Here is a 57,671-nt window from a genome sequence, read left to right as displayed (position 1 = left end):
GAGATATGGTGTCTCCTGTTCCGGACTCCGGTATAACTTCTGCAATCGGTTATGCGAAGGAATCAAAGATCAATTACGAAGAAGGCCTTATGAAGAACCGTTATATTGGCCGTACTTTTATCCTTCCGGGTCAGGCGATGCGCGAGACTGCCGTGCGCCTTAAGATGAATACCATTGGTCAGAATATCAAGGGTAAAAAAGTTGTTCTTATTGATGACAGCATAGTGCGAGGCACAACTTCACGCCGAATCATTGATATGGTACGCAACGCAGGTGCCACAGAAGTACATGCACGTATTGGAAGTCCGCCTATCATTGCACCATGTTATCTAGGAATTGATATGGCTTCCAGAGACGAACTCATAGCAGCTCATAAGAGCATTCAGGGTGTTGAAGCTATGATCAATGCGGATTCTCTTGGCTATCTTAGCATAGATGGTCTGGTGGAATCAATAGGAATTGACAGGGACAATCTATGTGTGGGTTGTCTTACAGGAGCATATCCGGTGGATATTCCTGGTGAAAGCCTGTGTCAGAGAAAACAGTTAAAACTGAATGAGTTTTAACTCTCATTTTTGTTTTTACATTTTTTATTTTTAAAAAATAAAGACATCTGTATCTTTTTTACACATTATATATTTAAAATGCCATACATATGTATGAAATCTATACTGATATATACTAGCAGCATCTAACATATATATTAGTCCGATTTTCGGATAATTTGCAAGGATGTACCACCCCTTGCAGCGGGATGGGGTTAACTTTCATACAATTATGGGATCTGGTGGTAATGCAACGTGTTGTTGTATTTCAAAAACGTAATTTTTTAAAATCAATTTTAACCGTAAATAACAATACAAAAATAGACTCTAAAATTAGATTGTTATGTGTAAAATGGGGCCGGGATCGAGAATCGAACTCGAATCGTAGCCTCCACAGGGCTACAGGATAACCGCTACCCTACCCCGGCACGAAGTAGGTGCTTTACTTGAAAGCACCCTATAGATGTCCGTTTCTTACATAAACTTTTCCTTTGGAAACCTGTTAAACAGTGTCCTCAGACGGTTTTATTTATAAAGAAAATCCATTTTTATTTGTTTTTCAGTTTCTCAATTGCAATTTCTGCAGCTTTCTTTCCGGAAAGCATCATCCCACCAAACACAGGTCCCATTCTGGGCGCCCCCGCTACTGCATTTGCTGCCATTCCTGCAACTATCAGTCCGGGATATACTTCTTTTGTGGTATCCATCAGAGCACGTTCTCCAATGTCAGCCCACATTGGTTTCTCTCCCGGAATTCCTGTGCCGATTTCTGCACCAGGTATTTTCCTGAGAACGGTATTGCAGATTCCGGCATCATGTCCGGTTCCATCAATAACAACTTTTGCCTTAATTGCAAGAGGATCTACATGAAGGCGTGTCATGGAAACGGTTCCCCAGTTAATAACAAGTCCGCACACTTCGTCATTTTCACGGATCATTACATCTTCCACATCAATAAGGTTGAATATCTCTGCACCTGCTTCAGTAGCTCCGCAGATAAGTTTGGCAACAGATTCCACTGAGCTTGCAACATAATATCCTTCTTCATACTCATGGTAATTGATCTTAAAGTCATCAAGGATGTGTTTAGCATCTTCCTGGACAACTATGCGTGGGAACATCATTCCGCCTCCCCACATTCCTCCGCCTATTGAGAGTTTCTTCTCAAACAGCACGGTTTTAAGACCTGCTTCTGCAAGATATTTGGCAGCTACAAGGTTAGCAGGTCCTCCACCTACAAGTGCTACATCTACATCTGTGTAGTCAAGAAAAACCTTTGAAAATTCATCAACTATAGCCCTTGTTATGATAAGTTCATCAAGTTCCATCTTATTTCCTCATGATATTAGATATCAAGGGCTTCTGATGGTTATTATATTCCTTAAACCTAATGCATCATAGAGTGGATCTCAGTTTTTGCATTATGGATAGCCTCATTTCCAATGGGAGCTTTAATGTCAATGATTGGTGATGTGTCATTATCCAGCATTCCGTGATATTTCTTGAGTTTAACCCAGAACATACTACCATTTCCTTCCGGATTGTCCTCAACACCCACTGAACCATCAAGAAGTTCAGCAATTTTTTTGACAATCGCAAGGCCGAGTCCGGATCCTTTTACTCCGCTCTTGTTCACTCTTTTGAAACGATCAAAGACAAGTGGTTTTGCATCATCAGGGATACCTTCTCCTGAATCTGCCACAGTTACCATCCATGTGTAGTTCAGATCAATAATATCAATGTTGATCTCTGTGTTTTCAGGGCTGTATTTAATAGCATTTGATATGTAATTGGCAAAAATCTCTTCTACAATAGGATTGAGCATTGCAGGGTAATTTCCTTCTGCCAGGACCTGGAGACTCATGTTCTTATCATGGAGCTGCTGTTCGAACTGTTCAATAACATTTCGAAGACTTTCCATGATGTCAACTCCTTTTAATTCCAGTTCTTCTGTTGTTTCAAGCTTTGCAAATTTTGCGGCCGTATCAATCATATCAATGAGCTTATTTGTATTGCGCTGTACGTTACCAATTATTCTTGATTTTTTAGGATCATCTTCCATTTCGTAGAGCAATTCTGAAAATCCTCTGATATTTCCTGCAGGATTGAGCAGATCATGACGCATTATATCAGTGAAAAGGTCTTTGAGTTCATTGGAATGTCTTAGTTCTTCCTCTACTTTCTTTCTCTCATCAAGGTCCATTGTAGTACCGGTGAAGCGGAATGGCTGTTTATTATCAAATTCAGTGATCTTTCCTCTGGCAAGTATCCACTGCCATCTGCCTTTGCTATTCTTCATACGGAACTCTGCTTCAAAGAACGGTGTTTCACGATTAATATGCTCATTTATGCTATTGTCCACAATTTCCATATCATCAGGATGAATGAGTTTTTTCCAGCTCAGTATGCTCTTTTCAATATTATTAACATCGTACCCGATCATTTCTGCCCAGCGTTCATTATACATAACCTCATCAGTCCTGAGGTTCCAGTCCCACATTCCAAGATCAGCACCTTCCATAGCAAGTTCCATTACCTGCTTTGTTTTTGCAAGTCTGCTTTCCATATCCAGACGTGATGCAATGTCACGTACAACAGCAAGGGCATAATTGTGGTGGTCATGGGTTACAAATGTAATATTCATTTCTGCTGGTATTTTTGTTCCATTCTTTTTAGTGAGTGTCTGGCCAGGTTGTAGGTATCTTTCTCCTACAATGTCACGAAGGTCATTTTTCCAGAATGTATCTTCAAAAAGTAAACAGAGATCATTTTCTTCCATGACTGTCAGCTCTTCTATGGTGTATCCAAGCTCTTTGCATGCAGTCTCATTTGCATCAATAATCCTGTTCTTTTCCAGATCTATAATAAAAATGAAATCATTGGATCTGTCAATAAGGTCTTTAAAAAGCCCAAGGTCTTTGAGAAAAGATCTGTAATTGAGTGCTGTACTCATAATCTCTGACAAAATCTTTAATGTCTGGATATTGTCAAGGTTACAATCACTTTTGCTTGATGTACTTTCAATACTAATAAATCCGATGCATGATGATTCCAACTCAACCGGAACTACCATCAGTGATTGGATACCATTTGATAAGATTATAGCTCGTTCTCTGTCTGCAGCGGCCAGGAGATGTTCTTCTTTAGAGATGTGTATAATCTGCTTTTGAACGATCTTTTTTCCTATCCATGGAAATTTGGAGTAAGAGTTTAATTCGAAAACACTTTTCTTCTCAGTTTTTTCTTCATTTTTCCAGCTATGTGATATGTAAGGTTCTCCATTTGCCTTGAATAGAAAAAGGTAGCAATGTTCTGCATAACAGAATGAAGCAGTCTTCTTTAAAATTTCATCCAGGGTTCCTTCTATGTTCCCTGGTTTAATGAACATGGAGATCAATGAAGATATCATGTTCTCAATATTTGTGTTATGGGAAACAAGGTATTCCAATCCTTTATGCTTCTCATTCAGTTCTTTGTGCATTTCGTCCAGTTCACTTATTTTCATTTCCAGTTCCGTGTTTTTCTTCTCTATCTGTTTATTTGCATAGAGAACTATTATAAATGTGGACATTACCAAAGCTAAGCTGATAAGGAGGGAATTCGTATCCTTTGAAATTACAAAAGGTGCAATTAATACTAATCCGAATATGCTAATTACCAGAATCAGAACAGTGTTTACCACACTGGTGATCTTTATGTTTTTCAGTGTGTGTTCATTTTTCATTAATTTATTATTATAGTTTCTATTAGTATATTTATTATTCGTTTACATATTCTGTTAAAACTTTATAGAGTTCGCGTAACCGTGCCTTTTAAATTCATGATCGTAATATGTGATGGAATTCCAGTACGTATTGGTCAAAATCACATTTTGATCTTAAAACAGGTTCAAGGGTTAGCTTTAATAGCTTTCTTTATTCAATTAGTATTAGAAAATAAAAGAGATGATACATATAGTAAGGACTGCCCAGAAAACGACTGCCAAAACCAGCAGGGAATCAAGTTCAGAACCCGGGGAAAGTACGGCTGATTTTCTTATCCTGGAGCCGGCCGGTTATCCAATGACCAGCGTGCTTGATGAATATCCTGAAATCACAGATCCGGGAGTTTTTGAACATTATGCACGCGAACAGTGGAAAGGTTACACTGCGCAAAAAGGTGATTATCTCTTTGACAACAGGATGTTTCCTGATTTTGCATACAAAGTAACTGATGTAGAACCACCTGGTTCTGTCATTGGCCAGAATACGCATATAATTGTGAATGAAACCATTGTTAGCAGCACTCCTACTGTTGAGTTTAGAAGTGATGTTACATTTGATGACGTTATCGGACAGCAGAGTGCACGCAAGAAATGTAAGTTAATTGAGCGTTTTCTGGAAGCACCTGAGAAGTTTGGTAAATGGGCACCACGTAATGTACTTTTCTTTGGCCCATCTGGTACTGGAAAAACAATGCTTGCAAAAGCACTTGCAAATAAAGCTCATGTTCCTATACTTCCTGTAAAGGCAACGGAACTAATCGGTGAATTTGTGGGTGAAGGTGCCAGGCAGATCCACCAGTTATACGATCGTGCTCAGGAAATGGCTCCATGTATCATTTTCATAGACGAACTCGATGCCATCGCGCTTGACCGCAGACATCAGGAACTTCGTGGTGATGTTGCAGAGATAGTCAATGCTCTTTTGACTGAGATGGACGGTATCGTTGAACGTGTAGGTGTCTGCACCATAGGTGCTACCAATCGTACAGATACGATTGACGCTGCCGTAAGAAGCAGGTTTGAAGAAGAGATCGAGTTCACGTTGCCAGATGAGAAGGAACGTCTTGCAATCCTTAAGTCCAATGTCAAGACATTTCCAGTACCTGTAAAGGATCTTGATCTTTCTGCCATTGCAAAGATGACCGAAGGCCTTTCTGGAAGGGATCTTGTAAGTAAGGTGTTAAAGACTGCTCTTCATAATGTTATTATTGATGACAGGGAATATGTTATTCAGGATGACCTTTATGCTTCGGTGAAAAAACTAAAGAATATTCCTGCATCACCAAACGCTGATAGGATGTACATCTAATGTACATTTGATCCATTATTTTTTTTCTAGGATTATCTTTTTAAAACCTGAAAATATATCGGAGAGCTATGTCTGAGGTAAATGAATCTGACCGTTTCGAATGTGTCATAGTAAATGTAATTGATACTCTCATGTGGAAAGGGGTCACTGTTGAAGAAGTAGAGTCTGGTGGTCGCGTGTATTTCGGGAAAATCAAACCCGAGGGTTTTGATTACGTTCCAGGCGACACTCTTTATATTGGTATGAAGCGCCTGCCATCTGATCTTGAAGATATGGAAATGTCAATGGAAGTCTCACTTTACGATGCCAGCGATAAAAGGCTCGACTGGACCTTCCTTTAAACAGATCCAGTTCTCTTTTTTATCTTTGTTTTTACTGCTTGTCGTGCTTAAATCTTGTTCTGGAATGGTATGTCAAGTTCCATCAGGTCATCAGCAACGACTACATTATTGAATATCTTTTTAGCTTCTTCAAGCAACTGTGTTGGGTTATCGGAATATCTGGAACTTATATGCGTAAGTACAAGTTTCAGAACATTAGCTTCTTTTGCAAGGGCTGCTGCTTCTTCAGATGTGGAATGCATTGACTCAATAGCCCATTCCTGCTGATCGCTGGCAAGTGTTGAGTCATGGATCAAAAGGTCTGCATCCTTGCTGGCTTCAAGTATTGCTTTGCAGGGACGAGTGTCTCCTGTGTAGACTATTTTCCTTCCGGGTCGCATTTCTCCAACTACATCTTCAGAACGTATGACCTTTCCATTTACTTCCACTGCTTCTCCTCTGTGGAGTTTTGAGAAAAGAGGTCCGGGTGGAACGCCAAGTTCAATGGCTTTCTGGCGGTCAAATCTGCCAAGACGCATGTTCTCTATCAGTGCATATCCAAGACTTGGTATGCTGTGTTCGGTTTTGAGTGCAACGATTGAATACTCATCTCTTTTGATCACATCCCCTGGTGAAAGGTCAATGGCATCGATCTCAAATTTTAGTTTGTAGTATCCAAGTGAGCTGAGTATCCTCGCAAATTCATGAACCCAATGGGGGCCATATATTTTCAGTGGTTCCGTTCTTCCGTGGAAGGACATCGTCTGTATGAGGCCGGGAATTCCAAGTATGTGGTCGGCATGAAAATGTGTTATAAATATGGATGATAATGCTTTCATCCCCGTTTTGGCCCGCATCATCTGTTGCTGTGTCCCTTCTCCGCAATCAAATAGCATAAGCTCGCCTTCACGATTGATCATGATGGCCGATGGATTGCGTTCCGGGGTTGGAAGGGATCCTCCTGTTCCAAGAAATGTTACGCGAAGCATAGGTTGATATAAGCGCTGGACTTATTTATGAATTGTCTATGAAATGCAGTGAAGAAGATGATTCTTCTTTTCATTTTTGCTGTTCTGTGCCGTGATGTCCATGTACTTTATCACTCGTAAAGTTCATATAGCATCTTATTATTAAAGGAACGTCCATAAATCATACCAGATTTAATCCGAATTACAACGTTAATTCAATTCATACTTATAATAACAATCATAAGAGGATATATCATGAAATGGCAAGGTAGATCTAGAAGAACATATACTGGTGCTAAGATCAAGAAAGCTCGCGGAAAGAGGAAATTTGAGCTTGGTAGCGAACCAGCTGACACTCATATCAATGAAACAAAGAGAAAGAATGTTTCCACAAGAGGCGGAAACAGAAAGGTAAGACTTCTTCAGTGCAATGTTGCAAATGTAACAGATGCTCAGGGTAAAACCCAGAAGACTACCATCGAAACCGTTACCGGAAATTCTGCAAATGAGCACTACATCAGACGTAATATTCTTACAAAGGGCTCAGTTATCAAGACCCCTCTTGGTAATGCAAAAATCACAAGCCGTCCTGGTCAGGATGGTGTTGTGAACGCGGTATTGCTCGAGTAATCGGGCACTTTTTTTCTTTTTAATTTGATTGTCTGGTGTTATGGGGTTGCTAAATAAATGATGGATAATAAAACACGTCATGTTCTGGAATGTCTTGAAGAGGATGCAAGAATAAGTCATGAAGAAATTGCGACCCTCACAGGACTCACTATAGATGAAGTTGATAAGATAGTAAAAGAGCTTGAAGAAAGCGGAGTTATCCGCAAGTATAAGACTGTCATTGACTGGGATCTTGCAGGCGATGAGAATGTCTATGCAATCATCGAGCTTAAGGTTAGTCTTGAAAGATCAATAGGTTATCAACCTCTTGTTGAACGTCTGTATAGGTTCCCTGAAGTCCGTTCTGTGAGACTTCTTTCCGGACAATATGATCTTTCACTTACAGTATCTGGCAAGACGATGAAGCAAGTTGCTTTCTTCGTTGCTGAGAAGATATCCACTCTCGAGCAGGTACAGCATACAACAACTCACTTTGTCCTGAAAACTTACAAAGAGGATGGTGTTATCCTCTTCGAGCAGGATCATGTTTCACGTTTACCGGTGACTCCATAATTACTAACTGAGTCACATTTACAGGATGTATAATATATGAGAAAAGCATGCACCCCTTCTAAATTTGTAGCTGATGTTATGAACAAGGTGCCTCCTTCAGGCATTCGTCGCTACTTCGATCTTGCATCAGGTCTGGAAGATGTTATTTCCCTTGGTGTAGGTGAGCCGGATTATGTGACTCCCTGGCACATAAGAGAGGCGTGCATCCACTCACTTGAATGTGGTGAAACCTCATATACTTCTAATTATGGTCTAATTGAGCTTCGTGAGGAGCTGGCAGATTACTATGCTGCAAAGTATGGTGTGAATTATAATCCCGATAATGAAATTCTTGTTACTTCCGGTGTAAGTGAAGCTCTTGATGTGGCTATACGTGCTATCACCAATCCGGGTGATGAGATTATTGTGGTCCAGCCATCATATGTTGCATATGTTCCTTCAGTGATGTTTGCAGGCGGTGTTCCTGTAATAGTTTCAACAAAGCTTGAGAACAATTTCAAGATCACTGCTGAGGAACTTGAAGCAGCTATCACTCCAAAGACCAAAGCAGTTATTATCAATTATCCAAACAACCCAACTGGTGCAACCATGGGTAAAGCTGACCTTGAGGCTATTGCTGATGTTGTGTGTGAGCACGATATCATGGTAATTTCCGATGAGGTCTATGACTGTCTTACCTACAACGGTGGACATACATGCTTTTCATCTCTTGAAGGAATGCGTGACAGGACAATCCTGCTGAATGGTTTTTCCAAGGCATACGCAATGACCGGTTTCAGGATGGCATATGCAATGGCATCTCCTAAGATCATCAGTGCTATGATGCTGATACACCAGTATTCAATGCTTTGTGCTCCAATTACAGCACAAATAGGTGCCGTAGAAGCCCTGAAGAACGGCAAGCATGAAATGGAAAAGATGGTTCGTGATTACGACCGTCGTCGCCATCTTATAGTCAGCGGCCTTAATAGGATCGGACTCAAATGCTTCGAGCCAAAGGGTGCATTCTATGTTTTCCCAAGTGTCCAGAGTACTGGCCTAAGTTCCGAGGAGTTTGCAGAACGCCTCATGAACGAGCAGAAGGTCGTCACAATCCCGGGCAGCGTGTTCGGTGAAGCCGGCACAGGTTTCTTAAGATGTTCCTATGCAACTTCCAGAGAGGAAATTGAAGAGGCTCTGGTAAGGATTGAAGCGTTTGTGAATGAGCTTTAATTTTAATTTCATAAGTCTTGTAGATTGGAAATTCGAAATTTCCATTTCTCACTTTTTTCTCAATTTCTTTTTTGTCTGATTTTTACTTTGATTGTATTTTTTTCCCGCTCATTTTAATTTTATTCTGCAATTAGGTTGTTTTCTCTCCAAACTCCAAATCTCATAATGATGAGTCTCATAATATATTACAATATAGAAATATTTATATATCATTTTAAGATACTATGGTGTGCGGTCACAAAACCTCTTTGACCAGGTTTTGCTGACTATGGTGGTACGATGTGTTCATCGGAAAAACGCTGAAGAGAAAAACGCAAAACAGTCTCAAAATAACAGAACGCAGGCAGATTCCCTCTGCATTCCTAATATCATCTCTCCCAAAAAAACGCTTTCATTTTTGTCTGCGTTCTGGTTCTTCAGCTATTAAAAGTTAATTTTCTATAATTTCTGATTACTCAAGAAAAAGTATAATGAATTATAATTATATTCTGGACAATCAGCAATAAACTCAGTAACAAACATTCTCATAACACTTATTTTTACTAACGGCCATTGTTTCTTTTTTTTCAGGCCGCATAATTAAATTTATTTTTCTGATTGCATCGGATGCATCCTTTCCGTATATATCAGCACCTATCTTTGTAGCCCAATCGGGTGTAACAGGTGTTCCTCCGATCATTGTCTTCAATTTATCCCTGATACCTGCGTCCCTGAGACTATCTTCAAGTGTCAATTGGTTTGTCATTGTAATTGTCATCAGGGCGGATGTCGCTATCACATCCGGGTTATATTTTATTGCCATCTCGACAAAGGTTTCCACAGGTACATCCACTCCAAGATCAATGACCTCATAGCCATCTATCCGAAGGTTTGTTCCAACTATGTCCTTACCAATAGAATGTATATCGCCTTCTATGGTGCCAAGAAGCACAACACCTTTAGAATTTTGCGTGTTTTCTATGGATGTCGGCATCAAAACCTTGGTAGCAGCTTCAACTGCTTCTGCAGCAGCTAGCATATGCGGGAGATAGATCCTTCCCTCGTCGAACATATCTTTCATTAAAGCGAGTGCAGCATGAAAACCATGCTCTAGAAGATATTGCGTATCAATTCCAAGTTTCAGTGCTTCATATGCAATTTCGCATGCCTCTTTGTCATTAAGGTCTACGGTTGCTTCAATCGCTCTGTCAAGGAATTCTTTCGCAGGTTTCACCATGATCACTTCTAAATTCAATATTGTACTGAACTTCCTACGGAATGTTATTCGGAAATCAGCAATTGTATTCCGTAAAAATCATATATATACATTACGGGCACATCTATTGTATAAGTGATATTAATTTTTATAAAGGTGTTAAACCTGTATCTTTCTCAGTTTAAGACAGGTATTCGTCATTGAACATCTTTGCCATCAGGACCACATATGAGATTAACAAAGGTCCGATAAAGATTCCCAGAAGACCAAAAAGATTGAGGCCAATGATTACTCCTATAAGTGATTCCAGTGGGTGAATCCTGCCAATTTTATCCTGTATTACCGGCCTCAGGAAATTATCAACCGAACTAAGAATAATTCCTCCGATGAGTATTCCTGCAGCTGTAAAATAATCCTGTTGAATTATCTGGATAATGACAGCTGGTATCCATATTATCGTAGCTCCGACAACAGGCAGGAATGATAATATCATGGCTATAAATCCCCAAAGGACTGCTCCTGAAACTCCAAGCAGCAGGAATGTGATTGTAAGTAAACCGCCCTGGACAACAGCAATAATTCCTGAACTTATAAGCGTTGCATTTATTATATTTGTAAATTCTTTTTGCAATATTTCTGTGTTCTCTCCACTGAAAGGGATTGCATTTTTAAGTCTTACAGAACAAGTTGAATTTGTACCAACCAGCAGGTAATAGAGCAGGAAATACATTATAATAAATTCTATAACTCTCTGGCCAATACTCTGGACGGCATTTACAAGTAAAACACTGAAATAGTTTGCTGCTGCTGTAACAATCTCTGCGAATTTCTCCTGCAAATTAATCTCAATTGGCAGGCTGCCTAAAGTAAGTTGTTCGATATAGGTATTGATATTTGTCAGGTGGGACAGTAAAGTATCCGTGTCAAAAAGCACACTCTGTATTTGAATTATGATTATAGTCATAAGAAAATACAGGGGTATCAGGATAAGGACAATAGTAAGAAGTATTATTGCAAAAGCAGCTATACTTTTGTTGATCTTCTGTTTTGTAATCAGATAATTGTACAAAGGCTTGAATACAACGTAGAGGATAAATGCACCGAAAAATGCGTTTATGTAAGGATACAGTGCATATGCAAGAACTGCTGCAAGTATGACAAGGACCAGTAATGCCTGAAGCATCTTACTCGTATTATTCATTACTTCTTACATTCTTTTTCCTGCTATTTAATGCTATTATCCATGTTTAATTGTTCTCTCCAGACAACTAATATATTCTATAGAACAAATATTCTAACAGATGCAATCTCAGTTTGAAGATATAATGAAAACAACGCTGGACCGGTGGGCAAAAGAAGATGGGGTCACAAATAGTGCCTCCCTTTCTTTCTATGCACTCATGGGTTTTCCATCGCTACTTCTTTTCACTTTATTCATTGGAAGTATCTTCCTGAAACAACAATTGCTGGAAGCAGCTATCTTAACGGATGTTTCAGTAGTTGCAGATGATGTTGCAATAGAAGCCTTGAATTCCCTTTTCACCCAACTTTCTATTAGCAGTCCCAGTAATTTTGGGATTGTATTTAGTTTTCTGATATATCTCTGGAGTGCAGGTAACATCTTTTTCCAGATAAAAAAAATGATAAACAAAATGTGGGGTCTTGCACCCTCAAATAAAAACTGGCTTCATCATTTTTTCCACACAAGGTTATCCGCTCTGATAGCAGCCATTGCATTTGGAATGCTTGTGTCAGTGAGCACTCTGTTCGAGATGATATTCTTTGTGATATCTGATGCCGTGCAGGCTGCATTTTCAATCTCGGTTGATACTATTCAGTATGCAAGCTTCGGTATCAATTTTATGACTCTTATCGTTCTTTTCATGTATCTTTTCAGAGTACTTCCTGATGCAAATATGGATCTCAAGTATGTGTTTATGAGCTCATTGCTCACAGTACTGTTATTGACACTGGGCAAATATGTAATAGGCATCTATCTGTCTTATAGCAGCATAACAACAGTTTATGGAACCATTGGTTCAATACTTGTAATTCTCCTGTGGATATACATGTCTTCCATCATTGTAACTTTCATGATCGTATTTACAGGGGTGTATGCAGATTATGATTCTCATATGCAGGATAAGGCTTTGTAAGTTGGCGTATGCTGTACGATCTGTATGAAAACATCATACTCCATCAAATTTGATGTATGTGTTTTATGATGGTTGATGCTTAATTATTACTGTTTTTCAGTATGATGTGTATGCGGGAGTGGTAAATTCAACTCCCGGTTTGTTAATTTGATTCTATTATTCTATAATATGTCTCTCAGTGCATTAGCTGCGGTGTAAACACTTCCAATGCCACCTATGTAGTTTGCAATTCTGACTGCTTCCATTATCTCTTCTTTTGTTGCGCCTGCTTCCATTGCCTGAAGTGCAAGCACTTTTACTCCGTCCACAGCACCATGTTCCGCATCAAGTGCCATGGCAATAAGGAATTTATATTTGAGTGGTATGCTACCTTCTGAGAGTGCATTCTCAAGGCTGGCTTCAATTATATTGAAAAAATCATTGTCTTTGTCCTGTATTATTTTCAATGGGTGTTCATCCATTTTATTCACTCCAGCTTCATAGTCTAAGACAGGTCTTTTATCTACTTTCTGGTATTCACAATGCTTAAATATGACCGCGGTCATTTATGACCCTGGTCATTTTGTGGTAATAAATGAGGTTACATGTCTCTGCGAGAACAAAAGAAAAAAGAAACCCGAAACCGGATATTTGAAATATCCAGCCGTCTGTTCAAGGAAAAAGGATTTGAGAACACAACGGTTGATGAAATAACAAAAGAAGCCGGCATCGCTAAAGGTACTTTTTTCAATTACTTTCCCACAAAAGAGTCACTTCTTTCTTATTTCAGAGAACAGAAAGAAGAGTTTATAGTTAGCATCATGAAAGAACAGATGCACCGTGATATTTCCTCAAGAGAGAAAATAAGGGAATTCCTTGTTCTTGTGGCTGAATATTATGAAAAGGATAAAGAACTTCTGAGGTTGTTAGCCTTTGAACATAGAAGGTTGATAATGTCCTCTAATCATAAGTCAGTAGATCCTTCTTCCAGAAAAAAGAGGCATGAACATTTTATCAATATGCTTACGGATTTCATAAAGGAAGGTATGGACAAGGGTGAAATAAAACCCAATATAAATCCAAAGCTGGCATCAGAAACCATCTATGCAGTTTACTTCCACACTCTTATGACCTGGTTACATTCAGAGACCGACTATTCATTTTCTATGGATTTATCTTCAAAGATCGATATCATATTCGAAGGCATTGGTGTATGAAAAATGTATGCAATTGAAGTTGAGAACCTTGTACGGAAATTCGGTGATTTCACCGCCGTAGATAATCTTTCTTTTAACATAAAAAAAGGTGAAGTATTTGGTCTGCTTGGTCCCAACGGAGCCGGAAAGACCACAACGATGTCCATGCTTTCAACCATGCTTCCTCCAAGTTCGGGGAAAGCTTCAGTGAATGGTTTTGACATATTAAAGGATCAGGACAATGTCAGAAAATCCATAGGAATAGTTTTCCAGGACCAGAGCCTTGATGAAGAGCTGACAGCCTATGAGAACATGGATTTCCATGGAAGACTTTACCGAATTCCTAAAAACACAAGACAAAAGAAGATCACCGAGCTTCTTAAACTTGTGGAGCTTTACGATAAAAAGGATAACCTTGTAAAAACATACTCTGGTGGAATGCGTCGCCGTCTTGAGATCGCCCGTGGCCTTATGCATGAACCTCAGGTGCTTTTCCTGGACGAGCCTACCCTTGGCCTTGACCCACAGACACGGAATCATCTATGGGATTACATTGACAAACTGAACAAGGAAAAAGGTATTACAATAATCCTGACGACCCATTATATGGAAGAAGCTGACAAGCTCTGCCATCGCATAGCCATAATCGATAGGGGAAAGATTATAGCAATGAATACATCTGAGAATCTCAAGAATGATATTGGCGGCGATGTGATCACTATTATTTCTCCCGAAAGGGATGCCCTCTATTCAGCAATAAAATCCATTCCTGAGGTCAAAAGCATTGAGCTCCATGATTCTTCAATAACCATCGGAATACAGAATGCTGAAAAACATGTTGCGCACATAGTTAATGTTGCATCTGCAAATAATATTGAAATCAATTCTTTTTCCATCCATAAACCCACCCTTGAAGATGTTTTCCTGCATTTTACAGGCAGGACTATCAGGGAAGAAGAAGCCAGTTCCAAGGACAAGATGAGAATGATGCGAAAGGCAGGGAGGAGGTAAAAATGGATATTGTTTATACTATATGGCTAAGAAGCGTGAAGCGCTACATTCGTTCAAAAAGCAGGCTTATAGGTAGCCTTGGAATGCCATTGTTCCTATTCCTTGTGCTTGGTTTCGGACTTAATTCCGTAGTTGTAATGCCCGGGATTGAGCAGGGTTATATTGGTTTTATCATGCCTGGTATCATCTCAATGAGCGTTCTTTTCACATCTGTCTTTGCAGGAATACAGATAATATGGGACAAGCAGTTTGGTTTCCTGAAAGAAACTCTGGTTGCGCCGGTATCCAGATTAGAGATCATGCTTGGACAGACTGTGGGCGGAGCCACAACAGCCGTGACTCAGGGACTTATAATTCTGGGACTCTCACTTTTCATGGGACTGGAGATAAGCAATATTCCGGGATTTGCCGTTGCTATAGTTTTCATGACATTGATAGGACTTTCATTCACAGCATTTGGTATTGCCATTGCTTCAAGAATGGATGATATGCATGGGTTCCAGCTTATAATGAACTTTGTGATTTTCCCTATATTTGGCCTATCTGGTGCTCTGTTTCCAATAGACAGTCTGCCTGAGTGGATAAGATCATTAACGTTGCTGGACCCTCTCACATACGGTGTAGAAGGTATAAGGTACGGACTTCTTGGTACATCTCAGATCGAACCTGCTGTAATTTTTGGAGTTCTATCAGGGTTCACTATACTTATGGTGGTAGTGGGTTCCTATCTGTTCAGGAAGATAAGTATCTGATTTCAATTATTGATATCACAATTGAACAAATAACGTAAACCAGAGGTTGCCATACAATTAATATAATATTAAAAAAGATAATAATGTACAATTCCTGCTTTCTTTTTTATTATGTTATGGGTGTCTAATATTCTGCTCTGTAGAAACTCTACTTTAAATTTCATTAAGGATATTCTTAATGTTTCCGTAGAATGTGAATTAGGCAAGGGTAGTGTCTTTTTTTCAAATTGCCGTTGGATGCAGTAAAACATTAGTTCTGCTTATTACTTCATTTTGTGCAGGAATCGCCAGATGGAAGGTGCTGCCTTTTCCTGATTCACTCTCAAGCCAGATGCTTCCTTTATGGATTTCCACAAGTTTCTTTACAAGGGCAAGACCCAGTCCGCTTCCTCCATATCTGCGGGTTGGAGAACCATCGACCTGGACAAAAGTATCAAAAAGTTTAGCCTTGTCCTCTTCTGAAATCCCAATACCGTTATCTTTTACGTCAATGTATAATGCGTTTCCATGGTCATGTTTTATGTTGACCCATATTTTTCCCTGTTCCGGGGTGAATTTAATAGCATTTGTAATCAAATGATGGAAGATGATCTTTAGTTTGGATTTGTCAGCATAGATTGTCCTTATATCAGGATCAAGTGTAAAATCAAGTTTTATGCTCTTCTTTATTGCAATGGATCTTGCAACCTTCTGTATTTCATAGACCATTTCAGGCAAGGAGAAATCATTGATCTCAAGCTCCATTTTACCGTCTTCTATCTCTGAAATATATATCAGGGAATTGATCATGTCAAGAAGTCTTGAGCCACCTGATTTAATAATCTCGACAAACTTTGCCTGTTGTTCATCCATTAATTTATTTTCTTCAAGTAATAGGTCTGAGTATCCTAAAATAAGACTCAGTGGAGTTCTGAGCTCATGGTTCACATTGGACAGGAACTCACTTTTTGTGCGTGAGGCGTTCTCTGCAAGCATCCTGGCAGCTATCAGCGCATCCTCTGCTTGTTTTTCAATGGTCTTATCCTGTAAGGTCTCAATAGCTCCTATTATGATTCCATCGATGTCTTTTAGAGGGGCGGCAGTGAAATAGAGCCACTTATTCAAAAGTGGGAAAAAATCTTCAGCTTCATATCCTCCTTCAATGAAGGATTTTTTCAGGCTTTTTTCTTCGTAGAAGTCAGCAATGCTTTCGATATTATTATCAACTATCAGGTCAGCCATAACTTTTCTTTTATTCGGATAGAACGCCAGCCCTGGATATTTTGCGCCAATCATTCTTTCGGCTGATATGGCAGTCGCTTTTTCACATGCTTGATTCCAGTAGGTAACTTTATGATTTTTATCAAGAATGAACATTGGTACAGGAAAACTGTTCATTATCTGGGTAAGCTCATTAGTTTTATTCTTTAATTCCTGTTCCATTTTTTTGTGTTCTGTGATATCCACAGCATTTCCAAAAATCTGTGTGTCACCGTTATTATTCAATATGGAGCAGGTGCAATAGAAGCATAATTTTGTTCCATCTGCCCTTTTAACCCTAAATTCGACATTTATTTTTGAGACGTTATTTATGATGGCGTTTAATATCTTTTTATATATGGTATCAGCATCATCCGGATGGACATACGAAAGAAAAGTTTCCCACTTATTATCAATTGTTCCGTCTTCAAGTCCGAGTATAGTGTCAGCAGCCGGGGAAATGTATACGTTTGTAAATTCACCTTTATCAATATCTGCTTTCCAGATTATACTTGACATCGATGAAAGTACCTGTCTGTAATTCTCTTCACTTCCAATGAGGTCAGTTTTTCTACTTTCATTAATGTTGCTGCATGAAGGCTCATAGTTACTAGGAGTGCCTTCATACTTATTTCTGAGTTCTTGCAGTTCCTGTATTAACTGCTCTTTGCTTTTGTCTGCATCCCTCATGATTCTGCACCGCAAGAGTACATTTTATGTTATTTTGTGTTCTGTGCTATAACAGTACGCAATGTGCAACAGTTACATACGTTTCACTATTATATATCTGTTTACAATAAAAATAAAGTTAGGACTCTGGCATGTTTGCAAACTACAATTTTAAAAACCTGATTGAATCAGAAAAGCAGTTCCTTATCAAAATTCTCAATAAGGTCATTCATTTTTTTGTACCACTGGTCTATGTTCTTGCGAATCATCTCTTTTACAACAACAGGTTCGATTCCCACGTATTCATAGTAGTATCCGCCAATGGATATGGATTTTGTTTCCCTGTAAACAAGACCGGCTGATATCAGGTTTTGTAATGAGCGATAAGCTGTACTGCGCTCACGACCGAGAAGTTCTCCGAGTTTCTCTGCGGTCATAGGGCCGTTTTCCAGAAGTGCTTTGTAGGTGCTAATGTCAAGTTCTTTCAGACCGAGAACACATTTTGCCATGTCTTCGCATTTACATTCCGCTCTCAGCATTTCAGGTATAGAACTTGCCATGTTTTTCCTCACATATTTATAATTTTTATTTAGGCACTGTGCCGGTCCTGTTGTACAGTTTGCACAAAACCGAATAGAGATTGCGTCAATTATATATATAGTTTGCCAGATTTTCTCTCTGCTTGACAATAATACCTGAAGATGAACGTTCCAGTCTCCCGCTGGACACTGATGAAATTATATATCATCCTGATATGATACGCGCAAATGAGTGGATACTGTCTGAGTATGAACCACCTGTTAGGGATTTTTGTATATTTGTCCCATGCGCTAAAAAGAAACCCTATCATGAAAGTCCTTCTCACAAGATTTTCGATAAGGTGATATTCGGGATGCTGGAGCCCGAAGATGTACATGTTGTGGTATTCGGGACATGCGGCATAACTCCGCGTGAACTTGATACTGAGTATCCTTTCATGGATTACCAGTTCATGCTTGGTAAATGCAATGTTGCCAAGATCAAAAGGGATTTTATTAAAATGGAAAGCCAGAGACTGGCAGAGTATCTTGAGAAAACCCGGGATAATTACAAGCACCGCATTGCTTATTGTATAGGTGATTTCAGAAAGGCGATGGGGCTTGCAGTTGAGATGTCCGGTGTTGAAGTGACTATTGTTCCTAAAGAAGAAACTATTAACTCACATGTTCAGCCAGGTAAGAAATTCATTTACGGTAGTCTTAACCAAGCCAGTTATCTTCAGGATTTCTCCGATGCAATTGCGTCATATATGGGGAAAAAGTTATCTCAGGATTTTTGCGAATCAAAAAGTTCAGAAGAAGAAAATGCCAGAGTCAATGATAACGACTGGTATATCATTTAATTGATTTTATTGCAGCGTTTTTGCTTTAGTTTTGCAATTAAAATACCATTCTGATACTACAGATTTTATCAGAATTTTTGAAAAATGAAATGGCTGAGTTGAAAACAATAAAAAACAGATAAAAAAGTGGCAGAAATACAAATGCCACTTATTCAAGGTATGGAGACTGGGCAAGGACTGACATGCCGCTGTCTGAGATACTGAGTACACGAACCTCATTAATGGTGCCGGACCCTCTCATCTTCATGACATAGATGGAACGCTGGAGGTTGTTTCCTGCCATAATTCGTCCAAGTTTAATGACTGAATCTGCACCGTATTCTACCATTTCATCAAGTCCGAACATTGCCCCTACTGTTATTACAGAAGTAACGTTGTGTTTACGGAAAACACTGAACACGTCATCAATGAGTGTTCTGAGTTTATAGTTTGACTCAATTGCCAGGAACAATGCTTCTACGGAATCTATAAAGATACGTGTTGGCTGTATATCTTCTATTTTACTTTCAATGAGTTTCTTAAAGCTCTTGATAAGCTCAGATGGAGCAATTTCAACACTCTTCTGGAGGCGCAGACTTGGGTCTGTGATATCTACAAAGGTCAAAAGTCCCTGTTCAACATATTCTTCAAGGTTCCATCCAAAAGACGTCTTCATTTCTTTTACAATAGATTTTGATTCTTCAGAGGTGATGATACACATCACCTTTTCACCATTCTTTGCTCCCTCAGCAATGAACTGTGTTCCAAATATCGTTTTACCTGTACCAGAATCACCTGATACGACATTTGCAGTTCCTTTAAAGAATCCTCCGCGTAACATTTCATCCAGTCCGGAAATTCCGGAACTTACTCTTTCTGATGGATCGGCATCTGTCATATTACCACTCTTTATATCTCTCTGATCAATTTCTAATAGTCATATCCCAAACATATTCTGTCAATGAGTAAGCCCTTTAATGATAGGGTTAATTAATATCATCCTTACTTTTTAGAATATTGTTTATTATGTTATCCTAATATAAAAAATCACGTATTTAATTTTATTTCCTGAATACCTGGGACTTATATCTCCATCAGAAGCCGAAAACTACAGGGCGTGAACTATTTGTATTATTGTATCCAAGTTCACATTCATTAAAAAACGTAATGGGATGCTGTTTGTTTAATTCACTGGAGTTTATATATGACATCAAGAATGGATTTGAACAGGGAAAAAAAAGAGTTGCTTGAAAAAGTAATTTCAGGTGAGATTTCTTATCACAAACTTGACAGCCTTACAGACAAGGAAACGGCTGTCATGCTAAGAAGATATTCTCTTGAGGAAGTATCAGGATTTGATTTTGATCATATACAGAATTTCTCAATCGATGTTGAGAATGCAACTAAGAAAAACATTGAGAACATGATAGGCGTTATTCAGGTGCCTCTGGGTGTAGCAGGTCCGCTTAAAGTGAACGGGGAATTTGCCAATGATGAGTTCCGCCTTCCGCTTGCAACAACAGAAGGTGCACTTGTTGCCAGTGTCAACAGGGGATGTTCTGCAATTACCATGTCAGGCGGTGCGAATGTCAGGGTATTCCAGGATGTAATGACCCGTGCTCCTGTGTTCAGGCTGGAAAATGTTATCAGGGCAAAGGAGTTTGCAGACTGGCTGCAGGATCCCGAGGTTATAGCTCGAATGAAAGCAAAGGCATCTGAAACAACTCGTTTTGGTGAATTAGTTGATGTAAAGTCCTTTGTGACAGGTAATTCAGTGTATGTCCGTTTTTCCTATGATACAAAAGATGCAATGGGTATGAATATGGTAACCATTGCCACAGACGCAGTTCTCAACCTGATCAAGGATGAGTTCGGTGCAATTCCTATCTCTCTATCAGGCAATATGTGTATTGACAAGAAGCCTGCGGCAATTAACAATATTCTTGGAAGGGGAAAGACCGTTGTTGCAGATGTGACTATTTCTGCGGAACTTGTTGAGAAACGTCTTAAATGCAAACCTGAGACTATGGTAGAAGTTAATTACCGCAAGAATCTTCTTGGTTCTGCACGCGCAGGCTCTTTGGGTTATAATGCTCATGCTGCAAATATCATAGCTGCAATGTATATTGCATGCGGCCAGGATCCGGCTCATGTGGTAGAAGGCAGCAGTGCCATAACAACCATGGAACTGACAAAATATGGTGACATTTACTGTTCAGTAACGCTCCCTGCAATGGCCATAGGTACTGTAGGAGGCGGCACCAATCTCGGCCCTCAGCACGAATGCCTGAGGATTCTCGGTGTCAATGGTTCAGGCACTCCTCCGGGTTCTAACGCCAAAAAGCTTGCAGAGATTATTGCTTCTGCTGTGCTGGCAGGTGAGATCTCACTGATAGGTGCGCAGGCTGCAGGTCATCTTGCAAAAGCCCATGCTGAACTTGGAAGATAAACATAGAATCCTTCCCTATCAAAATCAAATTAAAAAAGCCAAAAGGGAATCTTTCCCTTTATTTACCTGTTTTTATTATTTCCTTTTTCTGTCAAGAACAATTGCCAGAGCCAGAAATACTATTGCAGCAACTGCAAGTATACTAATGTTTGATGTATTGCCTTCAGATTCAGGTGCAGATATAATTTCCTGTGATTCAGTGCTTTCTGCGGTATCCTGAACACTTTGGAATATTGTTTCTTCATTGACTGATGAATCTGTATTATCATCCTGTTTTTCAATAATATTTAACTCAGTATCATCGTCGTTGTCATTATCTCTGTCAGAAGTCGCAATTTCATCACTGATGCTCACCATTGCGTCATAGGTGATAACATCCAGTTCATCACCTTGTTTATCTCCAACAACGATGTTCGTAATTCTAATCTGGCAGTTTCCTGTTTCTTCGGAAGCTTTCAGTTTTATGGTACAGAATGTGCCTTCGTCCGATGTGCCATCTCCTCCCATAATTGCACCATAAACCTGAAACACGGTTTTGTTTTCACTGTCAATGATTCCTGGGCGGAAAAAAACAGCTGAGCCTGTATTTGAGAATAGGTTCCCCTCTTCTACAGCCTTAACCATTACAAGTGAGCAATCAGAATTCAAATCAAACTGGAGCGCTGCTATTTGAGTATCTGGTTTGACATATACGTCAAGTGTGAATTCTTCTCCCGGAGCTACAGTTTCAACTGATGGTAATATGCTGACACTGGTAGCTGCATTTGCAGCCCCGCAGAGGCAGAAAATACAAGCCACCAGTACAATACCTGTAAAGAAATTGCGAATATTGCGTGTCATTAACACGTCCTGCTCATTCAAGTTTCTGTCTGGCAGTTTCAAGCAAAACAGAACATTCATCCATTTTCTTAGCAGCACTCCTGACATCTTCGGCTATATCTGCATATCCTGCAGCTTCGATTTTCTCAGCCCATTCGTTGAAACTTTTGCTATGGCTGTCATTGTGTTCTATCCAGTGTCCCATAAGGTGCTCAAGTTTTGACTTATCAAGTTCCATCTTGCTATCTCCATTCTTATATATACTTTAATAAGATATCAGATTTCGCGTGGATCGGTTATCTCGCCTGTAAGGGCAGATGCAGCTGCAGTTGCAGGGGATGCCAGATAAATGAACCCACCTACGCCCATTCTTCCCTTGAAGTTCCTATTAGCTGTAGAAATACAGGTCTCGCCTTTTCCAATAACTCCCATATGTCCTCCAAGACATGGTCCACATCCAGGTGAGCCAATAACCGCCCCAGCCTCTAGTAAAGTTTCAACGATTCCTTTTCTCACAGCTTCTATCAGTACATTGCGGGAAGCAGGTACAATAAGTGTGCGTATGGCAACTTTTTCTCCTTTTAAGATTGATGCAGCGACTTCAAGGTCTTCCAGCCTGCCATTGGTACAGGTTCCAATAAAAGCCTGGTCAAGTTTAGCAGGTTTGATGTCAGATATGTCACTGACATTGTCGACCTGGTGAGGGGATGCAATCTGTGGTTCAAGTTCATTCACATCAAAGGTGTATTCACTTGAATATATGGCATCCTCATCAGCATAAACCGGCTCGTATTCTTCTGCTGCAATGCCTTTAAGGAAATCGAATGTTGTTTTGTCAGGCGGAACTATTCCTGCTTTTCCACCCATTTCAATAGCCATATTACTAAGTGTCATACGGCCTGACATGGACATGGAATCAATAGCAGTTCCATAGAATTCAGTAGCTTTGTAGGTTGCACCTGCAACACCAACTGTGCCTATTATCTTAAGTATGAGGTCTTTTGCATAAACCCCGTCATTAAAATTGCCGTCTGCTGTTATCTTTATGCTTTCAGGGACTTTGAACCAGAGTTTTCCTGAAGCAAATATCTCTGACATATCTGTGGCACCTACGCCTGTTCCAAAAGCTCCGAATGCGCCATAGGTGCAGGAGTGTGAATCAGCACCCACTACAAGTTTACCGGGAAGGGCAAATCCATTTTCAGGGAGCAGCTGATGGCAGATTCCTTCTCCTACATCATAGAAATTGCTTATTTTCTGTTCTTTTATCCATTCGCGGATCTCATGGTGAAGTGCAGCGGTGGTATCTGTGTTTGCAGGTGTCAGGTGGTCAAAAGGAATAACTATCTTATCAGGGTTCCAGACCTTTTCCTCTCCCATTTCCTTGAATGATTTAACTGCAAGGACACTTGTGCCATCGTGTGCCATGGCAAAATCCACATCTGCGATAACAAAGTCGTTTGCTTTCGCATTCTTGCCGGATGCACGGCTAAAAATTTTCTCACTTATAGTGCTCAAAAGATTAACTCCATTCTATAATTGCAAATTAGTGTAATAACGATGATACACTACCTTATTAACTTAAAATCTTCGATAGAAGCAAATTACTAGTTGATGATATGCTCTATCTGTAAAAAATAGTTTTTGCTGCATAAAGCAGCAAAATATAATTAAATGAAAAGATTATGCAAGTCTTTTCAGCTTTTCAATATTATTGAGTACGTATCTGCTTTCAAGGAGCACTCTCTGCTCAATGCTCTGCACGATATCTTCCAGTGGTGTGATAAGTCTGTATAGCTTTACAGGTCTGCCTTTCCCTTCTGTTTTCTTTTCTTCCCGAATGTCTACCCAATTATTATCTTTCAGGTATCTCATTGCTATGCTGACTTCAGGCTGCCTGAGGCTGGAATTCATCTCTATTTCACGGGAGGTAATTTCTTCTCCACTGGAGAGGCAGGCAAGAGTCAGGGCCACAGGTCTGTTTATATCTAATTTCCGGAGTAATTCTACGATCTCATACTCTTTTTCACTCATGCCACTTGGTTTTTTCTCTCTCATTGTAAATCACCGATTATATGAATTGTTTCGTTTTGTTCGGATTCGTACTTTCAGGGTTTTTAGTACAGATATGTCTGTTTTTTGGAATTTTTGGTATAGTGTGTTTTAGTCCTGTCTGTGCCCTGAAATATTGTTTGCACTATCTAAATATTATATGTATTTATTATATATTAATATTTTTTATAATAGAATAGTAAGTCTTCAACATCTATTTTTTATAATATATTTTAAGCAATAAGAGATCAGACATTATAATATTTTCATATTATTTCATAAATAACTAGCAGAAGAATGTATCTGGTGTGGTTATGGATTTTTAATTTCTGATAACTTAAACTACATTACATTAAAAATCAAATAAACACCATTCTGAATAAACAATTTCACGTAAAAAAAATTACAGGTTTGATTGGTGGGCCCGCTGAGATTCGAACTCAGGGCCTCACGGTTATCAGCCGTGCGCTCCACCTAGCTAAGCTACGGGCCCAATTTGCCTGTCTTTCGTGTGTCGCCTTCATCACGCGACACTCCAAATACGCATACAGATACTTTAACGTTTCGCTCGGAATCGAAAATCAAAAGAATTTTTTTTGAATGAACTTGTTCGTTGTAATTTTATGGCGTTAGCTTTATGAGATATAATGCTTTCTAACACTTGATATTTCGGGCTGGTAGATCAGGGGAAGATCGCTACCTTGGCATGGTAGAGGCCTCGGGTTCAATTCCCGACCAGTCCACCACACTATTTTTAATACCCCTACTTCTTTACTATGATTTTGACAACATATTATTCGAAGAAACGCTTTCTATTGGTATTTCATATATTGTGTGATAATACTACATTGACTTGTGGTGTTGAATAAAGAACTAGGTAGTGAGTAAGTAACTTTCTTCTGTTCACGTGTAACATAAAAATTGGTGGACGATATTATTCTTTTCTAATAAACAATTTTACACATACCATTCGGATTATGGATTGCCTCACTTGCTGCCATATACCCGGGACTCTGGAGGATAAGCAAATTCAGAAGAACTTTTTTGGTGGGTATGATTCACTTGTAAATTATTTACTAACTATTATAATCCAAAATACTTATATGTATTATGTAGTCAATACTCTTCATGGCTGGTATGAGTAATATATTGGTTGGGACAAAAGAGTGTCATTTTAAAAAATATTCTCTTTTTGCAACTTCATTTATTCAACGAAATTAAGAAAAAAGCCTTGAATGACAGGTTTTGAGAACTAATATTTTGAAAGATACCAGTTACGCTTTCTCCTGTGCAGCCTCCAAGCAAGTTCAGGAGTGGTAGTACATTACCGGGTGGTTATATGCAGCATAAGTATGTAATTTCATTACTCTTTAGTATATTGTTGTTAGCAGCACTAACGACAGTGGTATCGGCAGAAGAATTTAACATGGAACTAGTAGCGAACACGACCAGTGACATCAATGGAGATTACTCATTTAACGATGTTCCAAATGGGGATTACCAGCTTGTTGCCATTATGTACACACCTGCAATGGGTGGAAAATGGCTTATGGATGAAGCAGATGTTACCATTGAGGATGGTCAGGACATTGCCAATGCTAATTTGACCCTTGGATTTGCTGAAGCTGGAGCACAGGAACCAATACTATCATTGATGGACAGAGCTGCCATTTCGGGAACGACACTTTCAACACCAGGGGGAGTAGGGCCTTTAGTGGGTATATCTGATGTAAATGTTGTGCTCAAAACAGAATCTGAACTTGTGGCAAACACGACCAGTGACATCAATGGAGTTTATTCATTTAGCGATGTTCCAAATGGAGATTACCAGCTTGTTGCCATTATGTACACACCTGCAATGGGTGGAAAATGGCTTATGGATGAAGCAGACGTTACCATTGAGGATGGTCAGGACATTGCCAATGCTAATTTGACCCTTGGATTTGCTGAAGCTGGAGCACAGGAGCCAATACTATCATTGATGGACAGAGCTGCCATTTCGGGAACGACACTTTCAACACCAGGAGGAGTAGGGCCTTTAGTGGGTATATCTGATGTAAATGTTGTGCTCAAAACAGAATCTGAACTTGTGGCAAACACGACCAGTGACATCAATGGAGATTATTCATTTAGCGATGTTCCAAATGGAGATTACCAGCTTGTTGCCATTATGTACACACCTGCAATGGGTGGAAAATGGCTTATGGATGAAGCAGATGTTACCATTGAGGATGGTCAGGACATTGCCAATGCCAATTTGACCCTTGGATTTGCTGAAGCTGGAGCACAGGAACCAATACTATCATTGATGGACAGAGCTGCCATTTCAGGAAAGACGCTTTCAACACCAGGAGGAGTAGGGCCTTTAGTAGGTATATCTGATGTAACTGTTACTCTGCTTAAACGGGTATCTGAAATATCAGACCAATCAACATCACACCCAGTTGCTAAATTCTCTGCAAATACAACTTCCGGTGATGCACCACTTGCAGTTCAGTTCACAGATGAATCAGAGAATGCTACCTCATGGTTCTGGGATTTTGGAGATGGAACAAACTCAACCACACAGAATCCTTTCCATGTTTATGATAGTGTGGGAAGTTATACTGTAACACTTACGATAACAACTCCGGATGATGCCGGTACAGAGATTAAGAAGGACTTTATCACAACAAAACTTCCTGAAACATACAAAGATAAGAATATCTTATTCCTGGCCATCGGTGCACAAGAGACGTGCAGGCTCAAAGATGCAACCACAGAAATGGGTATGCAAAACATCGATGTCTATGGAAGCTATCGTATGAATGTTGTCGATAACCTTTATAGTCCATTCGACGATAGCATCGATATGGGTATGTATGACATCATATTCATATCCAGAAAGGGAGGGATGAGCTTCCTGGGAGAGAATCTGAAGCCACAGATACTCGAAATGATGGAAAACACAAAATCTGACGTACAGGTGGTTGACTGGAATTATGGTGTAGGGACAGTAAATCATACAGCTCATCCATATATTGCTGATTATTGGGATGAAGAATATGATGGAAATGTCATTCGTCTGATCACCTATCTTTCAGTAGTGGACCTTTCAAGACCTTTCAGTGAATATGATGGCACAATACAGATCGAGGAACCTTCCATGATGCCGGAGGTGGGTATATATCATCCGGATGCCAACACCGTTTTTGATGATCTGGAATCATATCTGGAATGGTATGAAGGAGACACCGGAACTCACCATGTGTATAACCCCGATAATTACACAATCGGCATAACTTTCTTCACTGCCTATGATGAAGGAGTATGTGATAGTGTCACAGAAAGCGTAATAAGGGAGCTGGAATCCAGAGGTATTAACACCATCCCAGCCTACAGGCCGGATGTTCTGTATTCAGATAAAGCATACGATTTCTTCACAGTTGACAATGAATGGAAAACAGACGCATTCATTGATCTTGGAAAAGGTGTATGGATCATGTCCTCTGCAGTGAGGAACACAGAATATCTGCAGGAAGCAAATGTTCCTGTTATCAACGGTATCATCTATCAGGGTACTATTGAAGAATGGGGAAATTCCAGTACCGGTCAGGATTGCTGGTTCCAGTACCAGATTCCGATTATGGAGATCGGTGGTGAGATCGAGTCCATAGTAGTTGGAGGTCAGGAATACGATGAAAACTTAGGTGCTAGAGTACTCAAGCCTATTGACTACCAGGTAGATTGGCTGGTGGACAGGACAGTTAGCTGGATAGACTTGCGGCACATTGAGGAGGAAAACAAGAAAGTTGCTGTTATCTACTATGCTCATGGAAAGCAGTCGGCACTGGTAGCAAGCAACCTGGATGTCGCCCCCAGTATACCGAACCTGCTCAATGCTATGAACCAGAGCGTTTATGACCTTGGCGGAACACAACTTAACGAATCCGAATTCCTGGAAACTGTGCTTGAGCAGGGAAGGAATATCGGAGTGTGGGCACCCGGCGAACTTGAATACATGGTGGAGAACTATGATGTCGAGCTGTTGCCTGTGGAGACTTACCTGGAATGGTTCAACAGTGAAATCGAGCCAGAAGCAAGGCAAAGTGTACTTGACACATGGGGAGAAGCACCCGGCCCGGAAATGGTATATGAGAACGAGAGTGGAAAATACTTTGTCTTCCCGAAGATAGAAGTTGGAAACGTCCTTGTTCTTCCTCAGCCTACAAGAGGTTTCTCACAAGATGATACCCTTCTTTATCATGACCAGACAATGCCTCCTTCCCACCACTATATTGCATTCTACCTCTGGCTCAATAACGGATTCGACGCTGATTCCATTGTCCACTTCGGACGCCATGGCACGCAGGAATGGCTGCAGGGCAAAGGCACAAGCCTTTCTGTAAAGACCTGCTGGCCAGCTATTCTGATACAGGATACGCCTGTAGTGTATCTCTACGATGTAGGAGGCATCGGAGAGGGAATTACGGCAAAGAGAAGAGGTAATGCTGTAATGGTAGACCATGCAACACCTGCCATCGTCAGTGCAGGCCTGTACGGTAATCTCACTCTTCTGCATGACAAGATGCATTATTACGAGACAGAAGAAGACCCGGTCATGGCTGAGATATACAAGAGATCGATTATAGAAACATACGATGAACTTAATTTCGAACAGGAGTTCAATGTTTCTGCAGACGATCTTGAAGATATGGATAAAACAGAGTTTGATAGTTTTGTTCTGACAGGTCCGGTGCATGACTACCTGCATGAACTTGCAAGTGAATACATACCCTATGGCCTACATATCCTCGGTGAGCAGATGGATGATAAAGAGGTAATAGCTATGGTTAAATCAATGCTTGGACAGGATTTTGAAGAGCATGTCGAAGCAATATGTGACGATCCAGATGAAGTGGACGTTGCACATTCACCAAATATCCTTGATTATCTCTTAGAAGATGTTCTTCTCAATGAGATATCTCCGACCGATGCAATTACAAGTCGGTTCGATACTTCAGGCTATGTAACAAATGTTGTTGCATCAACAACGTGTGATGAATATGGAGCATACGAGTTCAGTAACGTCAAGGACGGAGATTATACGGTCTATGCAGCTAAGTATATAGATGCAATGAATTTCTGGATGGTAAACAAAGAAAGTCTTCACATAGAGAATGACCAGGACGTGTTTGACAAGGATATCTGTATTGTTTCAGATCACGAAGAGCTCGATCACGTACTGAGCCTTCTGAATGATGCAAGGCTGATAGGTGATGCATCTATCTCAGGAAAGACGTTTGCAAATAGCCCCATGGGTTTGAAATATCTATCAGGATCCTACGTTGCACTCAAACATGGTACAGAGGTTCTGGAAGTAACTGTAAGCGATTCAGAAGGAGCTTACCAGTTCACGGAGCTTGCCGACGGGGAATACACTGTAGTTGCTATTTACTATAGCGATGACATGAATTTCTGGATGATTGGGGAAACGACGGTCAGCATTTCATCAGGGCAGGATATTGCAGATCAGAACATCGAGTTAAAGACAGATAGTCTTGACGAGGTAGATGCTATCCTTTCAGAACTGCCGATCGCATCAATCTCAGGAAAGACTTTTGCAAATGGCTATAATGGTTTGACAAACCGATCAGGTTCCATTGTTGTGCTCAAACAAGGTACAGAGGTTCTGAATGTCACTGAAAGTGACTTTGAGGGAACTTACCGGTTCACGGGTCTTACAGATGGGGAATACACTGTAATTGCAATTAACTACATTAGTGAAATGCAATTCTGGATGATCGGGGAAACGACGGTTACAATTCAATCCGCTGAGTCTGTTGAAGGACTGGATCTTGAACTTCAGGTTGACAACAATAACGATGCTGATGTGGTACTCTCCCTTATAGGCAGTGCATCTGTCTCAGGTAAAGTATATTCCAGTGGACAAATGGGATATATGGATCAGCCCGGAAGCATTGTGATCATCGTCCAGACTCAGGCGGATATTACTAAAGAGCAAGATCAGGTTGTAGATGACCTGGACCTTGCCATCCTGTATGCTGAGAACATCAAGGCATGCAAGGATGAGGAGATACAGAGCATGCTCAATGCTCTGGACGGCCAATATATCACTCCGGCTCTAGGAGATGACCCGGTTAGAAGTCCAGATGTACTGCCTACCGGAAAGAACTTCTTTGCATTCAATCCAAGCCTTGTACCAACAGAAGAGGCTTGGGATGCCGGAATGACTCTTGTGGATGCATTCCTGGATGAATGGGTTAGTCAGAATGGAGAATATCCAGGAAAGGTCGGTTTTGTACTCTGGTCCGGTGAATCAATGAGGCACAAAGGTGTCATGGAGTCTGAGATTCTTTACATGATGGGCGTTCGGCCTGTGTGGGATTCTTCCGGCAATGTGATCGATGTGGAGATAATTCCGGAGGATGAACTTAAAAGGCCCAGAATAGATGCTGTTGTCACCATGACTGGTATCTATCGTGATAACTGGAAATGGCAGGTTGAGCTTATGGACAGGGGTGCACGTCTGGCAGCTATAGAAGATAGCTCTTTATATGCAAATTACGTCAGTGAGAACTCCGATCTGATCTATGAGGCATTGATGGCTACAGGCAACTATTCAGAAGAAGATGCAAGGCAGCTTTCAATGTGCAGAGTATTCGGACCCGATGAAGGAAGCTGGGGAGCCGGTGGATTCAGAGAAGCCGTAAGTGCCAGCGGTACCTGGGAGGATGAAAGTGAACTTGCCAATCTTTACATAGACTCCATGAGCTATGCCTATGGTGACGAAATATGGGGCAATTGTGATGGAAACGTTTTCAGGTCAGTACTTTCCAATACAGATGCTGTGATGTTCAGTCGCAGTGGCAACGATAATCGTGGAAGCGGCAGTGTTGTCTTTGATCATGTGTACGAGTTCTTCGGTGGATTTGGAATGGCTGTGAGAAATATTTCAGGCTATACACCTGAAATGTATATCGCAAATCTCAAAAATCCAAATGAAGCTTGTGTAGAGACACTTAGTGAATTCCTTACAAGGGATCTTCGTTCCAGGTACTTCAATCCTAAATGGATCGAAGGTATGATGGGGCACGATTATACTGGAGCGAGTGAGATAGATAGTGTACTTGAAGATTTCTTTGGATTGGGAGTCACACTACCAGGTGAGATATCGGATGATATGTGGGACGAATTCTATGATGTCTATGTTCTGGATAAGTATAATCTTGGCCTGGATGAATGGTTCCAGGGGGCAAACCCATGGGCTAAACAGTCAATGAATGCCAGGATGCTTGAAGCAATAAGGAAAACAGATGGAGAAGGCAATCCTTACTGGGATGCCTCTGATGAACAGCTGCGGACCCTTGTGGAAGAATATGTGGAATCTGTAGTAGAAAATGGAGTTACCTGCTGTCATCACACGTGTGGTAATGCACAGCTGGCTGATTTCATAGATGGCCAGATGCAGGCAGCAGGAGTCACCCCGGAAATGCAGGCGGCATACAATAAATTGATGTATGAGGCTACCCTGAGAGATGAATTTACGACACAGCAACAGACTGACACCAGTTCATTGCAAACACATGATGACTCTCTTAACTCTATCCAAAGAGCAATGGCTGCAGGTTCATCAAACCAGACTATGATGGCAGATTCAGCAGGAGCTGGAACGGATTATGACACTCTTGTAGACGATTCTGCAAAATCAACTCCGGATAACTATATTGAAGGCTATGAAATGACAAAGGAAAGTGTAATCCCTGTGCAAAGCAGCAGTTTTTCTTTCTCAAGCTCGGACATCATTGCATCAATATTTGTAATGGGGGTTGTGGGAGTCATATATCTTGGATTCTGGAGAAGAAAGAAAATCTGAATAACTTTTTTTGGCACTTTGAAAAAAGTGCCTTTTCCTTTTATATATGGTGTTGCAGCTAGACTCTGCAAGTCCATCACACTATTTTTTTAAACATCAGTTCCTGAGATGCGGATTTCTTTACGGATAAAGTTGCACCGCTTCGTAGCTTCCAAATGTTGTAGGGAGAATGAAGTTTGCATTTATTGACGCACCTGCTTCGGGTGTCATTGCCAGGTTAACAGTAGCACGGGGTTCAAGTATGAGCCCTGAAGACTGTAGTGAGGATGTAACATTCATTCCATGTAGTGACGAGTATCCTGTACTGGCAGAGTTCGGTGATGTTGTAGACACATAGATTACTACAAAATCTCCTGTTGTGATAACTGGTGTGTTCTGAGTAAATGAGCTATCTTCATCTCTGATGGTATCGACTGTAAAATAATATTCTGCGTTTGTGTAGGTTACATTAATCTCGGAATTACCTATTGTGGTGTTTTCAGTCACAAGTTTGCGAAGATTTACATCCTTGTCTGTACTGAATCCTGACATATTTCCGTCAAAGTCTGCACGCGGTGCGAGGCTATTCTTATTACCTGCATAGATTACATTATTGGTTTTGTATCCGTCTGTAATGCTTATAACAACTGCTGAAAGGTCAACAGGCTCGCTTGCAGCACTCAGTCCCAAGGTTATTTTCAGAAGATCAACTGTATTTGCCATGTCTGTACTGCTGTTCCTTGCCCTGAATCCTTCAATCTTTTGTATCATAAGGTTTGATGAAACTTCTTTAGTAGCTTCATTTCCGGTTTGCTGTGCATCCTGTTGAAGGACTCCTGATGTGGTTATCAATACTGAGGCAGCCACGGCTGCGACAAGAACCATTGCAATAAATATGATAAGAGTTCCGATTCCAATTTGAGCATTTGTGTGTGAACTAAGTTTTTTAATTTTTGATTTTTGTCGCATCAGGTTCACCGGTGAATTGATTTATTGGTTGTCATACTGGCAACAATTGCACACTAATTATAGTGTTGTTTTATATATTAATCTTTTCTTAACAAATTATATCCGTAAATATATCTACTAACAGCAAAATAGTTTAAAATGATCTTTTTTTCAGTAACCTTATATAGAAAAACTCTACTTCTTTTATCCATAAAAATAATTCTTGATGTGGGTTGTGAGGTCTGCTTCTTGTATTATGAAATTTATTAATTGATTAGATGGTGATTATGTGAAGAAAATAATCCTTTTTTTACTTTTGATATGTATGCTACTGGCAAGTGGTTGTACGGATTCTGGCAATTCAGAAAATTCCCGGGTAGTTCAGATCGGTGATAATGTTTCTGTGAATTACACAGGTATGCTTGAAGATGGAACTGTTTTTGATACCTCAAAAGCAGATGTTGCTGAAGAAAATGGAATTTATAATTCTCGCAGGGACTACAGTCCTATTTACTTTATAGTAGGTGCCGGTCAGATGATCGATGGTTTTGATAATGCTGTCATTGACATGAAAGTTGGTGAAAATAAGACTGTCACTATCCCGCCAGAAGAAGCTTACGGTGAAGTGCAGGATGCACGCATTATCTCATATAAGATTGAAGACTTTGAAGCTGCAAATATTACACCTGTTATTGGGGAATCAATACCAGGTTATTCTTGTGTTATTACAGATGTCAATGAAACCAATGTAACAGTTGACTTTAACCATCGACTTGCTGGCAAGAGTCTTACATTTGAGGTTGAAATTGTTTCTATAAATAATCCTGAAAATGCCTGATAGGTCATATATATGGAAAAAGAAGAAAAGATCGTAGTGATCATACTATGCATGGCTCTTTTTTCTTTAGCCATCGCATACACTTTCTTTTATTCTGATAATTCAGAAAGTAGTACTATGTCTTATAGTTCCTCTTCAGTTCCGGGTGATGAAGTAGAACTCGAAGGTGATATTCTTACAAAAGGCTTCACTTATTCAGGCGATCACCTTTTGATGGACGTGGATTATGGTTCCGGTGTAGTTAAAGTGTTTGTGCCATCAGGCAGCGGGTCAAAAGATGTTGATTCGATGGTAAAAGTAAACGACCGGGTGCTTATATTTGGAATGGTATCTGAATATGAGGGTGAGCTTGAGATTGTGGTGGATAATAGCGGTGACGTAACAGTTCTTTGATTGGTGCTACTTTCTCTTTAGTTTCATAATCCGCTAGACATATAAGTAAAAAATGCCCTCCTACTTAAATATGAAAGCCTGTATTATGTGTGGTGGAGAGGGGACCAGGCTTCGTCCCTTAACATTTGCTCGTCCAAAACCAAGCATTCCTATTCTTAACAAACCATCAGTCGTGCATTTGATAGAGCACCTTTCCAAGGAAGGTTTCAATGATATTGTAATCACTCTTGGATATATGGCTGAAAAGATTGAGGAGCAGTTAGGTGATGGGAGGATATTCGGGGTTCATATAGACTATGTTTATGAGGATAAAAAACTGGGAACTGCCGGAGGCGTTAAGAATGCAGAGGAATATCTTCGTGATAGTCCTTTCATAATTCTTGGTGGAGATCACGTACTCAACCTGAATCTAAGGGAAATGTACAGATTCCATGAAATGACGGATGCACTTGTCACAATCGGGCTTTTATCCATCGACGATCCTCGTGAGTTCGGTATTGCGGATATGGATGTGAACAACCGTATAAGGCGCTTCCTCGAAAAACCAGGTCCGGGTGAAATATTCAGTAACCTTGCAAGTACGGGTATTTACGTATGCGATCCCGAGATATTTGACTGGATTCCGGAAGGCAAGCAATATGATTTTGCAAAGGACCTATTCCCGGATATTCTTGCTAAAAAAAGGAAGATAAACGGTATTCTTGCCAGAGGCAGATGGACTGATGTTGGAAGTCCGCAAGCTTACAGGCAGGCACAGAGGTGGATGCTGGAATCACTTCCTGGTACTACAATAGAAGGTCATTTCAAGACACTGGACGCTCGTATAAAAGGTCCTGTTTCACTCGGGCACAATGTGACTGTAGGTTCCAATTCTGCAATTGTGGGGCCTATTGTTATCGGTGGAAATACGACCATTGGTGATAATGTCCTTATCGGACCATATACTGCGATAGGTTCGAATTGCATTATTGGCAACGATACTCGGATATTATCATCTTATATGTTCAATAACGTATCAATAGGCCGGAATTCTAATGTGTCCGGTTCTATATTAGATAACGGTACTATTGTGGGTGATAATTGCAGTCTTGAAAATGGTACTGTGATAGGTCCGGAAGTCAAAATCGAAAACGATGTTACGGTTCATTCTAATGTAAGGATATGGCCGAAAATATCTATTTCTGCAGGATCAAAAGTCAAAGAAGACATGCTTGGTGAGTAAGTCTCACGAGGTTTTAGGCAATGTATTTTAGTGTATGTAATAAGTTTCATACATAATACTTTTATTTGCAGGTTGGGGTTATGAATAAGATTGAAAAATGGATTCTCATATCATTGTTAATAAGCCTTGTATCAGGTTTGGTAGTTGTTGCCTTTACTTTTGATTCTGATACTTTATCAGCACTCCTGCAAATAAAACCCGATTACATACTTGCAGCTGCCTGTATTCATGCTTTAAGTTATATTGTATGGGGTATGCGCACACGTTCACTTTGCAGGGCATTGGGTTTTGATGTTAGTTACACAAAAGCTTGTGAAATAGTAACATCCAGCACCCTTGCCGCATCAATAACACCTTCCTCTTTAGGCGGTGAACCCTTGAGAATTCATCTCCTTCATGAAGAAAATATTCCTCTTGGACGAGCAACAGCCGTTGTTCTGGGGGAGCGGATTCTTGATGGGATATTAATTCTGGCTTTGGCACCAGTTTCCATTTACATAATACGAGGTGTCCTAAAAGATTCTGTTTTCGATGTTATGTTCATCTTTGCAGAGCTGGGGCTGGTGTTCATACTTATTCTTACATTGTATGCAGTCTGGAAACCAGGTCCTGCTAAAAGTGTAGTTTATTTTGTTGTAAAAAGACTCGCTCCATTTCTTGGAAAGAAAACAGATGCTGCATTGGAAAAGATTATGGTAAGGGTGGACTCAGAGCTTGAGCATTTCCATGACAGCATTTCAATATTGCTTAATGAAGGTCGTCGCGGGCTTGCTTTTGGAATACTTCATACAGTGGTTTTCTGGTTTGTTGACTTTTCGATGTTATATGTAATTGTGCTTGGCCTGAACCAACATCCAGACCCACTTATTGTTTTTGCATCACAGGTGATAGTTATGGTTCTGCTTGTTATACCTGCAACTCCCGGCGCAAGTGGTGTCGCTGAATTTGCAGGAACCACTGCATTTTCTCTCTTCATTCCTTCATCATTACTTGGAATTGTAATTATTGCCTGGAGGGCCTTCACTTTCTACATGAATATCTTTGTGGGCGGCTTTGTCAGTTTCAAGATTGTGAAGGATGCGGATTTTATCAAGAACTTCCTGAAATGAGCTTTAAAAGCTGATGTATGGGAGTATTTCTTTTTTTCCTGTCCTTTGGGCAAAATCATCTGCATCTTTAAAAGGCAACTCTTTATTGATGATCGTGGCCTGCTTTTTTCCGATTCCGAGGATTTCCTGTATAAGCGATATAGGGGCGGTGTTGATATTCAGTGGATATGGAATTCCAGTAATGGATCGATGACCATGCCTTGTTACTGTGACATCAATGTATTCTCCAGATTTCTGGTTTGCAGGAATTCCTACAAGAAGTGGGTATGATCCCATCTGCCTGCCGAAGCAAATCCTTTCACTGTTTATCTCGCACATCACATCTTTTAGCACAGTGCCTGCAGGGATTATCTTTTTGAGCATTGGCAAATCGATTTCTTTCCTGATCATTTCCTTATATTTCAGGAATATCTGCTTGTGTTTTCTTACAAGCTCATCGTTGCCGTACATGCGTGTACCTGGAAATGCCATCACCTGACGTATATTTATCCTTCGAAGTAACAGGTCTTCGTCGAGCACTTTTTTGAGGAACTCAAAGTTTAGTTCAAATGTCTTTTTGGATTCTCCTATTAGTCCGTGGACAATATTGATGCCCGGAAGGATCTCAGGCATTCCGTTAGTTCCCCGGATTCTTCCAACTTCATTTATGATCTTAATAGCTTCAAATATCTCATCAGGCATTGCTTTAAGGCCGTTTGCTCTGACTACTTCAGGATCAGCGCTTTCCATTCCAAGAGCAGCTACGTCTCCTGATGTGTGGTATTTGACAATAGTTTTGAAAATTTCTCTGCTAAGTTCAGGATAGGTTGCAATTGTTCCTGGATTTGCATTGTCCATGTGAAGAACTTTAAGATCCGGTGCAACATTTCTGATTCCCTTATACAGGGAAAGTATGGCCTGCGGGTCAGGTTCGGGTATTTCTCCTCCCTTGTCCTTTGCATGATAGCTTAATATGTCGGGCTGTCTCCCAATCCTGAAAAACCTCGCACCATGTTTGTAGAGTTCGGATATTTCAGATATAACATCTTTAACAGGCCTGTAATCTGAGCTTCCATATGATGGTTCCGTGCAGAATGAACAGTGCTGTTTACGTCCACAACCTCTGTAGGTTTCGATCTCGCACATCACGTTTGGATAATCAGGGTGTTTTTTGATAATGAAACTACCTTTTGTACTCCATCTTCCTATCTCTTTAACAGACCTGAATCTATGATTGTAACCGTCAGGTGATTGTGCGTTATCTCCGGTAATATCAAAAACTAAAGCCTCAATGTCTTTTCTGGAAATGCAGACTTCGGTGTTAGTTATAATGTCACATTCAGCTTGTTTCCCGCCTTCCAGGGAGAAGCCAAGTCTGATGGGTCCTCCCAGTACCTTTATTCCACTGGTGGCACTGAATATACTCTCTATCTCGCCTATATTGATGGGTGTTGAACGCAGGTATTTGCCTGGAACGGTCATACCTGCAAGAACTACTACTATGTCTGCTCTCTTTATGAGTATAGGTGCTTCTGTGATGTCTTTACGCAGATGGTCGATTGTAAAATAGGATATATTCTCTTCCTGAAATCCTTTCTCTCTTAAAGCACCTGCTATGTACCTAATGTAGGGTGATATATAGGGTGGCACTCCAAAACATGCCGGCTCATCCACATATCCGTCAATTATTACTGCTCTCATGCTCTTCTTCTTGTTTTTTGCTATTAGTTTTATATTTAATTTTCAATTATAATATATGTTTTTAAAAACATACAATATTGTATGTATATCCAATCTCATTCATCTTGTTATACTTATTTTGTACTACATATTTTGTTTATGCGCCTTTTGATATCGTTTTTGGATTAATGTGCATGTGTGGTTTATCAATGTTCAATATGGTTGTATATAAGGTATTTATGGATATTTAATCAGACGGTCAGTATATAAATAACGATACGATTAACTTATAAAATCCCTCGTTTGTTGTTGAATTGGTTTGATTGTGTAATGTTGCGCTGGTGGCAATTAATGCATGGGATTATCGATAATATCTAGTTATTTGCGTGATGGTTAATTTTGCATTCATTTGCTGTTTATATGCTGAATTCTTCGACTATATTACTTCACACGCGTATTATTATGTCATATCTTAACAATTCATGCGTGTATGACTGGTCTTGGTGTTAGGGGGTGGTTCCTACTTTGTATGTAGCGTAACATTCTTCCTGTGTATGTAAAAATATGATTGTTGTGTTCTTCGGGTATTAATAAAAAAGGCAGTAAGCATTTGTTATTGAATTTGAAGTAACATATTCCATTTTTTTGGCTGGCACATACTTCTTATATATTCCTTTTTCTATTACCTATATGTTGTAAGCGTGCTGTAAATGCACCATACGAGGTTTTTCCAATGAGAAGTGACAAGACAAAGAAAGGACTCGAACGTGCGCCTCATCGTTCTCTTTTGAAGGCAACCGGTGTAACAGACTCTGAAATGAAAAAGCCGTTCATTGCAGTTGTAAACTCAAGGAATGAGCTTATTCCTGGTCACATTCACCTTGATAAAATTGCAGAGGCTGTAAAAGCAGGTATCAGAAGTGCCGGCGGTGTTCCATTTGAATTCCATACAATTGGTATCTGTGACGGAATTGCCATGGGTCATGAAGGAATGAAATATTCTCTTCCAAGTCGTGAAGCAATCGAAGATTCAATTGAACTTGTCCTTCAGGGTCACCAGCTTGATGGTATGGTTATGATTACCGCATGTGATAAGATCACTCCTGGTCATCTCATGGCAGCAGGAAGCCTTGACATTCCGGCTATTGTAGTAACAGGCGGTCCAATGATTCCTGGTTATTTTGATGATGAGCCAAGGGACCTCATTTCTGTATTTGAAGGAGTCGGAGAATGCCAGTCTGAAAAAGTATCTGATGAAAAGCTGAAACTTCTTGAGGATTGCTCATGCAGTGGTGCCGGTTCATGTGCCGGAATGTATACTGCAAACACCATGGCATGTATGACAGAAGCACTTGGTCTCAGTCTCCCTGGATGCGGCACTGCCCATGCTGTAGATGCAAAGAAAATAAGACTCGCTAAAGAATCGGGTGAACGTATTGTTTCCATGGTTAATGAAGATCTTACTCCACGTAGCATTGTCACACTGAAATCATTTGAGAATGCCATAATGGTCGATATGGCAATTGGTGGTAGTACAAACACCACTCTTCACCTTCCTGCAATTGCCCATGCTTTCGGACTTGAACTCAGCCTTGACGTGTTTGACAGGCTCAGCAGAAGCACTCCTCATCTCATCTCTCTCAAACCAGGTGGGGAAAATTATATGCTTGACTTTGAGAGGGCAGGCGGTGTCCATGCAATTATGTCCCGCCTCCAGTCCAGTCTCAATCTTGATGAAAAAACAGTTAATGGTAAGACTGTAGGCGAGAACCTTGCTGATCTGATTATTATAAATCCAAAACTCAATGCTAGGATCGTAGGTACAATGGAATCTCCAATACATGAGGAAGGTGGAATTGCCGTACTGAAAGGAAGTCTTGCACCTGATGGATCAGTTGTCAAACAGGCAGCAGTTGATCCAAAGATGCTAAAGCACAGTGGTCCTGCAAGGGTATTTGATAGTGAAGAAGATGCAATGGCTGCGATTCTTGGCAAGAAGATTGTTGCCGGTGATGTTGTGGTTATACGCTACGAAGGTCCAAAAGGAGGTCCTGGTATGCGTGAAATGCTCTCTCCAACATCTGCTATTGCAGGTATGGGGCTTATCGACAAGGTTGCTCTTGTTACAGATGGTCGTTTCTCCGGTGGAACCAGGGGCCCATGTATAGGTCACATCTCTCCTGAAGCACAGGAAGGTGGTCCAATTGGTCTTGTAAAAGAAGGCGATATAATTGAGATCGATATTCCTGCAAGAAAGCTTGACCTGAAAGTTTCTGAGGAAGAGCTTGCAGAACGCAGGAAAACCTTTGTCCCAGTGGAAAAGAAAGTTACTGGTTATCTTGCAAGATACAGGAAATTTGTTAGTTCCGCAAACAAGGGAGCTATTATAGAATAATCTTCTTTGAAATGAAGTGCATTTTTAGAGCAGGCCTTTAAGGCCTGTATTCTCTTTTTTATATATGACCGATGGTTTTTTTATTTAGAATTGCGTGAATATTCTTAATGAAAAGAGTGGGTATTTGCGCTATATGCGGTTCGGTATCCAATCTGAACACATGTAGTCTATGCGGCAGGCTTGTTTGCGGTAGTTGTTTTGACCATTCTCGTAATGTTTGCAAACAATGCTCATCTGGAATTATCCTTTCTGAAATGTCTTCAGAAAGGTCAGGACTTATCTGATATATCAATCAGGCGTCACTATTTTTATTTTAACCTGTGAAGTTGTTCAACGCCATTTTCCTGCTTGAGTATGAGTATCTGTCTTGCAACCAGTTCCTGTATTTTCTTTTCAATATCTTCCTGGCTGAACTGGCGTGACACAAGGCTTTTGATAATCTCTTTTTTAACTTTAGCTCCACGTGGCATGTACATTAAAATATTAGTTTCAAGTTTGTCAGGTTTTGTTCCGGTTCCCTGATTAGTATCATCTTGCACACCTGGTGCTTGCATCTGGGGTGCAGTACTCTGCATTTCCGGCATCGTTTCTGTTCCCATATTAAATGGTGGCATGGCTTGTCCCGTAGCAGGAGGAATATCGGGTGCTTTCATTTCCGGCATCGCAAATTCTGCATCATTTGCAGGTGGTAATGGTGCTGTTTCTGGCATTTGCAGTTCTGGCATTGCAAATGCAGTCTGTGCCCTCTCTTGTTCTGGTGGTTTAAACTCCGGCATCTGGAATTCTGTTTGTGCCATTTCCTGTTCCGGTGGTTTGAACTCTGGCATCTGGAATTCCTGTTGTGTCATCTCTTGTTCCGGTGGTTTGAACTCCGGCATCTGGAACTCCTGTTGTGTCATTTCTTGTTCCGGTGGTTTGAACTCCGGCATCTGGAACTCCTGTTGTGTCATTTCTTGTTCCGGTGGTTTAAACTCCGGCATCTGGAACTCCTGTTGTGGTATTTCCTGCTCCGGTGGTTTGAATTCCGGCATCTGTATACCAGGCTGCATTGTTTCTTGTTCCGAAGGCATGAATGAGGGCATTTCTGGTTCATTGAAATGACTGATTTCTTCTTCAGTCTCCTTATGAATCTTTTCTGCAACCAGTTCAGAGAGTTTGTGTTCCTGCGGTATTTCAGTAGTTGCTGCACTTTGCAGTTCGGTTTCCGGTAATGAATGACTAAAAACGACTTCTTTATTTTCTACCTGCACTGTCATTTCATCTGGTATGATTTGTTCTTCCATGATGACAGTTTCCATTGATGTGGGTTCCTGTGCAGTGGTTTCAACGGGTGGCACAGTTTCAGCAGCTTCCTGAGTATTTATGGGTACATTTAGTTCAGGAATTTGTTTTTCAATATTTCCAAAATCTTCAGTTTTGACGGTTTCAATTTCAAGATCATTGATGGCAGTTTCATGCACCTCTTCCATGGTGATGCCTGTATCCGCCTCGACTGGTACTTGTATGTCCGGATGGTCTGCGTCATTGTTTTCAGTTATATTAGGGGTGCTAATATTCTCAGTTGGGATTTGCAGGACAGGTGCTGCGGTTTCATGACTGTCCATATTCTGTGCAAGATCTTCATGTAATGCCGGAATTTGTTCAGGAGTTTCCTGTAAAACAGGGTCAAATGATTCCTGCATCAAAGGTTCATTCTCATATGCAGGACTCATTCCTGCAAGTTTGCTTTCCATTTCTTCAAGGCGTTTGGATATTGTATTAACATCATTTTTAAGAATGCTGAAACCTTCGCTCCAGGGGATTACTTCTTCAGAAGGGAAATTATCCACTGCATCAAGTTCTCTTTCTATAAGCTTTCTGATGAACAGGCTTTTATTTTCAATTACATCCAGTTTGTCAAAAAGCTCATCGGACATGCTGATAGTAAGTCTTTTCATGGTATCTTTCTCTTTGAATGTCTGTTTGGTGGAATCACATTAATGTATGCATAAATCATACATATATAATTATCGAATTTATATTTTAAAACATATGATTGTTGCTTATTGTGTATGATTGCAAAATAAAAAAGTAGCAAAAGAAGTTATGCACTAGTTGGATGAAATCTTGCAAAAAAAGAAGCTCGTAAACAATATATTAAAAAGAATGTAAATGTAAGATTACATAGATTTCTTACATTCCGGGCAAGCCTTGCCTTTAGTAGTTTGAATGAATGAATGTTTTGGCGTTATGCATTTGCATAGCGGACATAATTCACTTGTCTTGAATATCTTTTCCACTGCCTGCAAATCAGTGTCGTAGATATGTGTGTCCCATCCGGTTGCGATAAGTGATTCGATCTCATAATTCAGGTCATGTTCCTTGAATACTTTCTTGAATCCTTCAACAATAGCCGGGATGTTTGCAGGGAATCCGCCGAATGCGTCCCATGATCTGTAAAGCAGGTATATTCTTACCTGTGTATCATTTAATTGTTCCAGCTTGTAGGCAATCCAGCAAGGCTGGTCTTCAAATTTGGGGATGTGTACTTCATTTTCCCAGAGCACGCCTACATGCCTTCTTGATCCTGGGCGCAGGTTGCTTACATTTGCGTTCACACTGTCGTATGCTGCCTGTCCGTACCTGAACAACTGCTTGGCATAACAATAGTCGAATTTCCTTTTATCGTCATCTTCAAGGGAATTGTACCAGTCTGCGTATTCTTCAGTAAGTTCTTCCTTATATTTGGCTATAAGATTCTCTCCAAAGGGTACGGCAGGACTAACCTGGTTGTTGTTCACATCCTCAATATGTATGGTGGCATGAACTCTTTTTGTCATAGTCTTATAGTCTGGCTTATGCTCCTCTCCCTTCTCGTAGATCTCATGTATCAATTGAGACCAGGCAGAAGCAATTGTTTTTGCTTTTATCAGTACAGCTTCCATATCGTTCATTCCCTATGAATATTTAATTGCACAATACTATTCCCATGATAAAATAAATCTTATAATTTAGATTGTATACATCCGGTATAAAAAATTATTGTTACTGTTTTTCAGTACTTGTCTCTTGCTTTCCAACCAGTGCGCTGGCAAGCATTATTGCCTTGTTATAGTGACCTCCGACCCTGGATGTGTCCACAAATACATAATCATCCATAAGTATCGGCGCTCCATATCCATAACCTCCTCCCAGAAATACAAGTGTCCTGAATATCAGGTTTCCTGAAATTCCATCCGGGGCGAGGATGAAATTTGCTTCCTTTATTGCATCTTCTATGAGGATTGTATAATGCTTTGCATCAATTCCCTGTTCTCTTATCCTGTTTACAATGAAGTCCCCTTCGGCAAGCGTCTGGTCAACACGGCTGTTACGTCCCAAGTCCCCAAGTCGTCCACCAGATAGAATTCCAACAACCGGTTCAATGTTAAATCGTCTTATGTATTCAACGCCAAGCTTGATGAATTCAATCTTGTCGGCCAGTTCATTTCCTTCATCAATTCCAACAGGTGCTATGAAAAAAGGTGTTCCTTCATTAGTCTGCAATAATGCAATCCTGTGAAGGTTTTCCTGGTTCAGCATCTTCTTGAGGTGTGATAATGTTTGAGAGGCTCCTGCTGTTCCTCTGACTGCCGCATCCACATATCTGGACTTTAGCAAGTCTCCCAGAGTTCTTTCAGGATCGTTCGTTCCAATTATCTCAAGATCTGTACCTATCTCTTCAATTTCTTGTTTGTTGCCTACCAGCATCACATGTGCATATCCTGCAACATGTGCATCCCTTGCACTCTTTAGTATCTTGGGACTTGGGCTGCGTACCCCTATGGCAACTCTTGCCCTGTTCTGTAATGCCCTTTTTTCTATAAGGCCCAGGAGATTTTCTGTACTGTTTGATCCCATGGATGATACCTCTACCATCAATAATATCAATCAGAACAACAAAAGTGGTGCAAACATTAATTACTTTTCCTGAATATTGGGTAATATCATGACTGTGCAGATGGAATGGGCAGAGAAGTACAGGCCAGTCTCACTTAGCGATGTGGTTGGCCACAAGAAAGTGATAGATGATCTCAGGAATTGGGGTGAACAATGGGAATTTGGTACTCCTGAAAAAAGGGCAGTAGTATTGCACGGTCAGGCAGGTATTGGTAAAACTTCATCTGCACATGCTCTTGCCAGAGATATGAATTGGGAGGTCATCGAGCTTAATGCAAGTGACCAGAGGACTGCAGGTGTTATTGAAAAGATTGCAGGGTCAGCTTCTACGATGAAAACCCTCACTGGTACATCTGATAAGAGACTCATAATTCTTGATGAGGCTGATAATCTCCACGGAAACAGTGACCGTGGTGGTGCACGTGCCATAGTTGATGTTATCAAGAAAGCCAGTCAGCCTATTGTTCTGATAGCCAACGATATTTACGGACTTTCATCTACTGTACGTTCTTTATGTCTGGAACTTAAATTTGGCTCGGTACAATCTCGCTCTATGGTTCCGGCACTCAAGAAAATAGCAGCACAGGAAGATGTTATGTGCGGCGTGGGTGTGATTGAGAAGATTGCAGAATCTGCTGATGGTGATTTCAGAAGTGCTGTAAATGACCTCCAGGCAATTGCAATGGGGCGTACTGAGATCAATATCGAGGATATTTCCACTTCTGAACGTGATAATAAGGAATCCATATTCAAGGTAGTTGGGAGGATATTCAAGGGCAAGGATGTTTCATCTGCCCTAGAAGCTACCTATAACCTTGATGAAACACCAGAGGATCTGATTCACTGGGTTGATGAAAATCTTCCATATCAGTATACTGGCAAAGGTGAGGAGGCTTTGACTCCTGATATTATTGCCGGGTATTCCTATCTTTCCCGCTCTGACCGTTTTCTTGGACGTGTGCGCAGGCGCCAGAACTATCGCATGTGGCGTTACGCAGGCATGCTTATGACTGGTGGTACGGTAGTTTCTAAATCCAGAGTGCGGGGAGGTTTTGTAAAATATCAGCCACCATCTCTGTGGCGTAAGATGGGGCAGATGCGTTCAAGGCGCAATATGAGAAACAATATTGCTGTAAAGATTGGTTCACATTGTAATGAATCAATGCGATATTCTCGTCTTGAGGTGGCAGGTATGTATTCCCGCCTGATTCAGGAAGATGAATATGCTGCTGATGTTGTGGCTGTTCTTGGACTGGATATGGATGAAATGCTTCATATGGTGGGAGCAAAGAAGGTCACAAAAAAGCTTCAGGCGGTGTATGATGATGCACAGAAAAAACGTCAGGTATTCATTCCGGCAGATGAGCCTGCATTTTTTGTTGAAAAGGCTGCACCAAAGAAGGATCCTTCTCAACTTAGTTTTGATAGCCTGCCAGCTTCAAATAATGCCACATTAGATTCAGCTTTTGGAAAGGGCTTTCCGAATAAGGATGAAGGGGCAACACCTGCTAAAAAGGAAGTTGCAGCAAAACCACAAAAAACATTATTTGATTTCTGATATTGTTCTGGGTTAATACTTCAGTGTTGCTTTGTATTTTGTCAAAAAACCAGTGGCCAGATAGCTTACAACATAGTATGTGTAATCTGTTATATATGGTGGAATATATATTATGCGCTATTTATGTTATTATGTTTGCTATATATGCTATATTTTAATTTATAATTATCAGATTGTAATTTTTTGTGTGTAATGTTGCCTGGTTTTGTTTATCTGCTTCTTTTTATTTTGTTTTCTTGTTCCAAAGCTTTTGGATTCTATCTGTTCCCATTAATTAAATGATTGTTTCGCAACTTTTGTCTTCAAATGAATGGATGTATACGTGGAATATAATCATATGTTTTTATTTTGATTGTTGTATTGTTTAGTGTGAATTGTGTAGCATAATAGAAAAAAGTGGCCTGTTATTTTTATTGAGCAAATGTATGATTCAGTATGTTTCATCATACGTGCAATAAAATCATAACTTCTGGTGTCTATAGTTATAGACTTATATATGAAAAACAGCTTAAGCTATCTGTTTCTTTGATATTGTATGTAAGAAAAATGGAGTGGAGTATGAGCGGGTTGGGGAGTGGGGGTTATTGTCAAAAAGAGGATAACCCGCTCATCAACACTTAGTATGATATTCTTCGTATATAAAGATTGCCATTATACTCATCATCATAATGAGGTGTTCATCTGAACTATGGCGGTTGACTACGAAAATGATCCAGCAAGATTTCCTGCTTATTTGAGCCTCAAATGAATTATTGAAAACTTCTATATACTTTGTATCCTACTTCTGTCTAAGTGATACAATGGTGATCGGCGTAACTATGGTAAACGTGCTGCCTGGTAGTGAAAGGTCAGCTTTTAACGAACTCAACAGAATAGAAGGTATAAAGGACATCTATCATGTTTTTGGAGAATATGACTTTGTTGTGATTATTGAGGTTGATGACCTTGGGCATCTCAACAGCATAGTCGACCTTATACGTGAAACAGAATCAGTCACTGCGACCCAGACAATTGTGGGTGCAGAGTTGAAATAGATTTCATTTCTTTTTTAATTTAGAATACGGTCAACGTAAGTAGTATAAACTGCTTAAAAAATGGAATCATGGAAAAGATATAATCCGTGATTCTAAAAAAAACATTTTTATATATTCCCGGTTATTGTTTTCTGGTCACAAGGGATAGTGGCAATAACGGACGAGGAAGATACTTTTATGGATAATCCAATTGCAGAAGAACTTGCCAAAAACCAGAAATCAATAAGCGTTGCAGAGTTCTTTGAAAAGAACAGGCAAATACTGGGATTTGATTCAGCCCCGCGCAGTCTAATAACAACGGTCAAGGAAGCAGTGGATAACTCTCTTGATGCATGTGAGGAATCAGAGATTCTCCCAGATATATTCCTTCACATAGAACGCTCGGGAAAAGACAACGTAATTATCATCGTGGAAGACAACGGACCTGGTATTATCAAGGAACAGATTCCAAAGGTCTTTGCAAAACTCCTTTACGGTTCAAGGTTCCACGCTCTAAAACAAAGCCGTGGTCAGCAGGGTATAGGTATATCCGCATCGGTACTTTATTCTCAACTGACATCCGGTCATCACACAAAGATCATATCCAAAATAGGTCATGGAAAACCTGCTCATTATTACGAGCTGATGATAAACACCAGCACCAATGATCCAGAGATTCTCAAGGATGATGTGGTGGATTGGGACAGGCCGCATGGTACACGTATTGAAATGGAAATGGAAGCTTCCTATGTCAAAGGAAGACGTCAGTCTATCTATGAGTACCTGAAAGCCACCGCAATCGTAAATCCTCATGCAAGAATCACTCTTATCGAACCAGATGGGAATCAGGAAACCTTTGAAAGAGCAACAGACAAACTTCCTGTTCCGGCAAAAGAGATTCTTCCGCACCCTCATGGAATTGAACTGGGTACTCTCATGAAAATGCTGAGGTACACTGAAAGACAGAAGCTTTCTCCATTCCTGCGTTATTCATTTTCAAAGATCGGCCACCTTGCCGCAGAAGAGATATGCAAGGCTTCCGGTCTTGATCCAGATCTGGATCCTCATGAGATGACCAGGGATCAGTCTCGTAAGTTACTGGATGCGTTCTCAAAAGTAAAAATAATGGCTCCTCCTACAGATTGTCTCTCTCCCATTGGTGAGGATCTTATTTATAAAGGACTTGAGAAAGAATTCAGTGTTGATTTTATCGCTACCACTACCAGGAATGCATCAGTATTCTCGGGCAATCCTTTCATTGTTGAAGTTGGTATCGCCTATGGCGGTGAACTCCAGAAAGATGATCGTGTGGATATCATGCGTTTTGCCAACAGGGTTCCACTCCTGTATCAGCAGGGTGGATGTGTTATCACTCATGCCGTTGAGTCTGTCAAGTGGAAACAATATGGACTGAGCCAGCCCGGTGGAGGACTCCCCACAGGTCCTGTGGTTATCCTGGTTCACGTAGCATCAACCAATGTGCCGTTCACATCCGAATCAAAGGATGCAGTGGCAGAGATTCCTGAAATCAGGGATGAGGTAGAGCTTGCCATCAAAGAAGTAGCCAGAAAGATGAACCGGTATCTTAACAAACGTAACGATCTTAAAAAGAGGCGTGAAAAAGAGGTTATAATCACAAAGGTACTTCCAAAATTGGCCAGCAAGCTTGCTGAAACTCTTGAACGTGATGTTCCTGACATAAATCCTGTTGTTGCAAAAGTAATGGGTAATCTTCTGGTTGACAGGATAGTAGAAACTGATGGCAATGGTGGTGCTAAGATCTCCATCAGGGCCAAGAACTATACAAGTAAAAAGCAGAATTTCAATGTGCATGATATGGTTCCTTTTAATATTGAAAATGCAGTGCCAGAGCCTACGGTCATAAACATGGGTAATGATTTTGATTATATATGGAAACTCAGTGTTTCTCCGGGAGCCTCTAAAGTTCTCAGTTACTCTGTAGCAACACTTAGCGAGGCAGAGATTGCGAAATTACCTACTTTAATAGTAGAGGGTCTTGATGAAGAACTTGTTACCGGTGCAAAAGCTATCAGGGGGTAAATAAATGGCAGACAATATTTCTCAACAGAAAACAGAACATGACGATATTGCAAGCGGGCGCTTGCTTGGTCTTGCAGGTAAATTATACGATCAGTTCATTGATGAGGTAGTGCCCAATGTCTCCCTTCCCAGTCGTACAAAAGCTAATATCGAGTACAGTGAGGATAGTGATGTATGGGTCTATGGTGACAGGGAAACTGAAAGAAGTGTCAAAACCGTAAAAGGTGCTTTCCAACTATTGAAAACCAGTCATGTTATAGATTTCCTGGTAAAGAACCACCTTGGGCAGAACAGGGGGTCTACTTTGAGGGAGTTGTATTATATTTCAGAGAACTGGGATATAGCTAAATTCCGTGAACAGCCTGAAAGTGACAGGCTCATCGAGGATCTTGAGATAATTTCCGGTCTCCAGAGGGAATACTTCCACATGCGTCCTGAAGAGGATGGTGCAACTATGTTCGGTCCTATACGCCTGCGGGAAGAAACAAAACGTGGTGACCGTGTGATTCATTGTCAGGAGGATATCGGTGAGAGTGGTTATCAGATTCCCTTCAACGTGGAGAATATCGAGTTCCTTGATACGGATGCAAAATTCATCATTGCCATTGAGACTGGTGGTATGTATGCCAGGCTTATTGAAAATGGATTTGATGACAGAAATGATGCTATTCTTGTTCACCTGAAGGGTCAGCCTGCACGTTCTACACGTCGTATCATCAAGAGGATGAATGAGGAGTTGAATATTCCTGTAGTTGTCTTTACTGATGGTGACCCATGGTCATATCGTATCTTTGCATCGGTGGCATACGGTGCTATTAAAAGTGCACATCTTTCAGAACATATGGCAACACCCGGTGCACAGTTCATTGGTGTTCAGCCTTCTGATATTGTTGAATATGAATTGTCCACGGATAAACTCACAGACAAAGATGTGGCCGCCCTGCGGAGTGAGCTTACAGATCCAAGGTTTGCCAGCGATTACTGGAAAGAACAGATAAGTCTCCAGCTTGATATTAACAAAAAGGCTGAACAGCAGGCCTTTGCAGGAAAAGGTCTTGATTTTGTGACGGACAGATATCTTCCGGAGCGTCTGACTGATCTGGGTATCCTCTGATACTCTTTTCATTATCTTTTTAGTTAGTTTTTAGTTGGTTTTATAGTTAATTTTCAATCATAAATTCTTATTCCGGCCTGAAGTTTTTGCATATGGCATTTTGGGAAATCAACATTGCTTTTGTGTCTTTATGCTGGCACAGTTCATCTTTGCGAAAACGGCATGTTCCGCAACAGTATACTCTCCTGCTGATCTTATCCTGGATTATCTTCTCTTTAACAAGGTCTTCTCCAAAACCCTTGTAATATTTGATGTCCTTATGGCTGCATTTCATCTCATAAGCAAGAAGTGTGCTTACTGCCGGTGGCTCCCATAGTGTGTATACCTGATTAACAGCAAGTTTTTCTATTGGTATCCGGGTTTCCATGCGAGGTTTAATTTCTTCTTTTCCTTCGACAATGCGTGTAAGATTTTCCACATGCAGCTTGATCTTCCCGTTATCAGGCTGCTGTTTCAATGCCCTGTTCATAAAAGTAAGAGCAGCCTCAAAACGTTCCATTTTCTTTAATGCCAGGGCTTTGTTATAAAGGGCGGGGAGATATCTGGACATGTTGTACTGTTTAAGTATCCTGTCATAACACTCGATAGCTTCGTGAAATTTTCCTTTTTTATATAGTAGCATGCCCTTGTTGTTGAGTGCCACTGGATTATTTGGATCGAGTTCAAGTGCCAGGCCAAAGTAGTGCAGCTTTTTTTCAGGATCCTGTTCATTGAATCCTTTTTCTATCCACATAGCTGCAACATCAGAATTCCGTTCTTTCATTATTCGATTAATCTGCGGGGCACTATATTATTCTTCTTGCCGTGATTTCACTCTCTAAATCCATTGTTTGTTTAACAAAGTTTATATATATTTTATTCAAAACCAAGCAGCATGTTTCTGAACAATACGATTCCTGTTTATATTAACCAGTTTGTGCAGTCTCAATCCGGGGTTTTTGGTTCGGATATTGTGACTGCAACAATTGTGATCGTTGCATCGGTTATACTGGCTTTTATCGCAGATATTTTGTTTGAGGAGGTCTTCCTGCATTATACTGCAAAGACACGGTATGACTGTGACTACCTTATTGTTGATGCGCTTAAAAAACCAATATTCTATACGGTTGCATTTGTGGGAGCTTTCCTTGCAGCAGAAATTGTACTCCCTGGAAATGCTGCTATAGAGCTTATTATGGGTCTTCTTCTAACGGGTCTGGGTGTTCTGTGGATATTTGCTCTGCTGAAGATAGACAAAGTCCTTTTCAAGCACGTTTTCTCTCATCTTGTCAAAAAAACAGATACTCAACTGGATGATGAACTTCTGCCTTTATTCAAGAACATAGTTGACGTACTCATTGTTTTCTTCGGTATCCTTGCAATATTGAAATGTGTGTGGGATGCAGATATACTGCCTCTTTTTGCATCAGCAGGTATCGTAGGATTGGCAGTCGCTTTTGCTGCACAGGATACAATTTCCCAGTTCTTCGGTGGTCTTTCAATTTACTTCGACCAGCCTTTCAAACCAGGGGACAGGATTGAGATCGATGACGGTGAGATAGGTATCGTGCAGGAAATTGGTCTTCGCAGTACCAGAATAAAGAATCTCTACAACAACATGATAGTAATTCCAAATAGCATAATCGCAAACAGTAAGGTTACTAATTATACTTCACCGGAAGAGACAATGATGGTTAAGGTAACAATAGGTGTTGCTTACGGCTCCGATGTTGAAAAGGTTAGGGGTATTCTGACAGACATTGCAAAAACTGTGAATTTCGTACTTGATGACCCTTCTCCTTATGTCAGGTTTGATAACCACGGAGATTCCAGTCTTGATTTTGCAATCATTATGTGGGTAACTCATCCGGGTGAAAAATTCACTGTGATTAACGAGGTTAATACAAAGATCAATGCTGAATTTGAGAAAGAGGGTATCGAGATTCCTTTCCCTGTCAGGACTATTATTCATCAGAGGTAGTTATCGTAAGAAATGATCGTGAAATTGATTGCCGCATCCTGCAATCAGTTTCTTTATCTTCTTTACCTTCTTTTTTGATTTAATCTGTCATTTCGGATATCCATTTAAGGTATTCTTTATCGCCACTGATCTTCCATGTTATTATTGCAGGTAATTCATAACTATGCATCTCTTTTATTCTGTCAATAGCCTGCTGTATTTTTGATGTTGCAGTCTTTACGGAGAGTGCGAATTCCTGTTCTTCCTCAATATTACCTTCCCATGAATACACAGAATCAATTTCATGTATATTGATACAGGCAGCAAGTTTACCTTCCACAAGTTCCCTGGCAATTTTCCTGGCTTCTTCTTTGCTTGAAGTTGTGGTATATACAATGGAATGCATATTGTTCACCTCGTAGTCACAATATTAATAATGATTATATATTTTCAGATTCTTATTTTTTGTTGATGACTTACGATGATTCAGCAGACTCTGTGATTTTCCGGGAGGTTCAGAAATTCAGGCAAATCTGGTTACTGGCACTGTTACTTGTGACTACCGGGCTGACATGGTACGGCGCTATAGAACAGCTCGTATATGGCCGTCCATTCGGCAGTAATCCTGCATCAGATGAAGGGATGCTGGCAATTCTGATTGGTATGGGAATTATTTTTCCAATTTTCATGCTTTCTATCCGTCTTGTGTTTGTTGTGCGCAACAGTGGTCTTTACTTGAAGTTCTTCCCGTTCCACCTTTCCTTCAAGCATTTTCCTTTTAGTGACATAATCTCTGCTGAGGTTGTGCGCTATCGACCACTGAGGGATTATGGTGGTTGGGGCATAAGGTATGGTCGCAACGGTAAAGCCTACAACATAAGTGGTAATAAAGGTCTGATGCTTGAATTTAGAAATGGGAAGCGCCTCCTGCTGGGCTCACAGGAGCCAGATGTTTTAAAAATGTCAATAGAACAGGGCCGCAACCGCGAAGGATACTGATTTTTTATATTTTCCTACGCGTATGATTTTGTAATCTTGTTGCTTTAGCGTGGTTAGTTGTACAAAATGGTGTATGCTTATGTATTCATATTTTTCTTAACTATGCCTTACAGTTCATACGTGTGTATGGCTTACAATTTATGATTAATATTAAGTGTTCTTTTCATGTTAAGTGATACAATGGTAATTGGAGTAACTATGGTTAACGTGCTACTTGGTAGTGAAAGGTCAGCTTTTAACGAACTTTACAGAATAGAGGGTATAAAGGATATCTATCACGTTTTTTGTTCTTACATTTTGGTCTGTTGAATGATATTTGTTGTTTGATATTTCAAATTTGAAATATACAACAGAACGTATAGATAAGATAAGTGAATTTGTTGTTGTTTAATTCTTGTAACTTTCACATAATTCCAACCGTTCAAACACGTTTGGTATTAGCTGCAACAATCTCCTTTACCGTATCTCCTCCTCTTGGCATAGAAAAACTATTTGATTTGATGGTGCAGGAAAGGATAAACATGCTCAGATACCGGGAAGGAAAACTCTGGTGTTCATGTTTCCAGAATCGTCATGACTTTAATGATCAGAAACTCTTCCGTATTGTTAGAAATGTTTATATATCGTTTATCTAAATCTTATTATTAATCTTTATAATGAGCATCTATGTGGTGATTGCATAACGTTTCCTGTTGTATGGTTGTACTGGATAATAAGTCTCACAGTAGTTACATATGTTTCTGCATTCATCATCAACAGGCACAGAGAATATGGTTTTTCTGCTCTTGTGGCTTTTTACACGATTTATCTCGCAGCTTCCCAGATAGTAGCTTCAAGACTTATAGAATTCGACCTGGGTTTTTACACGTTTTTTGCGCCTGCTGCCGTATTCCTTTACCCATTCCTTTCACAGGCTATTGATATGATCAATGAGGTATACGGTGAGAAAAAAGCTCATGTTGCCATAATCATCGCATTTTTGACACAGATCTTGCTGGTGACATTTATTCTAATGACAAATAGTCTTAGTCCGGCACCTTTTTTTGAATACGAGGATGCCTGGCAGGGTATATTCTCACAGAGCATAAGGATCACCATAGCATCATGGTTATCATTCCTTCTATTCCAGAACCTTGACGCATACGTATTTGCCTGGATGAAGAGGAATTACCCAAAACAGGTATTTCTCCGAAGTGCTTCAAGTGACCTTTTAAGTCTCACACTTGACAGCCTGATATTTGTAGTTCTTGCATTCTATGGAGTTGCACCACTTGTTCCTCTTATCATTGGACAGATAATTGCCAAGAATTTCATTGGTCTGCTGGATACTCCATGGTTTGTCTGGTACAAGAAATATCTTGAAAAAAAGTCGTAAATTAGTAAAAAGAATCTATTTCTCTCGAATGTATATATTTTGTTGTGCATTTTTTACTTTTGTATAATTTTATCACCATAGCCTTTTATATCATAGAAGTCAATCTTTTTAGTGGTGTGGGGTATGAATCTATTATATGACGTTAGAGACTGGTTCCACGAGTGCGACCGTTTCCTGTTCCTGGCGGAAGTTCATTATCGGAGGGATAATGTAAATCCTTCTGAGCACAGGTTTAACGAAGAGCTTACAAGCTCCCGGCTGGATACCATACTCTGTAATCTAAAGAACCTGAGTAACGATAATGACTATTGTGTAACTAGTGAGAACTGTGTATCAAAAGATGAGCTTTTAATGCTGAAGGAGACTCTTGATAACATATCATTCGGTAAGTGGAATGATATGGATGCTGAATGTATAGCAAAAGCAAAGGATATTGTTCATAAACTTGCAAATGCAGTAAATGCAGATATTATAAAGACGAATGACATGAGGGGATGTCCTTTCATATACAATGCATGCAGTATCATTTGAAACTGCATTTCCTCTCATTTCTTATCTTCGTAGAAGAAGTGCCGTCATCGGTGTAACAATCATATGAGACTATCTCGCAGATATCAGGGATATCAATCTCACTGCATATTTGTGACTCCTTTCTCCTGAAAACCAGGAATTTAGTATTGTATTTACTGAAGTGTTCAATGAGGCTCTGCATGTCTTCTCCTTCCCTATAATAATTGACATTAAAAAGTCTGTTAAGGGTGTCTGTCCCTATCAAAAAAACAGAATCCGGGAATAGAATAGCTTTGTCTGCAAAAAGAGGAGAGTTGCTCAGATAAATATTTCCTGCCGAACCTCCTCTCATATCCTGCATACAAGCCCTGACAGAATCCACTCTTTCCTTCAGGGATATGTAGTTAATAGGTGGCTTGTCAACATTGGCAAGGGAAATCTCAAAGTCCACAGGCATGTCATATTTTTCCGATGCTATCATCGCCATTTCAATATGGTTCTTGTGGCATGGATTAAAAGAACCTGACAAAATGATGCCTGGTTTGTTGGCACTTATTCCAAGATTAACTTTTCGTGGGACATTATTTCCAGAATTAATGCTTTCTAGTGTTTTAAGGAGCAGCTCTGAAGTTTCATTATTAGCTTCAGCCTCATTTTCCAGAATAAGTGTTCTCTCTGCCGTATCCTTTTCTTGAATACCTTGAACTGCGTACTTTTCTGGATTACACAGGGATGCTATTCTGTCCAGAATATAATCTGCTGCGATACTTTCCTGTTCTTCTCTGCTCCCTTTTTTCTTTAAATTAACACCGGAAACAGTAGTTTTGTAGTATGACTGGCTGGCAAAATAAAGCTCATGTTGCCTGCCTTCACGTTCACGTCCTTGTTTTGCAAGTTTGCAGGTAATGCCAATTCCTATCAGGCTCTGTGGGTCTGGTTTTTCAGATTTAGAATCAAGTAATAATGCACGACGATAGGTCGACATTGCCATATCTTTTGCAGTTTCAGCAGAAGCATACTTATCCGGTTCTTTTCCGATCAGGTCGTGCAATGATTCTTTGCCATAGGGGACAATGGCTTCAAGAAGAGTATCTGATCCCCCTCCATGACGTAGAAGTTCTCCGATAGCTTCAGTTCCTCCGCCGGTTATTGCCAGAACTATTCTGAAGGGTGATCTGTGTATGTCCAAAATTTTATCTTCCATTCAGTAGCCTCAATTTTGTATTCTCTGATAGGAATTGTTTCTTATAAATAACTCAACCATTACTGATCTACTTTCTTAACATTAAGTTCAATAATATTTAATAGGGATACTACTAACATTCAGTAATTATTCCGAATGAACTTCTGATTGCGACATGCTTTTATAGAGTAACTGAATAATATTATCATTCAGTTATTATATTTATCTCCCGTGACAGCATCATGGATGTATACCAACTTTGCGAATAATGCTGATGTTTTATATCTAAAACAAAGCGGGTCTAAATATCTTGAGGGAAAAAATGTGCAACATACTTGTAATTGAGGATAATCCTGTAAATATGGAGTTAACTGTAGATTTGCTGGAGTCCTATGGGTATAATGTAACTCCTGCAGAAGATGGGTTCATAGCTCTGGACAAGGTAAAAGAGGAAAAATTTGACCTGATTCTTCTGGATATCCAGTTACCTAAAATGGACGGGCTAGAGGTTCTTTCACGATTAAAGGAAGACGAAGCTACAAAAGATATTCCGGTAATTGCTCTGACAGCTCATTCAATGCGTGGTGATGATGAGCGTTTCATTGCCGCAGGTTGTATTGATTATATTTCTAAACCAATAGATATCCACAGTTTTAAAGAAAAGATCCAATATCACCTTGAAGCTTCAAACTAAGTTCCTTTTTGCGTAAGGGTTCTGGGTTGAATATGAAATTACGCTCAAAGACACTGATAGTTTTTATTTTGACTCTATTCTTACTGGTTTTAACTTTGTATCTCAGTTCCGGGTCTATCATTTTCCAGAACTTTGAGAACCTTGAACGCCAGGATGTTACTGATGATATAAATAAAGCGATTGATTATTTTGAGTATTCGGTTTCTGGTCTTGAATTAATAGCTCAGAGCATGGACTCCGGTCCAAATATTAATAAACTGGCATCAAATGGTGGGTTTGATCCGGATCTTTGGAATTTAGTATATGATGAACAAAAGGAAAACAATCTCAATTTTGTCATAGTCCTTGATAGTTCTAATGATATTGTTTATAACATGGGTTATGATTATAGATCAGACACTGAAATCCCGGTTCCTTATGAATTTGTTTCCAGTCTCACTGATGAAAATCCTTTATTGCTGTCTTCATCCGACGATGATACTTTTTCAGGTGTAGTAGTACTGCCTGCAGGTCCTCTCATGGTTGCATCACGTACAATTAAGGACCCTCTGGATAATTTTAGTTCAAAAGGAACTTTAATTGTAGGCTCATATTTTACTAAAAGCAGGAATCAAATATTTTCAGATGTACATGGCACTCCACTAAATTATATTCTTCTTCAAAATAACAACGTAGATGACAAAATATTAAACAAATTGTTATTGTCCACGCA

50 protein-coding genes and 3 tRNA genes (2 of these 53 cut by a window edge) are annotated in these 57,671 nt (G+C 40.1%); 30 read left to right on the top strand and 23 right to left on the bottom strand.

What is annotated here, in order from left to right; genetic code table 11:
* On the top strand, window positions 1–566 hold the 3' portion of the coding sequence (purF, locus tag FKV42_RS05470; protein WP_154809230.1) for an amidophosphoribosyltransferase. It extends 850 nt beyond the left edge of the window; 566 of the gene's 1,416 nt are visible here — the last part of the coding sequence; the start codon falls outside the window, past its left edge; the stop codon is at window positions 564–566.
* A 332-nt stretch (window positions 567–898) separates the two neighbouring features.
* Here the strand turns inward: purF and FKV42_RS05465 are convergent.
* The 3 genes from FKV42_RS05465 to FKV42_RS05455 form a co-directional block, all read right to left on the bottom strand.
* Window positions 899–973: transfer RNA gene (locus FKV42_RS05465), tRNA-His, on the bottom strand.
* 120 nt (window positions 974–1,093) lie between these two features.
* Window positions 1,094–1,873, bottom strand: coding sequence for a sulfide-dependent adenosine diphosphate thiazole synthase (locus FKV42_RS05460; RefSeq protein WP_154809229.1), 780 nt, complete (start codon window positions 1,871–1,873; stop codon window positions 1,094–1,096).
* A gap of 59 nt (window positions 1,874–1,932) precedes the next feature.
* Window positions 1,933–4,269, bottom strand: coding sequence for a sensor histidine kinase (locus FKV42_RS05455; RefSeq protein ID WP_154809228.1), 2,337 nt, complete (start codon window positions 4,267–4,269; stop codon window positions 1,933–1,935).
* 220 nt (window positions 4,270–4,489) lie between these two features.
* Between FKV42_RS05455 and FKV42_RS05450 the strand changes: the two genes are divergently transcribed.
* Both FKV42_RS05450 and FKV42_RS05445 read left to right on the top strand, forming a co-directional pair.
* On the top strand, window positions 4,490–5,617 hold the full coding sequence (locus tag FKV42_RS05450; protein ID WP_196214058.1) for an AAA family ATPase: 1,128 nt from the start codon (window positions 4,490–4,492) through the stop codon (window positions 5,615–5,617).
* 68 nt (window positions 5,618–5,685) lie between these two features.
* The gene (locus FKV42_RS05445; RefSeq protein WP_154809227.1) at window positions 5,686–5,958 is read left to right on the top strand and encodes a hypothetical protein; all 273 of its coding nucleotides are present in this window, start codon (window positions 5,686–5,688) and stop codon (window positions 5,956–5,958) included.
* Between the two features lie 47 nt (window positions 5,959–6,005).
* Here the strand turns inward: FKV42_RS05445 and FKV42_RS05440 are convergent, their stop codons facing one another.
* Window positions 6,006–6,926 carry a ribonuclease Z gene (locus FKV42_RS05440; RefSeq protein ID WP_154809226.1) on the bottom strand — a complete coding sequence of 307 codons (921 nt, stop codon included), beginning with the start codon at window positions 6,924–6,926 and terminating at the stop codon, window positions 6,006–6,008.
* A gap of 234 nt (window positions 6,927–7,160) precedes the next feature.
* Here FKV42_RS05440 and FKV42_RS05435 point away from each other — a divergent pair, with 234 nt between their 5' ends.
* Genes FKV42_RS05435 through FKV42_RS05425 form a run of 3 tightly spaced genes read left to right on the top strand, consistent with a single transcriptional unit; the run spans window position 7,161 to window position 9,299 of the window.
* Window positions 7,161–7,535, top strand: coding sequence for a 30S ribosomal protein S8e (locus FKV42_RS05435; RefSeq protein WP_154809225.1), 375 nt, complete (start codon window positions 7,161–7,163; stop codon window positions 7,533–7,535).
* Window positions 7,536–7,595: 60 nt separating this feature from the next.
* Window positions 7,596–8,087: an Lrp/AsnC family transcriptional regulator gene (locus FKV42_RS05430; RefSeq protein WP_154809478.1), complete on the top strand. Its 492-nt coding sequence runs from the start codon at window positions 7,596–7,598 to the stop codon at window positions 8,085–8,087.
* Window positions 8,088–8,123: 36 nt separating this feature from the next.
* Window positions 8,124–9,299 (top strand): aminotransferase class I/II-fold pyridoxal phosphate-dependent enzyme, encoded by a 1,176-nt coding sequence (locus tag FKV42_RS05425; protein WP_154809224.1) that lies wholly within the window; start codon window positions 8,124–8,126, stop codon window positions 9,297–9,299.
* Window positions 9,300–9,807: 508 nt separating this feature from the next.
* On the opposite strand, the gene FKV42_RS05420 is transcribed toward FKV42_RS05425, so the two are convergent.
* Both FKV42_RS05420 and FKV42_RS05415 read right to left on the bottom strand, forming a co-directional pair.
* Window positions 9,808–10,515 (bottom strand): cobalamin-dependent protein, encoded by a 708-nt coding sequence (locus FKV42_RS05420; RefSeq protein ID WP_328287511.1) that lies wholly within the window; start codon window positions 10,513–10,515, stop codon window positions 9,808–9,810.
* A 160-nt stretch (window positions 10,516–10,675) separates the two neighbouring features.
* Window positions 10,676–11,695: an AI-2E family transporter gene (locus tag FKV42_RS05415; RefSeq protein ID WP_154809223.1), complete on the bottom strand. Its 1,020-nt coding sequence runs from the start codon at window positions 11,693–11,695 to the stop codon at window positions 10,676–10,678.
* 100 nt (window positions 11,696–11,795) lie between these two features.
* On the opposite strand from FKV42_RS05415, the gene FKV42_RS05410 reads away from it, so the two are divergent.
* Entirely contained in the window at window positions 11,796–12,650 is an 855-nt protein-coding gene (locus tag FKV42_RS05410; protein WP_154809222.1) for a YihY/virulence factor BrkB family protein, read from the top strand.
* Between the two features lie 161 nt (window positions 12,651–12,811).
* Here FKV42_RS05410 and FKV42_RS05405 read toward each other — a convergent pair whose 3' ends face one another.
* On the bottom strand, window positions 12,812–13,195 hold the full coding sequence (locus FKV42_RS05405) for a carboxymuconolactone decarboxylase family protein (RefSeq protein WP_328287510.1): 384 nt from the start codon (window positions 13,193–13,195) through the stop codon (window positions 12,812–12,814).
* Window positions 13,196–13,234: 39 nt separating this feature from the next.
* Between FKV42_RS05405 and FKV42_RS05400 the strand changes: the two genes are divergently transcribed.
* The 3 genes from FKV42_RS05400 to FKV42_RS05390 are packed head-to-tail and all read left to right on the top strand — an operon-like array spanning window position 13,235 to window position 15,588.
* Window positions 13,235–13,846, top strand: a complete 612-nt coding sequence (locus FKV42_RS05400) for a TetR/AcrR family transcriptional regulator (RefSeq protein WP_154809220.1) — start codon at window positions 13,235–13,237, stop codon at window positions 13,844–13,846.
* Window positions 13,847–13,849: 3 nt separating this feature from the next.
* Window positions 13,850–14,836: an ATP-binding cassette domain-containing protein gene (locus FKV42_RS05395; protein ID WP_154809219.1), complete on the top strand. Its 987-nt coding sequence runs from the start codon at window positions 13,850–13,852 to the stop codon at window positions 14,834–14,836.
* 2 nt (window positions 14,837–14,838) lie between these two features.
* Window positions 14,839–15,588: an ABC transporter permease gene (locus tag FKV42_RS05390; RefSeq protein WP_154809218.1), complete on the top strand. Its 750-nt coding sequence runs from the start codon at window positions 14,839–14,841 to the stop codon at window positions 15,586–15,588.
* 222 nt (window positions 15,589–15,810) lie between these two features.
* On the opposite strand, the gene FKV42_RS05385 is transcribed toward FKV42_RS05390, so the two are convergent.
* Complete coding sequence (locus FKV42_RS05385; protein ID WP_154809217.1) at window positions 15,811–17,517, bottom strand: sensor histidine kinase; 1,707 nt, start codon at window positions 17,515–17,517, stop codon at window positions 15,811–15,813.
* A 167-nt stretch (window positions 17,518–17,684) separates the two neighbouring features.
* A complete protein-coding gene (locus tag FKV42_RS05380; protein ID WP_154809216.1) occupies window positions 17,685–18,056 on the bottom strand; it encodes a helix-turn-helix domain-containing protein in 372 nt (123 codons plus the stop codon).
* 122 nt (window positions 18,057–18,178) lie between these two features.
* On the opposite strand from FKV42_RS05380, the gene FKV42_RS05375 reads away from it, so the two are divergent.
* Window positions 18,179–18,877: a DUF5591 domain-containing protein gene (locus FKV42_RS05375; protein ID WP_154809215.1), complete on the top strand. Its 699-nt coding sequence runs from the start codon at window positions 18,179–18,181 to the stop codon at window positions 18,875–18,877.
* A gap of 148 nt (window positions 18,878–19,025) precedes the next feature.
* Here FKV42_RS05375 and FKV42_RS05370 read toward each other — a convergent pair whose 3' ends face one another.
* A complete protein-coding gene (locus tag FKV42_RS05370) occupies window positions 19,026–19,754 on the bottom strand; it encodes an RAD55 family ATPase (protein ID WP_154809214.1) in 729 nt (242 codons plus the stop codon).
* Between the two features lie 306 nt (window positions 19,755–20,060).
* Here FKV42_RS05370 and hmgA point away from each other — a divergent pair, with 306 nt between their 5' ends.
* Window positions 20,061–21,305, top strand: a complete 1,245-nt coding sequence (gene hmgA, locus FKV42_RS05365) for a hydroxymethylglutaryl-CoA reductase (NADPH) (RefSeq protein ID WP_154809213.1) — start codon at window positions 20,061–20,063, stop codon at window positions 21,303–21,305.
* Window positions 21,306–21,380: 75 nt separating this feature from the next.
* Here hmgA and FKV42_RS05360 read toward each other — a convergent pair whose 3' ends face one another.
* The 5 genes from FKV42_RS05360 to FKV42_RS05340 form a co-directional block, all read right to left on the bottom strand.
* Window positions 21,381–22,145, bottom strand: a complete 765-nt coding sequence (locus tag FKV42_RS05360) for a cohesin domain-containing protein (RefSeq protein WP_196214057.1) — start codon at window positions 22,143–22,145, stop codon at window positions 21,381–21,383.
* 13 nt (window positions 22,146–22,158) lie between these two features.
* The gene (locus FKV42_RS05355; protein WP_154809211.1) at window positions 22,159–22,362 is read right to left on the bottom strand and encodes a hypothetical protein; all 204 of its coding nucleotides are present in this window, start codon (window positions 22,360–22,362) and stop codon (window positions 22,159–22,161) included.
* A 38-nt stretch (window positions 22,363–22,400) separates the two neighbouring features.
* A complete protein-coding gene (locus tag FKV42_RS05350) occupies window positions 22,401–23,642 on the bottom strand; it encodes a 3-isopropylmalate dehydratase large subunit (protein ID WP_154809210.1) in 1,242 nt (413 codons plus the stop codon).
* Window positions 23,643–23,807: 165 nt separating this feature from the next.
* Window positions 23,808–24,182 carry a transcriptional regulator gene (locus FKV42_RS05345; RefSeq protein WP_154809209.1) on the bottom strand — a complete coding sequence of 125 codons (375 nt, stop codon included), beginning with the start codon at window positions 24,180–24,182 and terminating at the stop codon, window positions 23,808–23,810.
* A gap of 410 nt (window positions 24,183–24,592) precedes the next feature.
* Window positions 24,593–24,669: transfer RNA gene (locus FKV42_RS05340), tRNA-Ile, on the bottom strand.
* A 178-nt stretch (window positions 24,670–24,847) separates the two neighbouring features.
* Here FKV42_RS05340 and FKV42_RS05335 point away from each other — a divergent pair.
* Both FKV42_RS05335 and FKV42_RS05330 read left to right on the top strand, forming a co-directional pair.
* Window positions 24,848–24,922: transfer RNA gene (locus FKV42_RS05335), tRNA-Ala, on the top strand.
* A gap of 680 nt (window positions 24,923–25,602) precedes the next feature.
* Window positions 25,603–32,052: a cobaltochelatase subunit CobN gene (locus FKV42_RS05330; RefSeq protein WP_328287509.1), complete on the top strand. Its 6,450-nt coding sequence runs from the start codon at window positions 25,603–25,605 to the stop codon at window positions 32,050–32,052.
* A 120-nt stretch (window positions 32,053–32,172) separates the two neighbouring features.
* Here FKV42_RS05330 and FKV42_RS05325 read toward each other — a convergent pair whose 3' ends face one another.
* The gene (locus FKV42_RS05325; RefSeq protein WP_154809207.1) at window positions 32,173–33,000 is read right to left on the bottom strand and encodes an archaellin/type IV pilin N-terminal domain-containing protein; all 828 of its coding nucleotides are present in this window, start codon (window positions 32,998–33,000) and stop codon (window positions 32,173–32,175) included.
* Window positions 33,001–33,268: 268 nt separating this feature from the next.
* Between FKV42_RS05325 and FKV42_RS05320 the strand changes: the two genes are divergently transcribed.
* From FKV42_RS05320 to FKV42_RS05305, 4 genes are all read left to right on the top strand, one after another.
* Window positions 33,269–33,817, top strand: a complete 549-nt coding sequence (locus tag FKV42_RS05320) for an FKBP-type peptidyl-prolyl cis-trans isomerase (protein WP_230375505.1) — start codon at window positions 33,269–33,271, stop codon at window positions 33,815–33,817.
* A 12-nt stretch (window positions 33,818–33,829) separates the two neighbouring features.
* A complete protein-coding gene (locus FKV42_RS05315; protein WP_154809206.1) occupies window positions 33,830–34,210 on the top strand; it encodes a hypothetical protein in 381 nt (126 codons plus the stop codon).
* 70 nt (window positions 34,211–34,280) lie between these two features.
* The gene (locus FKV42_RS05310; protein WP_154809205.1) at window positions 34,281–35,432 is read left to right on the top strand and encodes a nucleotidyltransferase family protein; all 1,152 of its coding nucleotides are present in this window, start codon (window positions 34,281–34,283) and stop codon (window positions 35,430–35,432) included.
* Window positions 35,433–35,512: 80 nt separating this feature from the next.
* Window positions 35,513–36,541 carry a lysylphosphatidylglycerol synthase transmembrane domain-containing protein gene (locus FKV42_RS05305; protein WP_154809204.1) on the top strand — a complete coding sequence of 343 codons (1,029 nt, stop codon included), beginning with the start codon at window positions 35,513–35,515 and terminating at the stop codon, window positions 36,539–36,541.
* A 3-nt stretch (window positions 36,542–36,544) separates the two neighbouring features.
* Here FKV42_RS05305 and FKV42_RS05300 read toward each other — a convergent pair whose 3' ends face one another.
* Window positions 36,545–38,221, bottom strand: coding sequence for a radical SAM protein (locus FKV42_RS05300; protein WP_154809203.1), 1,677 nt, complete (start codon window positions 38,219–38,221; stop codon window positions 36,545–36,547).
* 712 nt (window positions 38,222–38,933) lie between these two features.
* Here FKV42_RS05300 and ilvD point away from each other — a divergent pair.
* The gene (gene ilvD, locus FKV42_RS05295; RefSeq protein WP_154809202.1) at window positions 38,934–40,595 is read left to right on the top strand and encodes a dihydroxy-acid dehydratase; all 1,662 of its coding nucleotides are present in this window, start codon (window positions 38,934–38,936) and stop codon (window positions 40,593–40,595) included.
* A gap of 107 nt (window positions 40,596–40,702) precedes the next feature.
* The gene (locus tag FKV42_RS05290; RefSeq protein WP_154809201.1) at window positions 40,703–40,879 is read left to right on the top strand and encodes an orotate phosphoribosyltransferase; all 177 of its coding nucleotides are present in this window, start codon (window positions 40,703–40,705) and stop codon (window positions 40,877–40,879) included.
* Between the two features lie 24 nt (window positions 40,880–40,903).
* Here FKV42_RS05290 and FKV42_RS05285 read toward each other — a convergent pair whose 3' ends face one another.
* The 3 genes from FKV42_RS05285 to mtxX all read right to left on the bottom strand — a co-directional run bounded on the left by FKV42_RS05285 (window position 40,904) and on the right by mtxX (window position 44,474).
* Window positions 40,904–42,532, bottom strand: coding sequence for a hypothetical protein (locus FKV42_RS05285; RefSeq protein WP_154809200.1), 1,629 nt, complete (start codon window positions 42,530–42,532; stop codon window positions 40,904–40,906).
* 222 nt (window positions 42,533–42,754) lie between these two features.
* On the bottom strand, window positions 42,755–43,528 hold the full coding sequence (locus FKV42_RS05280) for a thymidylate synthase (protein WP_154809199.1): 774 nt from the start codon (window positions 43,526–43,528) through the stop codon (window positions 42,755–42,757).
* A 91-nt stretch (window positions 43,529–43,619) separates the two neighbouring features.
* Entirely contained in the window at window positions 43,620–44,474 is an 855-nt protein-coding gene (mtxX, locus tag FKV42_RS05275) for a methanogenesis marker protein Mmp4/MtxX (protein ID WP_154809198.1), read from the bottom strand.
* Between the two features lie 88 nt (window positions 44,475–44,562).
* Here mtxX and FKV42_RS05270 point away from each other — a divergent pair, with 88 nt between their 5' ends.
* The 4 genes from FKV42_RS05270 (at window position 44,563) to FKV42_RS05255 (ending at window position 50,259) form a co-directional block, all read left to right on the top strand.
* Window positions 44,563–46,071, top strand: a complete 1,509-nt coding sequence (locus FKV42_RS05270) for a replication factor C large subunit (RefSeq protein WP_154809197.1) — start codon at window positions 44,563–44,565, stop codon at window positions 46,069–46,071.
* 800 nt (window positions 46,072–46,871) lie between these two features.
* Entirely contained in the window at window positions 46,872–47,105 is a 234-nt protein-coding gene (locus FKV42_RS05265; RefSeq protein ID WP_154809196.1) for an Lrp/AsnC ligand binding domain-containing protein, read from the top strand.
* Window positions 47,106–47,282: 177 nt separating this feature from the next.
* The gene (locus tag FKV42_RS05260; protein ID WP_154809475.1) at window positions 47,283–49,145 is read left to right on the top strand and encodes a DNA topoisomerase VI subunit B; all 1,863 of its coding nucleotides are present in this window, start codon (window positions 47,283–47,285) and stop codon (window positions 49,143–49,145) included.
* 4 nt (window positions 49,146–49,149) lie between these two features.
* On the top strand, window positions 49,150–50,259 hold the full coding sequence (locus FKV42_RS05255; RefSeq protein ID WP_154809195.1) for a DNA topoisomerase IV subunit A: 1,110 nt from the start codon (window positions 49,150–49,152) through the stop codon (window positions 50,257–50,259).
* A 67-nt stretch (window positions 50,260–50,326) separates the two neighbouring features.
* Here FKV42_RS05255 and FKV42_RS05250 read toward each other — a convergent pair whose 3' ends face one another.
* The gene (locus FKV42_RS05250) at window positions 50,327–51,022 is read right to left on the bottom strand and encodes a tetratricopeptide repeat protein (protein ID WP_154809194.1); all 696 of its coding nucleotides are present in this window, start codon (window positions 51,020–51,022) and stop codon (window positions 50,327–50,329) included.
* Window positions 51,023–51,133: 111 nt separating this feature from the next.
* On the opposite strand from FKV42_RS05250, the gene FKV42_RS05245 reads away from it, so the two are divergent.
* On the top strand, window positions 51,134–52,219 hold the full coding sequence (locus tag FKV42_RS05245; protein WP_154809193.1) for a mechanosensitive ion channel family protein: 1,086 nt from the start codon (window positions 51,134–51,136) through the stop codon (window positions 52,217–52,219).
* A gap of 79 nt (window positions 52,220–52,298) precedes the next feature.
* Here the strand turns inward: FKV42_RS05245 and cutA are convergent, their stop codons facing one another.
* Window positions 52,299–52,604, bottom strand: a complete 306-nt coding sequence (gene cutA / locus FKV42_RS05240; RefSeq protein WP_154809192.1) for a divalent-cation tolerance protein CutA — start codon at window positions 52,602–52,604, stop codon at window positions 52,299–52,301.
* A 65-nt stretch (window positions 52,605–52,669) separates the two neighbouring features.
* Here cutA and FKV42_RS05235 point away from each other — a divergent pair, with 65 nt between their 5' ends.
* The 3 genes from FKV42_RS05235 to FKV42_RS05225 all read left to right on the top strand — a co-directional run bounded on the left by FKV42_RS05235 (window position 52,670) and on the right by FKV42_RS05225 (window position 55,103).
* A complete protein-coding gene (locus tag FKV42_RS05235) occupies window positions 52,670–53,197 on the top strand; it encodes a DUF6141 family protein (RefSeq protein ID WP_154809191.1) in 528 nt (175 codons plus the stop codon).
* Window positions 53,198–53,897: 700 nt separating this feature from the next.
* Window positions 53,898–54,572 carry a queuosine precursor transporter gene (locus FKV42_RS05230; RefSeq protein ID WP_230375504.1) on the top strand — a complete coding sequence of 225 codons (675 nt, stop codon included), beginning with the start codon at window positions 53,898–53,900 and terminating at the stop codon, window positions 54,570–54,572.
* Between the two features lie 123 nt (window positions 54,573–54,695).
* A complete protein-coding gene (locus tag FKV42_RS05225; RefSeq protein WP_154809189.1) occupies window positions 54,696–55,103 on the top strand; it encodes a hypothetical protein in 408 nt (135 codons plus the stop codon).
* Here FKV42_RS05225 and FKV42_RS05220 read toward each other — a convergent pair.
* Complete coding sequence (locus tag FKV42_RS05220; RefSeq protein WP_154809188.1) at window positions 55,096–56,286, bottom strand: nucleotidyl transferase family protein; 1,191 nt, start codon at window positions 56,284–56,286, stop codon at window positions 55,096–55,098. The genes FKV42_RS05225 and FKV42_RS05220 overlap by 8 nt on opposite strands.
* 301 nt (window positions 56,287–56,587) lie before the next feature.
* On the opposite strand from FKV42_RS05220, the gene FKV42_RS05215 reads away from it, so the two are divergent.
* Together FKV42_RS05215 and FKV42_RS05210 are read left to right on the top strand one after the other, a co-directional pair.
* The gene (locus FKV42_RS05215) at window positions 56,588–56,959 is read left to right on the top strand and encodes a response regulator (protein ID WP_154809187.1); all 372 of its coding nucleotides are present in this window, start codon (window positions 56,588–56,590) and stop codon (window positions 56,957–56,959) included.
* 32 nt (window positions 56,960–56,991) lie between these two features.
* On the top strand, window positions 56,992–57,671 hold the beginning of the coding sequence (locus tag FKV42_RS05210) for a response regulator (RefSeq protein WP_154809186.1). It continues 3,064 nt past the right edge of the window; the window shows 680 of its 3,744 coding nt (coding positions 1–680); it begins with the start codon at window positions 56,992–56,994; the stop codon falls past the right edge of the window.

The sequence above is a fragment of the Methanolobus vulcani genome (assembly GCF_006546655.1).
Taxonomy (GTDB): Archaea; Halobacteriota; Methanosarcinia; order Methanosarcinales; family Methanosarcinaceae; genus Methanolobus; species Methanolobus vulcani_A.
This window is presented reverse-complemented; position numbering and strand designations above follow the sequence as displayed.

Bases quoted from the DNA above. Each gene is read 5' to 3' on its own strand.
- FKV42_RS05215 (WP_154809187.1), top strand. From the start codon at position 56,588: ATGTGCAACATACTTGTAATTGAGGATAATCCTGTAAATATGGAGTTA.
- FKV42_RS05280 (WP_154809199.1), bottom strand. From the start codon at position 43,528: ATGAACGATATGGAAGCTGTACTGATAAAAGCAAAAACAATTGCTTCT.
- FKV42_RS05405 (WP_328287510.1), bottom strand. From the start codon at position 13,195: ATGACCGCGGTCATATTTAAGCATTGTGAATACCAGAAAGTAGATAAA.
- FKV42_RS05390 (WP_154809218.1), top strand. From the start codon at position 14,839: ATGGATATTGTTTATACTATATGGCTAAGAAGCGTGAAGCGCTACATT.
- FKV42_RS05430 (WP_154809478.1), top strand. From the start codon at position 7,596: ATGGATAATAAAACACGTCATGTTCTGGAATGTCTTGAAGAGGATGCA.
- FKV42_RS05255 (WP_154809195.1), top strand. From the start codon at position 49,150: ATGGCAGACAATATTTCTCAACAGAAAACAGAACATGACGATATTGCA.
- FKV42_RS05245 (WP_154809193.1), top strand. From the start codon at position 51,134: ATGTTTCTGAACAATACGATTCCTGTTTATATTAACCAGTTTGTGCAG.
- FKV42_RS05355 (WP_154809211.1), bottom strand. From the start codon at position 22,362: ATGGAACTTGATAAGTCAAAACTTGAGCACCTTATGGGACACTGGATA.
- FKV42_RS05345 (WP_154809209.1), bottom strand. From the start codon at position 24,182: ATGAGAGAGAAAAAACCAAGTGGCATGAGTGAAAAAGAGTATGAGATC.
- FKV42_RS05385 (WP_154809217.1), bottom strand. From the start codon at position 17,517: ATGAGGGATGCAGACAAAAGCAAAGAGCAGTTAATACAGGAACTGCAA.
- FKV42_RS05395 (WP_154809219.1), top strand. From the start codon at position 13,850: ATGTATGCAATTGAAGTTGAGAACCTTGTACGGAAATTCGGTGATTTC.
- ilvD (WP_154809202.1), top strand. From the start codon at position 38,934: ATGAGAAGTGACAAGACAAAGAAAGGACTCGAACGTGCGCCTCATCGT.
- FKV42_RS05360 (WP_196214057.1), bottom strand. From the start codon at position 22,145: ATGACACGCAATATTCGCAATTTCTTTACAGGTATTGTACTGGTGGCT.
- FKV42_RS05285 (WP_154809200.1), bottom strand. From the start codon at position 42,532: ATGAAAAGACTTACTATCAGCATGTCCGATGAGCTTTTTGACAAACTG.
- FKV42_RS05415 (WP_154809223.1), bottom strand. From the start codon at position 11,695: ATGAATAATACGAGTAAGATGCTTCAGGCATTACTGGTCCTTGTCATA.
- FKV42_RS05455 (WP_154809228.1), bottom strand. From the start codon at position 4,269: ATGAAAAATGAACACACACTGAAAAACATAAAGATCACCAGTGTGGTA.
- FKV42_RS05310 (WP_154809205.1), top strand. From the start codon at position 34,281: ATGAAAGCCTGTATTATGTGTGGTGGAGAGGGGACCAGGCTTCGTCCC.
- FKV42_RS05265 (WP_154809196.1), top strand. From the start codon at position 46,872: ATGGTGATCGGCGTAACTATGGTAAACGTGCTGCCTGGTAGTGAAAGG.
- hmgA (WP_154809213.1), top strand. From the start codon at position 20,061: ATGACATCAAGAATGGATTTGAACAGGGAAAAAAAAGAGTTGCTTGAA.
- FKV42_RS05300 (WP_154809203.1), bottom strand. From the start codon at position 38,221: ATGAGAGCAGTAATAATTGACGGATATGTGGATGAGCCGGCATGTTTT.
- FKV42_RS05225 (WP_154809189.1), top strand. From the start codon at position 54,696: ATGAATCTATTATATGACGTTAGAGACTGGTTCCACGAGTGCGACCGT.
- mtxX (WP_154809198.1), bottom strand. From the start codon at position 44,474: ATGGGATCAAACAGTACAGAAAATCTCCTGGGCCTTATAGAAAAAAGG.
- FKV42_RS05410 (WP_154809222.1), top strand. From the start codon at position 11,796: ATGCAATCTCAGTTTGAAGATATAATGAAAACAACGCTGGACCGGTGG.
- FKV42_RS05370 (WP_154809214.1), bottom strand. From the start codon at position 19,754: ATGACAGATGCCGATCCATCAGAAAGAGTAAGTTCCGGAATTTCCGGA.
- FKV42_RS05250 (WP_154809194.1), bottom strand. From the start codon at position 51,022: ATGAAAGAACGGAATTCTGATGTTGCAGCTATGTGGATAGAAAAAGGA.
- FKV42_RS05440 (WP_154809226.1), bottom strand. From the start codon at position 6,926: ATGCTTCGCGTAACATTTCTTGGAACAGGAGGATCCCTTCCAACCCCG.
- FKV42_RS05435 (WP_154809225.1), top strand. From the start codon at position 7,161: ATGAAATGGCAAGGTAGATCTAGAAGAACATATACTGGTGCTAAGATC.
- FKV42_RS05460 (WP_154809229.1), bottom strand. From the start codon at position 1,873: ATGGAACTTGATGAACTTATCATAACAAGGGCTATAGTTGATGAATTT.
- FKV42_RS05380 (WP_154809216.1), bottom strand. From the start codon at position 18,056: ATGGCAAGTTCTATACCTGAAATGCTGAGAGCGGAATGTAAATGCGAA.
- FKV42_RS05290 (WP_154809201.1), top strand. From the start codon at position 40,703: ATGAAAAGAGTGGGTATTTGCGCTATATGCGGTTCGGTATCCAATCTG.
- FKV42_RS05325 (WP_154809207.1), bottom strand. From the start codon at position 33,000: ATGCGACAAAAATCAAAAATTAAAAAACTTAGTTCACACACAAATGCT.
- FKV42_RS05305 (WP_154809204.1), top strand. From the start codon at position 35,513: ATGAATAAGATTGAAAAATGGATTCTCATATCATTGTTAATAAGCCTT.
- FKV42_RS05260 (WP_154809475.1), top strand. From the start codon at position 47,283: ATGGATAATCCAATTGCAGAAGAACTTGCCAAAAACCAGAAATCAATA.
- FKV42_RS05330 (WP_328287509.1), top strand. From the start codon at position 25,603: ATGGAACTAGTAGCGAACACGACCAGTGACATCAATGGAGATTACTCA.
- FKV42_RS05445 (WP_154809227.1), top strand. From the start codon at position 5,686: ATGTCTGAGGTAAATGAATCTGACCGTTTCGAATGTGTCATAGTAAAT.
- FKV42_RS05420 (WP_328287511.1), bottom strand. From the start codon at position 10,515: ATGGTGAAACCTGCGAAAGAATTCCTTGACAGAGCGATTGAAGCAACC.
- FKV42_RS05425 (WP_154809224.1), top strand. From the start codon at position 8,124: ATGAGAAAAGCATGCACCCCTTCTAAATTTGTAGCTGATGTTATGAAC.
- FKV42_RS05270 (WP_154809197.1), top strand. From the start codon at position 44,563: ATGACTGTGCAGATGGAATGGGCAGAGAAGTACAGGCCAGTCTCACTT.
- FKV42_RS05450 (WP_196214058.1), top strand. From the start codon at position 4,490: ATGATACATATAGTAAGGACTGCCCAGAAAACGACTGCCAAAACCAGC.
- FKV42_RS05220 (WP_154809188.1), bottom strand. From the start codon at position 56,286: ATGGAAGATAAAATTTTGGACATACACAGATCACCCTTCAGAATAGTT.
- FKV42_RS05315 (WP_154809206.1), top strand. From the start codon at position 33,830: ATGGAAAAAGAAGAAAAGATCGTAGTGATCATACTATGCATGGCTCTT.
- cutA (WP_154809192.1), bottom strand. From the start codon at position 52,604: ATGCATTCCATTGTATATACCACAACTTCAAGCAAAGAAGAAGCCAGG.
- FKV42_RS05235 (WP_154809191.1), top strand. From the start codon at position 52,670: ATGACTTACGATGATTCAGCAGACTCTGTGATTTTCCGGGAGGTTCAG.
- FKV42_RS05400 (WP_154809220.1), top strand. From the start codon at position 13,235: ATGTCTCTGCGAGAACAAAAGAAAAAAGAAACCCGAAACCGGATATTT.